Below are 57,671 nucleotides of genomic sequence, written 5' to 3'. Positions count from 1 at the left end.
CACCGGGGAACGCAGGGGGCCGCGATGCGCAGGGTCAAGGGGTTCGGGAGCAGCACCGTGGGTTGCGTGGCGGCGGCTCTGCTGCTCGTGACGTTGTCCGCCTGCCAGCGCGACGGCAGTGGCTCGGCCGCGAACGGTGACGGAAATGCGCAAGGGGACGGAAGTGGCGGGGCGGCGGCCGCGTCCCCGTCTCCGGTAGCCACGTTTCTCGCCCCGGGTACGTGCAGCAGCCGCGGACGTACCGTCTTCTACCAAGTGTCCTGCCGCAGCGAGAGGGCCGCGGCCCTGGTGCTCTCCCGGTATGACGGCCCGCAGTCACAGGGTCCGCTGTGTCCGGAACGGACGGACTTCGTGCTGCACATCAGCGCGCGCCGCCCCGCTTCCGACAAGAATTCTCGCGAGAACGGCGACGGCGCGGTACCGCAGGGCTACGCCTGTATGCGCAATCTGGAAGCGCCGCATCCCGGTGATCCCGGCGGGGGCGGCGGCCCGCGCACCATCGTCGGGGACTGCGTCCGGCCATCGCGGCAGGGCGAGGTGAAAGAGACCGCCTGTGACGGTTCGGGCGCCCATGCCCCGCAGTTCACCGTGACAGCGGCGGTCCGCACCCGTGCTGCCTGCCCGGCCGACACGGACTTGTACGTACAGTTGGGCGGCGGGGCACCAGTAGGGTGCGCCCGCCGCCTGTGAACCGACGGCCCGTGCTTCAGACCGCCCCTCACCCGTAACGCATCTCGCGTCATACGCCACGCGTCACACGAAACGCGTCACACACCGCGCGACGACATCACGGACGCAGCATCTGCATCTTCGAGTCGTCCCGCTTGTCCAGCTTCTTGTCGTACGGAGCCAGCGGCGCGGCCGAGGCGCCCTGCGGAGCGTCGACGTCCGCCCAGTCGAGCAGGGCCTCGGTCGCCGCCTTACGGTCGGCCTCCCGCAGCTTCGCGATGTTCGAGCCGTGGTTGCCGCCGGGGACCTTGTAGACGTACGAGTCCTCGGAACCGGAGCCCAGCCGGAACGGCTCGGAGCTCCACGGGTCCCACTCACCGTTGACAAACATCATGCGCTCGCCGTGGTGGCGCACCCAACGGTCCACGTCCCGCATCGCGTTCTTGTCGAAGTGCAGGGGGATGTCACGCGGCACAAACGTCCGGGAGTTGTTAATTCCCGGGTAGCGCAGCAGGTCCTTGAGGTGGTCGTACTTGTAGCTGGGCTCGCCGAGCTGGGTGCCCGCCTGGTAGTAGTACGGCAGATTGCGCTCAAGGCCCTGGTCGGTGTAGCTGTCGAAGCCGCCGACCTTGTCGATCCACTTCCACAGTTCGTCCGTGGTGGCGGTCTTCTTGGGGACCTCGGGGCAGGCGGTGGCAGCCGGCTGGTACTGCCAGAAGCCGAACACCAGGTCGGTGACGAGAACCTCGTACGCCTTGTCGATGGTGCCGACGAGCTTGAAGGTCTTCTTGTTGTCCTGCGCCCACTTCGTGTAGCGGTTGACGATCTCGCCACGACGCAGCAGCGCCTCGCGCTCCACCGCCGCGAGGTCCTTGCGGCACTGGGCGGTGCCGACGGTGCGGAAGAACCGGTCGTACGCCGAGTCCTCCTTGTTGTTCACGTCGTTCGGCGCGACGTAGGCGACGGTGCCGTCCATGTCGTCCGGGAAGAAGCGGCGGTAATACGTGGCGGTCATGCCGCCCTTGCTGCCGCCGGTGGATATCCAGTTCCGGTCGTAGATCCGGTGCAGCGCCTTGAAGATGCGGTGCTGGTCGTTGGCCGCCTGCCGGATGGTGAGCTTCTTCCAGTCGGCGGGCTGCGGCCGCGACGGCGTGAAGTACCGGTACTCCATCGACACCTGGTTGCCGTCGATGATCTGCGTCGGCTCGCTGCGCCGTACGTCCGTGTTGAGGTTGTAGCCCGAGGTGAAGAAGACCGTGGGCCGGTCGACGGACTTGTGCAGCAGGGTCAGCCGCTGCTGGAAGGTCCCCTTGGAGGGGTGCTCGTGGTCGATCGGCTGGGTGTAGTTCAGGACGAAGAAGCGGTAGCCGTCGACCGGCTTCTCCTGGACGAGACTCATCCCCGGGATAGCCAGGATCCGGTCCTTGATGTCGGTCGCCTTCGGCTTCGCGACGGTGGCCGCGGTCGCCGACGCCGTGCCCGCACTCGCCGTGCCTATGAGCACCGCGAATGACAGCAGGCATCTGATGGCCTTGCGCATTGCACCCTCCCCTTGGGATAGCAAAGGTCGGGGTGAACCTATCGGCGCGGCAACGGTCCCACCAGCCCCTTCTTTTCGGGGAGGAGCGGTGGTAGTGGTGGCAGATGGTCGCGCCGCCGGCCGCCGGCCGCCGGCCGTCCGGCGTCCGGTCAGCTCGGTGGCCGACCGGGCGACGACGCGCACGGTCGGCCGGACGGCGATACGTACGGTCGGCCGGACGGCGATACGTACGGCACCTCGGCGGTCAGGGTGTCGCGGCGGGCGCTCAGGCGGCCACCGGCTCTTCCTCACCCGTGAACGTGCGCCACAGTTCGGCGTAGCGACCACCCCTGGCCAGGAGTTCGGCGTGGGTGCCGTCCTCGGCGACCCGGCCGTGGGCGAGGACCACGACCCGGTCGGCGCGGGCCGCGGTGGTCAGGCGGTGCGCCACGACGAGCGTCGTACGCCGTCCCGACAGCCGGTCCGTGGCCTCGTTGACGGCGGCCTCGGTGGCCAGGTCGAGCGCGGCGGTGGCTTCGTCGAGCAACAGGATGTCGGGGTCGACGAGTTCGGCGCGGGCGAGCGCGAGCAGTTGGCGCTGGCCTGCGGAAAGGTTACGGCCGCGTTCGGCGACCTCGTGGAGGTAGCCGCCGTCCAGCCCGGCGATCATGTCGTGCGCGCCGACCGACCGGGCCGCGGCCTCCACCTCGGCGTCGGTGGCGTCCGGCCGCCCGTACGCGATGGCGTCGCGCACCGTACCGGCGAACAGGTAGGACTCCTGCGGTACGACGCCGAGGCGGTGCCGGTAGCCGGTGAGATCCAGTTCGCGCAGATCCGTACCGTCGACGCGGACGGTGCCCGCGGTCGGGTCGTAGAACCGCGCCACCAGCTTGACCAGGGTGGACTTGCCCGCGCCGGTCTCACCGACGAAGGCGACGGTCTGCCCGGCGGGGATGGTCAGGTTGATACCGGAGAGGGCTGTGACGGTGGAGTCGTGGGAGCTGCCGGAGCCGTGGGAGGCGTTGGAGCTGTTGGAGGCGTGCGAGTTGTTTGAGGCAGTCGATGCTTCGGCGACGGTTCCCGTTTCGGTTTCGGAGGCGGCTCCCCCGTACCGGAAGTGCACGTCCTCGAAGGTGATCTCGCCCGCCAGCTCTCGCACCTCGCGCGGATTCTCGGCCTGGGGTGTGGTGGTCGGTTCGCGCAGCAGTTCCTGGATGCGGCCGAGCGAGACAGCGGCCTGCTGGTAGCCGTCGAAGACCTGCGAGAGCTGCTGTACGGGGGCGAAGAACAGGTCGATGTACAGCAGGTACGCGACCAGCGCGCCCGCCGTGAGGGTGCCGGCGCCGACCCGGCCCGCGCCGACGATCAGGACGAGCGCCGCGGCGACGGAGGACAGCAACTGGACGAACGGGAAGTAGACCGAGATCAGGAATTGGCCGCGGATGCGGGCCGCGCGGTAGGCGTGGCTGCGTTCCGCGAACCGGTCGGCGCCGCTGCGCTCGCGGCGGAAGGCCTGCACGATCCGCAGTCCGGCGACGCTCTCCTGGAGGTCGCCGTTGACGACGCTGATGCGTTCGCGGGCGAGTTCGTACGCCTTCACGCTCTGCTTGCGGAAGAAGTACGTACCGATGATCAGCGGCGGGAGGGTGGCGAAGACGACCAGGGCCAGTTGGACGTCGATGACCAGGAGCGCGACGAGGATGCCGAAGAAGGTCAGTACGGAGACGACGGCGGTGACCAGGCCGGTCTGCAGGAACGTGGACAGGGCGTCCACGTCCGTCGTCATCCGGGTCATGATCTTGCCGGTCAGTTCGCGCTCGTAGTAGTCGAGGCCGAGGCGCTGGAGCTGCGCGAAGATCTTGACGCGCAGCGAGTAGAGGACACGTTCGCCGGTGCGGCCCGTCATGCGGTTCGAGCCGATCTGGGCCGCCCACTGGGCGAGTACGACGAACAGCGCGAGGCCGGCAGCCGTCCAGACACCCACCAGTTGTGCGCGCCGTACGCCGTCGTCGATGCCGTGCCGGATGAGGACCGGAAGCAGCAGTCCGGCGACGGCGTCGACGGCGACCAGGGCGAGAGCGACGGCCAGCGGGCCGCCGAAACCGCGCAGGAGCCGGCGCAGGCCGTAGGACTTCTCCGGGCGAGCGGCCTGTTCCTCGTCTATGTCGGGGGTGTCGGTCGCGGGCGGGAGGGCGGCGACCCGGGCGAGGAGTTCCGGGTCGGCGGACATGCCGGGCGCGGCTTCGGTGGTTCCGGCGGCCGGGCCGGTTTTCCCGTCGGGCTCCGTGGCAGCTTCTGCGTCGGCGCGCTTCCACAGATGGGGAGTGATGCCGTCGATGCGGTGGTCGGGGGCCGCCGCGGACGGAGCGGCGGCGCCGGAATCCGCCGTGACCGGGCGTTCCAGCAGGCCGCTCGTCGCGGACTCACCGCCGAAGCCGGGGCGCTCCAGGCTGGTACCGCCCGGCTCGCCCGTATCTCCCATCCCATCGGTCCCACCCAGCTCGTCGGCACCGCTTGGCTCGCCGGTGGCGCCCAGCTCGTCCGGATCGGTCAGCAGCCGGCGGTACAGCTCGCAGCGGCTCTCCAGTTCCTCGCGCGTGCCGATGTCGACCAGTCGGCCGCCGTCCAGGACTGCGACGCGGTCGGCGAGGGCGAGGGTGGAGGCGCGGTGGGCGATCAGCAGCGTCGTACGGCCCGCCATCACTCCACGCAGGGCCTCGTGTATCTCGTGCTCGACGCGGGCGTCGACGGCGGAGGTCGCGTCGTCCAGGACCAGCAGTCGCGGGTCGGTGAGGATCGCGCGCGCCAGCGCGACGCGCTGACGCTGGCCGCCGGACAGGGTCAGGCCCTGTTCGCCGACCTCGGTGTCGTACCCGTCCGGCAGGGCGGATATGAAGCCGTCGGCCTGTGCGGCACGCGCGGCGATACGTATCTGCTCGTCGGTGGCGTCCGGGGTTCCGTAGGCGATGTTGTCGCGCAGGGAGTCGGAGAACAGGAAGCTGTTCTCCGGTACGAGGCCGATGGCCGCGCGCAGCGACGCGAGGCTCAGATCGCGTACGTCGTGGCCGCCGACCAGGACTCGGCCCGCGGTCACGTCGTAGAAACGGGGCAGCAGCAGCGAGACGGTGGACTTGCCGCTGCCGGACGTGCCGACGACGGCGACGGTCTCGCCGGGCTCGATGCGCAGCGAGAAGTCCTCCAGTACGGGCCGCCCGTTGCCGTAGCCGAAGGAGACGTGCTCGAACTCGACGGTGGCCGGCGCGTCGGCGGGGAGTTCGAGCGCGTCCTGGCGCTCTTCGATCATCGGCTCGGTGTCGACGAGTTCGAAGACCCGCTCCACGCCGGCCCGTGCCTGCTGTCCGACGGTCAGCATCATCGCGAGCATCCGCACGGGCGCGACAAGCTGCGCGAGGTAGGTGGAGAAGGCGACGAAGGTGCCGAGGGTGATCTGCCCGTTGGTGGCCAGCCAGCCGCCGAGGGCCAGCATGGCGACCTGTCCGAGCGAGGGCACGGCCTGGAGGGCGGGGGTGTAGCGGGCGTTCATCCGTACGGTACGGAGCCGGCCGGCGAAGAGGCGGCGGCCGGCCGTACGCAACTTGGCGGTCTCCTGCTCCTCCTGGCCGAAGCCCTTGACGACGCGGACGCCGGAGACCGCGCCGTCGACGACGCCCGCGACGGCGGCGGCCTGGCCCTGCGCGTACCAGGTGGCGGGGTAGAGACGGTTGCGGCTGCGCTGGGCGATGAACCACAGGGCGGGGGCGACGGCCAGGGCGACGACGGTGAGCAGCGGGGAGAGCACCACCATCACGACCAGCGAGATCGCGAAGAGCAGTACGTTCCCGATCATCATCGGCAGCATGAACAGCAGGCTCTGGATGAGCTGCAGGTCGCTGGTGGCCCGGCCGACGACCTGGCCGGTGCTCAGTTCGTCCTGCCGGTGCCCGTCCAGCCGCGCGATCGACCGGAACATCCGGGTGCGCAGATCGTGCTGGACGTCGAGCGCCAGCCGTCCGCCGTAATAGCGGCGTACGTACGTCAGCGCGTAGACGGCGAGTGCGGCAACGACCAGCAGGGTCGCCCACGGGGCGAGCGGGCGGTCGTGGCTGACGATGACATCATCGATGATCAGCTTCGGAATGAGCGGGACGAGGGCCATCACGCCCATTCCGGCGAGTGACGAACCGAGTGCGAGCAGTACGTCCTTCTTGTACTGCCAGCACAGGCGCGTCAGCCGCCGCGCCCAGCCGCCGCCCTTTTCCGCTGGACCGCTCCCCGTCCCCGTCACGCGCTGCCTCCCGCGTCTCGTCGTTCACCAGGAGGCACCAACGCCGTGGGCAGCGGATTTCATCCCGCTGCAACAATCGGGAACGAGAAAACCCTTGACGCCGTCAACGATTAACGGCCGCCGGGCCGCACCGTCAGGCTGTACAGGCGGGTGATCTGCTTCGGGCTCTCGTTGTCGTCGCTGACCAGGAGGACACGCAGCCGTCCGCCGGGCGCGCGGCCGGTGATCGCCATGCCCTCGATGTTGTCCAGCAGCGGATTGGTCTGCGGCTGGTGCGCGGGAGCGCCCAGGGAGGGGCAGGCGCCGAGGTCGGCGAGGAGCTTCTTGTGGGCGGGGCGTACGGCCTTGCCTCCCGGCAGTCCGGCGACGCCGCTGACGTCGCTCGCCCGGCGCGGGTCGGCGAGGTAGAGGCGCACCGTATTGCCGACGCCGGCGGTGAAGCCGCGTTCCAGGACGAGCAGCCGGCCGTCGGGGAGCGCGGCGATCTCGGAGATGCCCAGTCCGGCGTCCACCGGGTATGCGTACTGCCTGCTCAGCCGGTAGGGGGCGGGACGCGATCCGCCGCCCTGACGCTGCCAGGTCTGGAAGCGCAGCAGGGGCCGGCCCGCGCTGTCCTTGCCGTCGCCGGTGAGCTGTCCTTCCATGGCGGCGGTCAGCGTGCGGCCGCCGGGAGCGAGCGTGAGGCCCTCGAAGGTCAGGTTGGACTGTGCGCGCCCGGCCGGCTCGACCTGGAGCGCCTTGGAGAGGGGCAGCCGTCCGAGGAGCGCGCCGGAACGGTCGTAGCGCCGCACGGAAGGTTCGGTCTCGGACGAGACGAGGTAGCGCCCGCCCGGTTCGACGGCCAGGCCCTCGGCGTCGAGGACGGCGCCCTTCTCGTCAACGATCTTGGTTGCCCGTACCGGCCGGTGGCTCCGTCCGTCCAGCCCGATCAGTACGGAACGGTCGGAGAGGGCGGCGAGGGAGCCGTCGGTGTCGCGGGTGAGTGCGGAGAGGTTGCCCACGAAGGTGCCCTGGAAGGTGGTCTTGTCCAGGGCGTCGGAGTAGCGGTCGATGGAGACGGACGGAGAGCAGGGATGTCCGCCTGCGGCCGAGGAGCGGTCGTTCTGGCCCGTACGTGCCGAGGCTGCGGATGTATCCGGCCGCGCGGCGGACGTTCCCGGTCCGGTGGCGGACGAGGCGGTCCGGCCCGCGGTGGCCGAGGTGGCCGAGTCCGCGGCGGCCGGTGCCGCCCGGTCCGGCCCCGCCGGTGCCCCTTCGGCGCACGCCGTGAGACAGCCGGCGGCCAGCACTGCTGCGGTGACACGGACAACCGCGGAACGTACGCGCACGAGGGGTCCTCCCGTTAGTCGACGCCCGGGGACGGACATGCCCCCGGGAGGCGGGCAGGCCCCGACGCGGGCACGCCCAGTGTCGACCCTTCCCCTCAGCGGCGCGCCGCGAGCACCCTCCGGACAATCGGTCCCGCCGCGTCGCCGCCGTGACCACCCTGCTGGACGACCGCGGCCGCCGCGGCGTCGTTGCGGTAACCGAGGAACCAACTGTTGGCGTCGCCCTGGCCGTCGGCCTCCGCCGAACCGGTCTTCGCGCCGATGTCGCCGCTGAGTCCGGCCATCGCCCGCGCGCCGGTGCCGCTCACGGCCGTACGCCGCATCATGGCCCGCAGTTGCGCGGCGACCGAGGGGGGCAGGGCGCGGCTCGCGTGGGCGACGCGCCGGCCGTCCAGTTCCGGTGAGACCAGGACGGGCTGGGAGAAGTACCCGGCCTTGGCGGTGGCGGCCACGGACGCCATGTTCAGCGGGTTGGCCTGGACGCGGCCCTGGCCGATGAGCGCCGCCGGGGTCTCCGCGCCGTCGCTCTGCGGCACGCTGCCGTCGAACGTCGGTATCCCGGCCTTCCAGTCCTTGCCGAGTCCGAAGACTTCCTGCGCCTCGTCGCTCAGGTCCGTGCCCGAGAGGCGGTCGGCCAGGCTGATGAAGGCGGTGTTGCAGGAGCGCGCGAAACTGTCGGCGAACGTACCGCCGCTGATCGCGAACATGCCCTGGTTGTGGAACGAGCGTCCGCCCGCCGACGCGTACTTCGGGCACTCCACGCTCTTGCCTGCGGAAACCAGGCCCTTCTCCATCAGCATCGCGGCCGTGACGACCTTCATCGTGGAGCCGGGCGCCAGCCGGCCCTGGAAGGCCGCGTTGAACTGGTCCGTACGGTGGTTGGCCACCGCAAGGATGTCCCCACTGCCCGGCTTGACCACGACGACCGACGCCTGGCGGTAGTCCTTGACCGCCGCTTCGGCCGCGCGCTGCACGTTCGCGTCCAGCGTCGTGCGCAACGTTCCTTCACGGCCCTTGACGACGGTGTGCAGCGTCCTGCCCGGCTCGCCGCTTTCGCCCACCACGCGCACTTCGATGCCCTGGACGCCGCCCGCCTTCTCTCCGTAGCTCTCCCGGAGGGCGGGCAGGATGGCGCCGAGCGAAGGGAGGGCCTCGGCGTCCAGTTCGGCGCCGTTACGGTCGACCGCCTTGACGGGCGGCGCGCCGTCGGAGCCGGTCTGCAGGCTCTCGCCGCGGTGCAGGGCGGGGTGGACCACGGTGGGCTGCCAGTCGACGAGCGCCTTGCCGGTGGTCTTGCCGCGTACGACGCGCAGCGCGGAATCGTACGACCAGGTCGAGTGCTCCGATCCGCCCTTCCCCTCGCCCGCGTCCTTACCCTCGTCCGTGCCCTTGGCCTTCCCGTCGCCCTTGCCCACCGAGAGCTCGGCGGTGACGTGGAAGGGGACCTTCGCGCCGTCGCTCTGCCCGGCCTCGAAGGACACCTTCGACACCAGGCCGTCGTCGTGGAAGCCGGTCAGCGCCCGGCGCGCGCCCTCGGCGTTGTCCGTGAGGAGGGCGGCGGTCTCGGTGTCGCCCTTGCTCCAGGCCGCGAGGAAGTCGCGCGCGGTGTTGCGCACTTCTTCCTCGCTCGGTGGACCGGTCGGTCTGGAGGCGGTCGTACCGGCCGTCGTCCCGGACGTACCGGAGTCGCCGCCGGCGAATGCCTCGTAGACGTTGTACGCGCCCACGCCGACCACACCCACCACCGCGGCGAAGACCCCGCCGACCACGTACTTCACACCCGTACGCACAGTTCCCCTCCCAGGTCAGACACACCGTGCGTGTCCGGACACTATGTGACGGACGCGGTCACAGATGTCTCGTTCAGGGGACGGATTGGTCACTTTCGGTCCAGACCAATGATCCGATCCAGTGATTCGGACCAGTGACTCAGGCCAGTGGCCGGACAGTGACCAAATCAATGACTGCGTCAAAGAAAAACGGCCCAGGTCGCTACGTGGCGATTTTCAGGGGTCGTCGACCCGGGCCGTTCCGAGGGGGATCCTGAACCGTTCTCGGCTACTCCCCGGCCGCCGGTCCCGCGGCCTTCTGCACCGTCAGCTCCGCGAGCCCGGGGCGCCGGCCGCCCTTCGTCGCTTCTGCGCCGCGCACCGTGAGCCGTACGTAGCGGGCCGTCGTGCGCCCGTCGTACCCGGTGCCGTACCAGTGCTTGCCGTCCGTCGAGACCTGCGCCACGTACGAGGCGGGCTCACCGTCCTTCCAGCGCGGCGTGATCTGTCCGATCCGTGACGACTTGCCGAGGTCGACGGTCAGGGTGCCGTCAGGACCGTCCGGCGTCCAGGAGGTGGCCGCGTTGCCGTCCACGGCGGCGCCCGCGTACATACCGGGCTCCTCCGACGTGGCCCGCGCCGTGGTGCAGCGGGCCACGTTGTCCGTCGCCGCGAGGTCAGGGCGGCGGGTCTTGAGCGTCAGCGGTACGCCGCGGCTCACCACGCGCTCGCCCTCCGGCGACTCGACGCGCATCGGCGCGCCCGCCGTCAGCCGCACCGTCGTGCTGTGCGCGCCGATCTCCACGTCGTACGTACGCCCCTGCCAGCGCAGCCCGCGCAGCGTGACGCCGTCGGACAGTTGCGGCGGCAGCATCGGGTCCAGGTGCACCCGGTCCTCGCGCATCCGCAGCCCGGTCAGCCCGTTGGTGAAGGTCTGCAGGAAACCGCCCTTGCCGGTGAGGAAGTCCTGCGCGGGCGATCCGGCGTGCGGGTCGCCCGCGCCCGCCTTGTCGCCGCGCGCCTCGGAGAACTGGTGGAAGGCGCCGCGTACGAACGGCTTGATGGAACGCATCATGTACGTGTACGTCGAGCAGCCCGGCTCGCCGGCTCCGGCGGCGGCGACGGCGTGCACCGAGTCGGTCATGGCGGGGCCGTCCGGGTCGGTGAGAGCGGCGTAGTGGTCGAGCGTGTTGACCTTGGCGCGCTGCGACATCGGCCATTCCAGCGGGTACATGAGCAGGACGGTGTCGGCCTGCTTGATCATCGTGTTCCGGTAGCCGTCGTACTGCTGGAAGACGTCGTTCTTCGCGTCGTACGGGATGCGGATGCGGTCGGCGATGTCCTTCCAGGCGGCGGGCGCGGACCGGCCGAGTAGTGCGGCGGCGCGTCCGGCGTTGCGCAGCGCGGTGACTGCGCCGGCGTTGGTGAAAACGCCGTCGTTCACGCCGTTGCTGTACTCGTCCGGTCCGGCGACGTTTTTGACCGAGTAGCTGCCGTCGCCGTTACGGGTGACGCGCGAGGCCCAGAATTCCGCGCTGCCCTTCAGCACCGGCCAGCCGCGTTCACGCAGCCAGGTGGTGTCCTTGGTGGCGAGGTAGTACTGCCAGGCGGCCAGGGACACGTCGCCCATCAGGTGGTTCTGGGTCTTGCAGTGCGGCGGGTCCCAGCTGTGGCACTCGTTCCAGAGGTCGCCCTTGCTGCCGCTGGTCCACGGGTAGAACAGGCCCTTGTAGCCCAGCTTCTTCGCGTTCGCGGCGGCGCCGGCCCGGGTCTTGTAGCGGTAGTCCACGACGGACTTGGCCAGGTCGGGGTGGGCGGCCAGGAGTCCCGGGTACATCCACGTCTCGGCGTCCCAGAAGATTTCGCCCGCGTAGTTGTCACTGGTCAGTCCGGCCGGGCTGATGCTGTCGCTGCTGCCGGAACGCGTGCTGGACAGCAGCCCGTACTGCGCCGCACGCACCCACGCCTGCAAGTCCCGGTGCCCGCGGCCCTTCACCTCGACGTCGCTGCGCCACAGTTTCTGCCAGGCGGCGGCGTGCTTCCGGTACAGGGCGTCCCAGCCCCGGTCCGCAGCCCGCTGCGCGGCGGTGGTCGCGGCGGCGCGCGGAGTACGGGAGGTGAGGGCGGTGTCGACGCCGACGTACTTGGTCAGCTCGTAGGAACGCCCGGCCCGTACGGGGAACGTCACGCTCTGCTGGTTGCTCAGATCCTTCGCCGCGCCCGCGCTCGCCTGTCGCGTGGGCGCGTGCTTCGCGGGCGCGTCCTGCGGGCGGACCTGGGAGCCGGGGCGCAGGGCCGAGGCGATGGCGCCGTCCGTGTTCGTGCCGTCCGTACGGAAGGTCACGTCCATCGTCCGGCTGCCCGGCCGCGCGCCGCCGCCGGTCTGCGTCATGCGGCGCGCGCCGCGTCCGTCGAGACGGTCGGTGACGGTGGCCCGGCCGCCCCAGTTGGGCGTCATGCGCAGCCGTACGGCGCCGGTGTGCGCGTTGGTGCGGTCCGCGAGTACGTCGTACACGAGGTCGGTGACGCGCCCGTCGGCGGCCGTCCACGTCAGTGATGTACGGACCAGTCCGCAGCGAATGAATTGCGTCTGGCGGTAGTTCGAGATGCGGCCCGCCGGGGTCGAGGAGTCGAAGGTCTGCGGGCGGTCGCCGGCGGCGGTCACGTCGAGGCCGGTCCAGGTGGGGAGCGCGGCGATGGCCTGGCGGCCCTTCAGCTTCTCCGGGCCGCGTGCGTACAGGCCGGAGACGAAGGAACCGTCGTAACGCGGTGTCTTCAGCGGCCAGCCGGTCGTCTCGCCGGGGGCCGTGTAGCCGGCGCCGTTGGGGGCTATCCGCTGGCCGAGGTAGCCGTTGCCGACGAAGGCGTGGTGGCCGTCTTCGGGGTCGATACGGGTGGCGGTGGGGGTCCAGCCGTCGCCGTCGTCCGTGGCGGAACGTTTCGCCTCGGAGGGCCGCGCGCCGGAACGGTCCAGGTCCCGCGGGGAGCAGGAGGCGCTGGACGGCTGGGCAGGTCCGGTGGACCGAGTGGAGTCGGCGGGCCAGGCGGATCCGGCAGGCCCGGCGGCCTGCACCGCCGCTGCCGCCGGAGCGCCCGGTGCCGAAGTGGCTGCCGGAGTAGCTGCCGACGCCGGTGGAAGCGTCGTGACGAGGGCCCCCGCGAGGAGCGGGGCGATCAGTTTGGCCGAGTGAGTCATCGGTCTCCGTCGCAAGTGTCCAACCGGTACGGCCGTGCGCTCAGCACCACGGACCACACCGAGAACATCACCAACAAACGCCCCAAAAGCATCGGAGCGCCCCACCCGCCACATGACGGAGTTCACAGGATCGCGCGCTGATTGGTCAATAGCCCACTCCATACGGCACACTTTTAGACTGACCAGTCAGATCAAAGGAGGGGCCGTGGACACCACCCGCCAGGGGGCGGCGGTCAACGCCAGGGGAATCGGAGTGAAAGGCCCGCGGGGGTGGGCGTTCAGAGACGTCCACATCACCGCGGACCCGGGTGCGCTGATCGCCGTCGAGGGCCCATCGGGCTCCGGCCGCACCTGTCTCCTGCTGGCGCTCACCGGCCGGATGAAGCTCGCCGAAGGCCACGCGACGGTCGCCGGCTTCCCCCTCCCCAAGCGCATGGGTACGGTGCGCAGCCTCACCGCCATCGCGCACGTCCCCGGCATCGCCGACCTGGAACCGGCCCTGACCGCAGGGGAACACCTGGAGGAGCAGGCCCTGTTGGGCCGCCGGATGGCCGGTTCGCTCGGCGCCCGGCTGCCCTGGGGCCGCCGCTACAAGGAGGCGACGCGGGCCCGCGTCGAGGCCGCGCTGACCGCCGTCGGCCTCGACCCCGCCACGCTGCCGAAGGGACTGCGCACGGCCGTACGCGACCTGGAGCGCATTGACGCACTGCGGTTGTCAATCGCGTTGGCCGTCATGCACGGCCCGCGGCTGGTGGCCGTCGACGACGTCGACCTCAAGCTCTCCGAGGACGAACGTTCGCTGGCCTGGCAGATGCTGCGGGACCTGGCCCTGAACGGCACGACGGTGGTGGCGGCGGCCAGCACCGCCCCGCGCGACGCGATCGTCGTACGGACCGCGCCCGCGGCCACCGAGCCCGCCGCCTCCCCCGCCCCCACTTCGACCACCGGCACGGCCGGTACGACCGACATCCACGAGGAGGAAGCAGCCCATGCGCTCGCCGAAGCTCGCCGCGCTTGAGCTCAAGCGCTTCGGCAGGGGGAGGCTCCCCCGGCTGGGCCTCGTCGCCCTGATGCTGATCCCGCTGCTGTACGGCGCGCTGTACCTGTGCTCGTTCTGGGATCCGTACGCGAACCTGGACAAGATCCCGGTCGCGCTCGTCAACGACGACCAGGGCGCCACCGCCGCCGGCAAGAAGATCCAGGCCGGCGACGAACTCGTCAAGAACGTCAAGGACAGCAAGACGTTCAACTGGGAGGAGGTCAGCTCCGCCGACGCCGAGAAGGGTGTCGAGAACGGTACGTACTACCTCTCCCTGACCGTTCCGAAGGACTTCAGCGAGCGGATCGCCTCCAGCTCGGGCGACCACCCGGAGACGGGTGCGCTCCAGGTCCGTACGAACGACGCGAACAACTACATCGTCGGCTCGATCTCCAAGACGATCTTCTCGGAGATCCGCGCGAAGACCTCGGCGAAGTCGTCGCGGGAGTTCTTCGACAAGATCTTTGTGTCGTTCTCGGATCTGCACGACCAGACCGCGAAGGCCGCGGACGGCGCCACCAAGCTCGACGACGGCCTGGGCAAGGCCAAGGACGGCACGGACAAGCTCGCCGACGGCCTCGGCACGGCCAAGGACAAGAATGGTGAGCTGACGGATGGGCTCGGTGAGCTGGGCAAGGGCGCGGGGTCGCTGCGCGACAAGACCGGCGAGCTGAGCCAGGGCGCGGGTGCCGTGAACAAGGGCGCCAAGGACCTCAACTCGGGCCTCGGCACCGCCAGGGCGAAGGGCAAGCAGCTCAGCGACGGCGCCGGCCAGGTGGCCGCGGGCACCAAGCAGCTCGCCGACAAGGTCAACGGCATCGCCAAGCAGGACCTGCCGTTCCTGAAGGCGCACGGCAAGGAGATCGCCGAGAAGGCGCGCGTCGTCGCCGACCTCAGCAAGGCTCTCGACGACGACCTCGGCAAGCTTCCGGGGAACTCCGCCAAGGCTGCCGCGGAGGCACGGAAGAACGCAGCGGACGCCAGGTCCCTCTACCAGGAGCGCTGCGGTGGCGCCTCCGCCGACAAGGCCGACTGCGCGAAGCTGAAGGGCATCGCGGCAGGCACCGCACTCGCCGCCGACGCGGCGGAAAAGGTTGACGGAGTCATAGGAAAGCTGGACCTCCAGCACCTCCGTACGCAGCTCGGCGAGCTGCACAAGGGTGCCGAGCTGGTCGCCGACAAGGCCCCGGGCATCGCCGGCAATGCGGAAAAGGCGATCGGCCAGATCAACGAACTCAACGCCGGTGCCCAGAAGGTCTCCCAAGGTGCCGGACAGTTCGTCCAGGGCATCAACACGCTCGCCGACGGCAGCGGAAAGCTGGCGAACGGTACGGGAAAGATCGCCGACGGCAGCGGAAAGATCGCCAACGGCGCCGGAAAGCTGCACGACAAGCTCGGCGACGCCAAGAACGGCTCCGGAAAGATCGGCGACGGTCTCGGACAGTTGGAGGACGGCGCGCTCGACCTCAAGGGCGGCATCTACAAGCTGAAGGACGGATCCAACCAGCTCGCCGGTGGCCTGAACAGCGGCGTGGACAAGATCCCGGACTACGACAAGAAGGACCGCGACGCCCGTACCGACGTCATGTCGAACCCGGTCGAGCTGGCCTCGAAGTCGATGCACAAGGCGCCGAACTACGGCACCGGTCTCGCCCCGTACTTCATCCCGCTGTCCCTGTGGGTCGGCGCGATGGTCGCTTACATGCTGCTCGCGCCGCTCGGCAAGCGCGCGCTTGCCGCGGGGGCGCCGGGCTGGCGGATCGCGCTCGGGTCCTGGCTGCCGGCCTTCGCCATCGGCGTGGTGCAGGTGTTGGCCCTGATGGCCGTACTGCACTGGGGCCTCGGCCTGGAGATGGAACGCGCGGGTGCCACCATCGGCTTCCTGCTGCTGGCTACGGCCGCGTTCACCGCCATCATCCAGTTCTTCGGCGCGCAGTTCGGGCCGGCGGGCCGTGTACTGACGCTCGTCGTGCTGATGCTTCAGCTGACGTCGGCGGGCGGTACGTACCCGGTGCAGACCAGCCCCGGCTTCTTCGGCGCGATCCACCCGTTCCTGCCGATGAGTTACGTGGTGGACGGCCTGCGTCGGCTCATCACCGGCGGTGACCTCGGGATCGTGTGGCAGGGCTCGATCGTGCTGGCCGTGTTCACGGTGGCCGCGCTGGCGCTCACGGCGCTGACCGCGCGCAGCCGGCAGGTCGTACGGATGAAGGACCTGCACCCGGAACTGAGCCTGTGAGCGTGCGGACCGAGCACCGGGGCAGGCACGGGGACGGCGCCGTTCGCGGCGCCGCCCCCGGCGCCGGGCCCGAAGCCGCCGCCCCGGCTCTCGGGCCCCGCCGGGGCGCCACCCGGCGCAAGCTGTTCGACGCCGCGGTCACCCTCATCGCCGAACAGGGCTTCTCCGCCACCACGGTGGACGAGATCGCCGACCGCGCCGGTGTCGCCAAGGGCACCGTCTACTACAACTTCGCCAGCAAGAACGTGCTCTACGAGGAGCTGCTGCGCGACGGCATCGACCTGCTCTCCGCCTCCCTCCGGGACGCCGCCGACCGGGCGGTGCGGGTGGACGGCGGCACCCGGGTCGACGCGTTGGACGCGATGATCCGGGCGGGCCTGGACTTCATCGCCGGCTCGCCCTCCCTGACCCAGTTGTACGTGGCGGAACTGTGGCGTACGAACCGGGTCTGGCAGCCGACCTTGCAGTCCGTACGGGGCCGGGCGGTCGCCGTCGTCGAGGACGTGCTGCGGGAGGCCGTCGACGTCGGCGAGCTGACCGAGGAACTCGACATCCCGCTGACGGCCTCCGCCCTCCTCGGCATGGTGCTCGTGGCGGCACTGGACTGGCTGTCGTTCCAGCCGCACCGCTCGGTGGAGGACGTGCACGCCTCCCTGTCGCGGCTGCTGCAAGGACGGGTCAGTCCTCTCCGCGCGGACTGAGCCGAACGCGCTTACACGCAGGTCAGAGCCCCGTTCCCGTATCCACCGGATGCGGGGGCGGGGCTCTCGCGTGAGACTGGCGGGGCATGCGTAAACGGCCGGGGCCCGTGGGACTGGCCCGGCTGGCGGCAGACGAGCGCCGGGGAGTGCGGACGGATGAGCAGACAGCCGCGGCTCCCGTGGGTCATGAACGATCCGCTGACCAACCGCGGAACCGCCTTCACCGCCGCCGAACGCGACCGCCTCGGCCTCGTCGGCCGGCTGCCCGACGCGGTGCTCACGCTGGACCAGCAGGCGCGGCGCGCGTACGAGCAGTTGCGCCGCCAGCCCGACGACCTGGCCGCGTACATCCATCTGGAGCAGTTGCACGACCGCAACGAGGTCCTTTACCACCGGCTGCTCACCGATCACCTCGCCGAGCTGCTGCCCATCGTCTACGACCCGACCGTGGGCGAGGCGATCAAGACGTACAGCCATGAGTACCGGCGCCCGCGCGGCGTCTTCCTCTCCATCGACCGGCCCCAGGACCTGCGCCGCTCCTTCGAGGAACTGGATCTCGCGCCGGACGAGGTGGACCTGGTCGTCGTCACCGACGCCGAGCAGATCCTCGGCATCGGCGACTGGGGCGTGCACGGAATCCAGATTTCGGTGGGCAAGCTGGCCGTGTACACGGCGGCCGCGGGCATCGATCCCGCGCGCTGCCTGGCGGTGGTCCTGGACGTCGGTACGGACAACGAGACGCTGCTCAACGATCCGCTGTACCTCGGCGTACGGCACAGCCGGGCGCGCGGCGAACGCTACGACACCTTCGTCGCCGCGTATCTGGACACGGTCTCGACGCTGTACCCGGACGCGCTCCTGCACTTCGAGGATTTCGGCGCGGGCAACGCGCGGCGCTTCCTGGAGCGGTACGGCGGGCGCTACCGCATGATCAACGACGACATGCAGGGCACCGGCGCCATCACGCTCGCCGCAGTCCGGTCCGCGCTCGACGTCACCGGCGTGCCGTTCCGCGAGCAGCGCGTCGTGGTGTTCGGGGCCGGGACAGCCGGCGTCGGCATCGCCGACCAGCTCCGCGAGGCCATGGTCCGCGAGGGCCTGGACGGCGCCGAAGCGACCCGCCGTATCTGGCTCGTCGACCGGCCGGGGCTGCTGCTCGACGGCATGGACGGGCTGCGCGACTATCAGCGGGGTTACGCCCGGCCCGAAGAAGAGGTCGAGAACTGGAGGGGCGACGGTGCCGGACGCGACGGCATCGATCTGCTGACGGTCGTACGGAACGTGCACCCGACCGTACTGATCGGCACCTCGACCGTACGCGGTGCCTTCACCCGGCAGATCGTGCGGGAGATGGCGGAGCACGTCGAGCGGCCCGTCATCTTTCCGCTCTCCAATCCGACCGAGAAGATCGAGGCGATGCCCGCGGACCTGCTGCGCTGGACCGGCGGCAAGGCCCTGACGACGGCCGGCATCCCGGTGGACCCGGTGGAGATCGACGGCGTCCGGCACGTCATCGGCCAGGCCAACAACGCTCTCGTCTACCCGGGGCTCGGGCTGGGCGTGGTGGTCTCGCGCGCCGAGCGGCTGACGCCCGGGATGCTGCTGGCCGCCGCCGACGCGGTCGCCGGGCAGGCCGGCGACCGTACCGGCGGCGGGCCGGGCGCGCCGCTGCTGCCGCAGGTGGAGAATCTGCGTGCTTCTTCGGCTGCCGTCGCGGTCGCGGTGGTACGGGCGGCCGTCGGTGAAGGAGTCGCGCGCGTGGCTCCCGACGATGTCGTCCAGGCGGTGCAGGACGCGATGTGGCAGCCGGAGTACGGGCCCACGCCGTCATCACCCGGTTGACGAGCCGTCGGCCGCTGGGTCTAATAGGGACGCGTGTGCGCGTGACGTCGGCCAAAGAGCAGTGGGCCGGCCGGCGGTCGGGCGACACACCTTTCTCCAGGGACGACGCCATGAGTTCATACTCCACGGGCTGAGCCTGACATCAGCGCGCCAAGTGCGCGCGCGGCGGTGCATCGCATGCCGGGTTGTATTCCGGTTCCGGCATTCCGGTTCCCTCGTTCCGGTCCCGATGCAGGTTCCTGCCCCGTTCTGGTTCCGGCGTTCTGCGTACGGCGTGGGACGCGCGTCATCCATGACATGTAGTCGATGACGTAGCGGGTAATCGATTATGCGAAACGTGATCGATTGCACGGCCCGCAACCGGTGGCACGACAGGTAACCGGTGTTTTCTCCGAACGAGGCCGCGTGCGGCCACTGCCGCGCGCCGTAAGCGTCAGCCTGCCCGCGCGCCCCCCCCCGCACCCTCTTTCCTTTCTCCCTTACTCCCTTTCACTTTTCGGAGAGCGACACCAGCATGTCCCAGTCCTTCAACCAATCGGTCATCGCCGAGTTTCGAGCCAACGGTGGAAAAGTCGGTGGCCCGTTCGAGGGCAGTGACCTTCTTCTGTTGACCACCACCGGCGCCACGTCCGGGAAGCCGCACACCGTGCCCCTCGGGTGCGTCCGCGACGGCGGTCTGCTGCTCGTCGTCGGGTCGAATCTCGGCGCGCCGGACCACCCCGACTGGTACCGGAACCTGCTCGCGCGCCCGCAGGTGCGGGTGGAGTTCGGCACGGAAGCGTTCGACGCGATCGCGGTGCCTGCCGAGGGTGAGCACCGCGACCGGCTGTTCGCGCAGGTGGTGAACGTGGCACCTGGGTACGGCGATTATCAGGCGGCTACGTCCCGCACGCTGCCGGTCGTGGTGCTGGAATCGGCCGAGCGCGAGTACGTGGCAGCGGACGGAGAGAATCCGGTCGCCGTGACCACGCTCGCCGACAAGCTCGTACAGGTGCATACATGGTTGCGCGCGCAGTTGCGGCACGTACGCGACGAGGCGGAAGCCCACCTCGCGGCGCGGGTCGCTCACCAGGGACCGGGCGCGCCGCCGGCGCCGGGGCTCGGGCTGCAGATCCGGCAGCACTGTCTGGCGTTCTGCCAGAGCCTGGAATTCCACCACACCGGCGAGGACGCGCACGTATTTCCCTCCGTCGCCCGCTATCACCCCGAGCTGCGGCCCGCCATCGACCGGCTCCAGGAGGAACACCGCACCATCGCCCGTATCCAGAACGACCTGCTGGCCCTCCTGGCGGATATCGGCACCGCCGACCCGAAACGTTTCCTCACCGATCTGGATCGGATGTCCGCCGAATTGCGCGCCCACCTCGCCTATGAGGAGGAGCAGGTGATCCCGGCACTGGCCGACGTTCCGTGGCCGCCGCCCGCACCGTAAACGGCCGGGACAGGCAGAGCGACCAGGGCCGGAATCCGCATTGGACAAGGGCCTGGTCGCGCACGGCCGGCCGGGCGGTGCGGCCGGAACTGTCAGGAGCCCGACCGGCTACTCCTCCGATGCCGGGGCTGAGGCCGAGGCCGAGGCCGAGGAACAAGCTCAGTCGGCCGACCCGTCCAGCGCCCGCTCCAGCAGCTCGGCGAGGCGGCGCAGCTCCTCGGCGTCGCACTCCGCGAACGGGCTCTGCCGCAGCAGCAGGTCCACGACCCGCTCCCGCATCTCCCGGCCCCGCCCGGTCAGTACAGCCACCCGGGCCCGCCGGTCGGCGGGGTCGGTGCCGCGCTCGACGAGTCCGCGGTCGACCAACTGGTTGACGACGAAGCTCAGGTTGGGCGCGTTGCAGTACAGCCGGCCCGCCAGCACCTTCATCGACGGCGGCGGCCGGTCCGGGTCGATGGCCCACAGGGCCTGCGCGGTCGCCAGGGTGAGACCCATTTCCTCCAGCGGCCGGGAGACCCGGTCACCGGTGCGCATGAACAGTTCGTGGTTGGCGCGCACCACCGATTCCAGCAGCGGGTCGGTCATGGTCCGAGATTAACACTTGCTTCGAGACTCGAAGCTGTTACCTTTTCCGGCGAAGGTACTTCGAGTCTCGAAGTACATGTGCGGCGCGTCCGTGATGTGGCCCGCCGTGGAACGAAGGGACCGCGCATGACCCGCTACTCCGGCATCACCGCCCTGGTCACGGGCGCCTCGAAAGGTCTGGGCGAGGCGTACGCCCGGGAACTCGCCCGGCGCGGCGCCCGCCTCGTCCTCGTGGCCCGCTCCGGCGACGCGCTGCGCCGGGTCGCCGACTCCGTACGCGAGGAGTACGGCGCCGAGGTGACGACCGAGGTGGCCGATCTTGCCGCACCCGACGGCGTCTCCCGGCTGGTCGCGGCGCTCGACCGGCGGGACATCGCCATCGACCTGCTGGTCAACAACGCGGGCGCCGGCGCCGTCGGCCCGTTCCTCGGCTCCCCGCAGAACCGGCACATCGACAGCGTCGAGCTGAACATCGTCGCTCTCACCCGGCTCTCCCACGCGCTGGGCGGCAAGATGGTCGCGCGGAGCAGCGGCGGCATCATCAACGTGGCGTCTACGGCCGCCTTCCAGGCCATGCCGTACCTGGCGACCTACGCGGCCACCAAGGCGTATGTCCTGTCCTTCACCGAGGCGCTGGCCGAGGAGTTCCGCGGGAGCGGGGTCCGGGTCATGGCGGCCCACCCCGGGCCCACCACCACCTCGTTCTTCGAAGGCACCACCGCCGCCCTGAAGCCGGCCTTCACCGACCGGCCCGAGACGGTCGCCGCCCGGACCCTCGACGCGTTCGCCGAGGGAGCCGTCAACGCCTATCCCGGGCGCACCGGCCTGCGGGCCATCACCTGGGCCACCCGGATCCTTCCCCGCACGACGACCACGCGCGTCTCAGGACGCCTCAACCGGGCCCTGGGCCTGGACCGGGCCCACGACATCGGCGCCCCGGTCCCGGAGCCTTCCTGAACCGAACCCGGGACCGGCCCGGGACCCGGACCCAGGCCCGGACCCGACCTGCCCTGGTGATCGCCACCTTCCGGACCCGCCCCGGACCCGCCGGGCCGACGCACCACACCATCAGGACAACCAGCGCGCATCCCCCGAACTGGCCCGCGGTGGGGCGTTCCCCGACCGCCATTCCGAGGCCGACCGCCATCACCGGCTGAAGAAGAAGCAACGCGGCGCCGACATCGGGCGGCAGTTTCGGCAGCGCGGGCGTCAGCATCAGCCAGGCGAGGACCTGCCCGACGAGAGCCAGCACCGTCAGCCAGGCCCAGGCGCGACCGTCGAGGGAGAAGTCGATGCCCGTCCACGCTCCCCCCAGGAGGGCGGCGGCGGTCGCGGCGGCCGCGGTGGACGTGCACACCGGGCTGACGGTGTGCCCCTGCCCGCCGCCGAGTCGCATCAGGAAGAGATATCCCGCGTACCCGCAGCCGGCGATCAGCCCGAACACCGCTCCCCGCGCGGGGTCGCTGCCCTGGACCGGAACGCCGACGGCCCCGCTGGCCAGGGCGATTCCCAGCAGCATGACGGGGGCCACGACAACGAAGCGCCGTGGCACGGGAGTACGGGTGAAGAGCCGCGCCAGCAGCGGGTAGACCACCACCTGGATGTTGACTATCACGGTGGTGACGGACGCTCCGACGCTGTGCACCGCCGCGGCCCAGAACACGAAGTCGACACCGAGCGCCAGGCCCGCGGCCAGGTCCAGACGCCGCAGCCGCCACGCCCGCCGTCCGGCCGCTCGCCGTTCCGCGAGCGCGAGCGGCACCAGTACGGTCAGCGCGATGGCGCAGCGGAAGAAGGCGGCCGTCCCCGCGCTCGTACCGGACAGTTCGACGAAGGCGGCGGACGCGGAGATGCAGAGGCTGCCGCCGATCACCATCCATACGGGCATGCCGCGTATGCCGCCGCCGCACCCCACCGCCGCACCGGTCCGATCGGTCTGATCGGACCGGCCGGCCCGGCCCGTCTGGCATGCGCCGCCTCCTGAATCCCTCATTTCTCCACTCTGACCCCCACCACCCATCAACAAAAGCGACGTTCTGTCACCACAACTCAGTACCTCTGCTTACGAGTAGCTAGCCTGAGCGCATGATCAACTTGGAGCGACTGCGTGCCCTGGCTGCGGTGGACACCCACGGGTCCATCGCACGCGCCGCACAGGCCCTGCACATCACGGCGTCCGGGATGAGCCAGCAGCTCAGCAAGCTGGAACGGGAGTGCGGGCACCGGCTCTTGGAGCCGGAGGGGCGCAGCGTACGGCTGACGCACGCCGGCCGGGTGCTGGCGGATCACGCGGCCGCGGTCATGTCCCGGGTGGGCGCTGCCGAGCAGGATCTGGCCGCGCTGGGAACGGAGGTTCTGGGTCCGCTACGGATCGGTGCCGTGGGCAGCGCCATCCGCACCCTGCTGCCCGCCGCGCTGGCCACTCTGGGCGCACGCCATCCGCGGCTCACTCCGTCGGTGCGCGACGGCGAAGTGACCGGTCTGCTCCCCGCCCTGCTGCACGGCGAGCTGGACCTGCTGCTCATCGAGAACTGGGCGAACCGGCCGCGGCACATTCCGGAAGGCGTCGCCGTCCGGACGATCGTCACGGAGGAGGCACAGGTGGCGCTGCACGCGGACCACCCGCTCGGTGCCCGGCCCGTGCTGCGCCTCGCCGACCTCGGCGGCGTTCCGTGGGCGGCGTGTCCGCCGGGGGCCGAACCGCGCGAAGCGCTCGTACAGGCCCTGCGCGCCCATGGTGTCGAGCCGGAGATCCGCTACAGCGTCGGCGACCACGCCACCCAGCTCGCACTGGTGGCGTCCGGCCTGACCGCCGCGCTCATACCGGACGCGGCGCTGCAGCAGGTGCCGTCCGACGTGGTGTGCGTACCGACGGATCCGCCGCTGCGCCGCCATGTGCAGGCGGCGTGGCGCCCTCGTACGGAAACGCCGCCCGTCCGCGCCTGCCTCGACGTGCTCACGCACGCGTCCCGCCCGGAGGAATCCGCCACTGTGCTGAAACCCGCCTCCGGGGAGAACCGTGCGGGCGGGCGCGACGTGGGGGGAGTTGACCACCGTTGACGCGAAGCTTGACAGGACCAACGGCAGTTTCCGTGCCGCAGGAGGGGCAGTTCATGGCAGAGTCCGACATCCCGGTCCATGTTTCCGGTCACCCACCCACACCTCCCCCGCCTCCTCCGCCCCCGCCCTCACCCCCGCCACACCCGGGTACGGCGGACGACGGACCACGGCCGGTGCCGACGACGCCTGAGGAGGCGAGGGAAATCGGCCGCCGCTACTTCCGCGAAGTCGGGTCGCCCGGCGGCCCGTCCGGCCTCTTCGTCCACGAATTCGACGTCGGCTACCTGGTACGCGCGAGCTGGCCGGCTCCGGCGGACCCGCAGGCGCCGCCGGCCGGACCCGGCGGCAGCAACGTGGCGATCTCCAAGGTCGACGGCGAGGTGACCCAACTGCCGAACCATCCGCCGGAGGAAGCCGTGAGGATCTACCACCGCTGGTACCGGCCCAGTACGTCCTGACACGCCCCGCGACACGCCGGAGCTGAGCAGCAGCACCGGCCGGAGCCGGACAGCAGGCCGACCGGCTCCGAGCAGCAGCACCGCCCGGAGCCGGACAGCAGCCCTCAGCCCCTCGACGCCGCGATCTGCCGCGACATGATCGTCGTCAGCTCGTACGCCGTGTGGGAGGCCGCCACCGACGTCATCTCGGCGTGGTCGTAGGCGGGGGCCACCTCCACGAGGTCGGCGGAGACCAGGTTGCAGCCGGCCAGGCCGCGCAGGATCTCCAGCAGTTCCCGGGAGGTCAGGCCGCCGGCCTCCGGGGTGCCGGTGCCGGGGGCGTGGGCCGGGTCCAGGACGTCGATGTCGATGGAGATGTACAGCGGGCGGTCGCCGATGCGCTGGCGGAGCTGGTCGGCGACCTCGTCGACGCCGCGGCGCATGACGTCCGCCGACGTGACGATGCCGAAGCCCATCTTCTCGTCGTCGTCGAGGTCCTTCTTGCCGTAGAGGGGGCCGCGGGTGCCGACGTGGGAGAGGGCCGAGGTGTCGAGGATGCCTTCCTCGACGGCGCGGCGGAACGGGGTGCCGTGGGTGTACTCGGCGCCGAAGTAGGTGTCCCAGGTGTCCAGGTGCGCGTCGAAGTGGAGCAGCGCGACCGGGCCATGCTTCTTGGCCATGGAACGCAGCAGGGGCAGCGCGATGGTGTGGTCGCCGCCCAGCGTCATCAGGCGGGCGCCGGTGTCCAGGAGGTCGTCGGCGGCGGCCTCGATGGTCTCGACGGCCTCGTTGATGTTGAAGGGGTTGGCGGCGATGTCACCGGCGTCCGCGACCTGCGCGAGCGCGAAGGGGGACGCGTCCTGGGCCGGGTTGTACGGGCGCAGCAGGCGCGACGCCTCGCGGATGGCGTTGCCGCCGAAGCGGGCGCCGGGGCGGTAGGAGACTCCGGTGTCGAAGGGGACGCCGACCACCGCGACGTCGGCCGTGCCCACCTGGTCGAGGCGGGGCAGCCGGGCGAAGGTCGCCGGGCCCGCGTAACGGGGTATGCGGGAGGAGTCGACGGGGCCGACGGGTTCCTGGGAGGCGCCGGAGGCGGCGGATGCGGTGGTCATGAGGCTGAGGGTAGGGAGCGGGACCCGGCGTGCCCATGGACATTTGTGGTGATGTGCCGCCGGTCGATGGACATCACGTCCATCGCCGGGTGCTTCAAGGGACAATGACCCCATGCCGATACTGCCGCCTGTTCCCAGCCGCACCGAACTCGTCGACCATCTCGTACGGACCCGGATCGCCGGTGAGGTCGCCACTCCCCGCGAGAACAACCTCGACCACTACCGCAAGCTGGCCAACGGAGACCGCCACTACTGGCTCGGGCTGGAGCTCGGGGACCGCTGGACCGACGAGCAGGACGTGCTCGCGGTGATGGCGGAACGATGCGGCGTCATTGACGACACCCGTCACCGGATGGGCCAGGACACCATCGACCCCGAGCTGACGGTGGACGCCCTGGACCGCGCGGCCGCCCGGCTGCGCAAGGCCGCCGCCGGGCGCGAACGCGTGCTGTTCGCGACCGGGCACCCGGGCGGGCTGCTGGACGTGCACCGGGCCACCGCCGAGGCGCTGCGCGCCCAGGGCTGCGACATCGTCGTCGTGCCGGACGGGCTGCAGGCGGACGAGGGGGTGGTGTTCCAGTTCGCCGACGTGGCGATGCTGGAGCGCGGCGCGACGCTGTGGCACACCCACTCCCCCGCGCCGATGACCGCCGTACTGGACGGTCTGGAGCGGGCGGGCGAGGCGCTGCCCGATCTGGTCATGGCCGATCACGGCTGGGCCGGGTGCGCGGGCCAGCGCGGTCTGGACGCCATCGGGTTCGCGGACTGCAACGACCCGGCGCTGTTCGTCGGCGAGGCGGAGGGCACGCTGCAGGTGACGATTCCGCTGGACGATCACGTCCTGAGCCCGCGCTACTACGACCCGCTGACGGCGTACCTGCTGGACGCGGCGGGCCTGACGGGCTGAGGGAAGCCCGACCGGCTGAGGAAGATCCTCCTACGGTCCGTTCGCCGACCACGGCGAACGGGCCCCTCCCGCAACGACCCCACCACACCCCTCACCCCCGCGGCACCCGAATAACCCCCTCCTGGATCACCGACACCGCCAGTTGCCCGTCCGCCGTGAAGATCCGGCCCTTGCCCAGCCCCCGCCCGCCCTGCGCGGTCGGCGACTCCTGGTCGTACAGCAGCCAGTCGTCGGCCCGGAACGGCCGGTGGAACCACATGGCGTGGTCCAGGCTCGCGCCGACCACGTCGCCGACCGCCCAGCCGCCGCGCCCGTGGGCGAGCAGTACCGAGTCCAGCAGGGTCATGTCGGAGACATAGGTGACCAGGCAGATGTGCAGCAGCGGCTGGTCGATGTCGCCGTCGAGCTTGCCGTGCGTACGGAACCAGACCTGGGAGCGCGGTTCGCGCGGCTCGCCCGCCGTGCCGAACGGCGGCTCGTCCACGTAGCGGAGATCGACGGCTGCCCGTGCTTCCAGGAGGCGCTGCGCCACGCCCGGTTCGCGGAAGCGGTCGGCGTGGCGGGGCAGCATCTCGGCGGCGGTGGGCAGGGTGAGCGGGTCCGGTGCGTACGGCATCGGCTCCTGGTGCTCCATGCCCTCCTCGTACACCTGGAAGGAGGCGGAGAGGTGGAAGATCGGCTGGCCGTGCTGGACGGCGACGACGCGGCGGGTGGTGAAGGACCGGCCGTCGCGGATGCGGTCGACGGTGTAGACGATGGGCGCGCCGGGGTCGCCGGGGCGCAGGAAGTAGGCGTGCAGGGAGTGCGGCGGGCGGTCGTCGGGGACGGTGCGCCCGGCGGCGACCAGGGCCTGGGCGGCGACCTGGCCGCCGAAGACCCGGGGGACGACGGACGGGCGGCTGGTGCCGCGGAAGATGTCCTGCTCGATGCGTTCCAGGTCGAGCTGGGCGAGCAGGGCGGCGAGGGCGTCGTTCACGCGCGTACGGCTTTCGTTCGGGCTGCGGCGCGCGGGGCCGGGCGCCGGCGCGGCAGCGGGACGCGAAGGCTCACAGTCCCATGGACTTGGCGATGATCGAGCGCATGACCTCGCTGGTGCCGCCGTAGATGCGGGTGACGCGGGTGTCGGCGTACAGGCGGGAGATCGGGTACTCCTGCATGTAGCCGTAGCCGCCGTGCAACTGGAGGCACTTGTCGATGACGACGGCGGCGCGCTCGGTGGTGAAGAGTTTGGCGGAGGCGGCGTCGGCGGCGGTCAGATCGCCCGCGTCGTGGGCTTCCAGGGCGCGGTCGACGACGGCCTGCATGGCGTCCACCTCGGACTTGCAGTCCGCGAGGACGAACTTGGTGTTCTGGAAGGAGGCGACGGACTTGCCGAAGACCTCGCGCTCCTGGACGTACTCCTTGGCGAACCGGACGGCGGCGGCTGCCTGGGCGTAGGCGCCGAAGGCGATGCCGAGACGTTCCTGCGGGAGGTTCTGGCCGAGGTAGGAGAACGCCTTGCCCTCCTCGCCGAGACGGTCCTCGACGGGCACCTTGACGTCGCTGAAGGACAGTTCGGCGGTGTCGGAGCTCTTGAGGCCGAGCTTCTCCAGCTTGCGGCCGACGGCGTAGCCCTCGGAGGTGGTGTCGACCGCCAGGAGGGTGATGCCGCCCCGGCGGTCCTCGGGGGTGGGAGGGGCGGTGCGGGCACAGACGATCACGCGGTCGGCGAGGACGCCGCCGGTGATGAAGGTCTTGGCGCCGTTGAGGACGTAGTGGGTGCCGTCCTCGGAGAGCTTGGCGGTGGTCTTCATGCCGGCCAGGTCGGAGCCGGTGCCGGGCTCGGTCATGGCGATGGCGGTCATCATGTCGCCGGAGACGAACGGCGGCAGCCAGCGCCGCTTCTGCTCCTCGGTGGCGTACTTCAGGAAGTACGGGAGGCAGAGCGCGGTGTGCACGCCGGAGCCGCCGAAGCTGACGCCGGCCCGGGCACACTCTTCGGTGATGACGGCGTTGAACTTGAAGCTGGTCTCGCCGGCGCCGCCGTACTCCTCCGGGACCTCGATGCCGAAGACGCCCAGTGCGCCGAGTTTCTTGTAGAAGTCGCGGGGCGCCTGTCCGGCCTGCAGCCACTCGTCGTAGACGGGGACGACCTCGGCGGCGATGAAGTCGCGGATGGTCTCCCGGAACGCCTCGTGATCCTCGTTGAACACCGTACGACGCATCCGCCGCCTCCTCAGGTCCGCCGGCCGGCCACCACCGACCCCTCGACTAAGCGCTTGCTCAGCCGAAAGCTACCCGCCGGTCAGTGAGACTGTCCAGAGGTGACCGAGGGGGCGGAGAGCCCCCCGGGCACGCCCGTACCGCCGTCCGCGCGCCCGCTTGCGCTCCCGCTCGCACCCTCGTCCGCACCCACCGCAGCGAACGCCCCCCGGGCCAGCCGGTGCAGCAGCTCCGACATCTCCGTACGGCCCGGGAGCGCGCCGGGGCGGCTGAGGTGCGGGGTCGAGTTGAGCAGGCCGAACACGGCGTGCACGGAGGCGCGCGCGTCCGGCTCAGTGCACGCCGGATACACGTCGCGCACCACCTGCACCCACAGCTCCACGTACTCACGCTGGAGGCGGCGCACCCGCTTGCGGTCGGCCTCGCGCAGCCGGTCCAGTTCGCGGTCGTGGACGGTGATCAGCGGGCGGTCGTCGAGGGCGAAGTCGATGTGCCCCTCGATCAGGGCGTCCAGCACGGCGGCGGGGCTGTCGCCACCGGAGGCGGCGCGGATGCGGCCGCCCTCCAGCAGCCGTTCACTGATACCGACGAGCAGTTCGGCCAGCATCGCGTCCTTGCCGGCGAAGTGCCGGTAGAGGCCGGGCCCGGAGATGCCGACGGCGGCACCGATCTCGTCCACGCCGACGCCGTGGAACCCGCGCTCGGCGAAGAGCCGGGCCGCCTCCTTGAGGATCTGCTCGCGTCGGCTGGTGGCTGCCGGGGCGTGTGTGCTGCTCATACAACCGATTGTAGACAGGCGGGTTAGTGGTCGTTAACCTGGCGGCAAGGAAGTTAACGCCCATTAACGGCCGGGCGATCCCCGGCGTCCGCGGCAGCCGTACGGAGGAGCTGTGGTGAGGGAGCCGAAGGAGGCGGAGGCACGGATGCGGATGGACCCGGCGGAAGTGGCACCGGTGCTGGACAGCACGGCCGACCCGGCGTCGGACACCTGGCGCGCCAACGAGGCCGCCCACCAGGAACTGGCCGAGGACCTGCGCGCCCGGCTCGCCGCGGCCCGCCTCGGCGGCGGCGAGAAGGCCAGGGCCCGGCACACCGCGCGGGGCAAGCTGCTGCCGCGCGACCGGGTGGACGCCCTGCTGGACCCCGGCTCGCCGTTCCTGGAGCTGGCGCCGCTGGCGGCGGAGGGGATGTACGGCGGTGCCGCGCCGGCCGCGGGCGTGATCGCGGGCGTCGGCCGGGTCTCCGGTCGCGAGACGGTGATCGTCGCCAACGACGCGACGGTCAAGGGCGGCACGTACTACCCCATGACGGTCAAGAAGCACCTGCGCGCCCAGGAGGTGGCGCTGGAGAACCGCCTGCCGTGCCTGTACCTGGTCGACTCGGGCGGCGCCTTCCTGCCGATGCAGGACGAGGTCTTCCCCGACCGCGAGCACTTCGGGCGGATCTTCTACAACCAGGCGCGGATGTCCGGCGCGGGCATCCCGCAGATCGCGGCGGTCCTCGGCTCCTGCACGGCGGGCGGCGCGTACGTCCCGGCGATGAGCGACGAGGCCGTGATCGTACGGAACCAGGGCACGATCTTCCTGGGCGGTCCGCCGCTGGTGAAGGCCGCGACCGGTGAGGTCGTCACGGCCGAGGAGCTGGGCGGCGGCGAGGTGCACTCCCGTACGTCCGGGGTCACCGACCACCTCGCCGAGGACGACGCGCACGCGCTGCGCATCGTGCGCACCATCGTCTCCACGCTCGGCGGCCGCGGCCCGCTGCCCTGGACGGTGCGCCCCACAGAGGAGCCCAAGGTGGACCCGGCCGGGCTGTACGGCGCGGTGCCCGCCGACTCCCGTACGCCCTATGACGTACGGGAGGTCATCGCGCGCGTCGTGGACGGCTCCCGCTTCGCCGAGTTCAAGGCCGAGTACGGCACGACGCTGGTGACGGGCTTCGCGCACATCCACGGCCACCCGGTCGGCATCGTCGCCAACAACGGCATCCTGTTCTCCGAGTCCGCCCAGAAGGGCGCGCACTTCATCGAGCTGTGCGACCAGCGCGGCATCCCGCTGGTCTTCCTCCAGAACATCTCCGGCTTCATGGTCGGCCGCGACTACGAGGCGGGCGGTATCGCCAAGCACGGCGCGAAGATGGTCACGGCGGTGGCGTGCACCCGCGTGCCCAAGCTGACCGTCGTGATCGGCGGCTCGTACGGAGCGGGCAACTACTCGATGTGCGGCCGGGCCTATTCGCCCCGCTTCCTGTGGATGTGGCCGAACGCGAAGATTTCGGTGATGGGCGGCGAGCAGGCCGCCTCCGTCCTCGCGACGGTCAAGCGCGACCAGTTGGAGGCGCGCGGCGAGGAGTGGAGCGCCGAGGAGGAGGCCGCCTTCAAGGCCCCGGTCCGCGAGCAGTACGAGACGCAGGGCAGCGCGTACTACGCGACCGCGCGCCTGTGGGACGACGGGGTCATCGACCCGCTGGACACCCGCCGGGTGCTGGGACTGGCCCTGACGGCGTGCGGCAACGCGCCGCTGGGCGAGCCCGGCTACGGCGTCTTCCGGATGTGAGGGGAGTGCGGGGAGTGAAGGAACAGATGAGCATGTTTGACACCGTCCTGGTCGCCAACCGGGGCGAGATCGCGGTCCGTGTCATTCGGACGCTGCGCGCGCTCGGCATCCGCTCGGTCGCCGTCTTCAGCGACGCGGACGCCGACGCCCGCCATGTCCACGAGGCCGACACAGCCGTACGGATCGGGCCGCCACCGTCCACCGAGAGCTATCTCCACGCGGGCCGCCTGATCGAGGCCGCGCGCCGCAGCGGCGCGCAGGCCGTGCACCCCGGGTACGGCTTCCTCGCCGAGAACACCGCGTTCGCGGCTGCCTGCGCCGACGCCGGACTGGTCTTCATCGGGCCGTCCGCCGAGGCCATCGAGCTGATGGGCGACAAGATCCGCGCGAAGGAGACGGTGCGGGCCGCCGGGGTGCCGGTCGTCCCGGGCTCGTCCGGGAGCGGTCTGACCGACGCCCAACTGGCGGACGCCGCGCGTGAGACCGGGATGCCGGTGCTGCTCAAGCCGTCCGCGGGCGGTGGCGGCAAGGGCATGCGCCTGGTACGGGACGAGGCGCTGCTCGCCGACGAGATCGCCGCCGCCCGCCGCGAGGCGCGCGGCTCCTTCGGCGACGACACGCTGCTGGTCGAGCGCTGGGTGGACCGCCCCCGGCACATCGAGATCCAGGTGCTGGCGGACGGCCACGGCAACGTCGTCCACCTGGGCGAGCGGGAGTGCTCGCTCCAGCGCCGCCACCAGAAGGTGATCGAGGAGGCGCCGTCCGTCCTGCTGGACGAGGCGACCCGGGCCGCGATGGGCGAGGCCGCCGTCCAGGCCGCCCGGTCGTGCGGCTACCGGGGCGCGGGCACGGTCGAGTTCATCGTGCCGGGCGACGACCCCGCGTCGTACTTCTTCATGGAGATGAACACCCGCCTCCAGGTCGAGCACCCGGTCACCGAGTTCGTCACCGGCCTGGACCTGGTCGAGTGGCAGTTGCGGATCGCGGCCGGGGAGCCGCTGGCGTTCGGGCAGGACGGCGTCCGGCTGACCGGGCACGCCGTCGAGGCCCGGATCTGCGCCGAGACGGTGTCGGTCAAGGAGGGCGCACGCGGCTTCCTGCCGTCCGGCGGTACGGTCCTGGCGCTCGCCGAGCCGCAGGGCGACGGGGTGCGCACGGACTCCGGCCTGGCCGAGGGCACCGAGGTCGGCAGCCTGTACGACCCGATGCTCTCCAAGGTCATCGCGTACGGCCCGGACCGCGCGACCGCACTGCGCAGGCTGCGCGCCGCGCTCGCCGAAACGGTCGTGCTCGGCGTGCCGACCAACACCGGCTTCCTGCGCCGCCTGCTGGCCCACCCGGCCGTCCTGGCGGGCGAGCTGGACACCGGGCTGGTGGAGCGCGAGATGGACGCGCTGGTGCCTGCCGAGGTCCCCGCCGAGGTGTACGCGGCCGCCGCGGCCGTACGGAACGCGGCGCTGGAGCCGGTGGCGGACGGCGGCTGGGTGGATCCGTTCGCCGTACCGGACGGCTGGCGGATCGGCGGCCGCCCGGCGCCCGTCACCCACCAGGTCAAGGTGCCCGGACACGAACCGGTGGCCGCCACCGGCACCGGCCAGGTCACCGACAGCCAAGTCCGCGTCACCGTCGGCGGTGTCGTGCACACCTTCCACCGGGCCGGCGACTGGCTCGGCCGGGACGGCGACGCCTGGCACGTCACGGACCACGACCCGGTCGCCGAGACGCTGCGCGGCGCCGCCGGAGCGCACGGGATGGACGCGCTGACCGCGCCGATGCCCGGCACCGTCACCGTCGTGAAGGTGGCCGTCGGCGACGAAGTGGCCGCCGGGCAGGGGCTGCTGGTCGTCGAGGCGATGAAAATGGAACACGTCATCTCCGCGCCGCACGCCGGCACGGTCAGCGAGCTGGGCGTCACCCCGGGCAGCACCGTGGCCATGGACCAGGTGCTCGCCGTCGTCGATCCGCACGAGTCCGGCGCGCAGGGGCCGGACGCGCAGGCGCCCGCCCCGACCGAGGAGGCAACGGCATGACCGCTCCCGGACTCCCCATGCCCGTCCCGGCCCCCGGCCTGCCCGCCCGGGTCCGTATCCACGAGGTCGGCGCGCGCGACGGCCTGCAGAACGAGTCCGCCGTCGTCCCCACCGAGGTCAAGGCCGAGTTCGTACGCCGCCTCGTGGACGCCGGGCTGACGACCGTCGAGGCGACCAGCTTCGTGCACCCCAAGTGGGTGCCGCAGCTCGCCGACGCCGAGCAGCTCTACCCGATGCTCGCGGACCTCGACGCGCACCTGCCCGTCCTGGTCCCCAACGACCGCGGCCTGGACCGCGCGCTGGCCCTCGGTGCCCGCCGTATCGCGGTCTTCGGCAGCGCCACGGAGTCGTTCGCCAAGGCCAACCTCAACCGCACGGTCGAGGAATCGCTGGCCATGTTCACCCCGGTGGTCGCCCGCGCGAAGGAGGAGCAGGCGCACGTGCGCGGCTACCTCTCCATGTGCTTCGGCGACCCCTGGGAGGGCCCGGTCCCGGTCGCACAGGTCGTACGGGTCTGCCGCGCCCTGCTGGACATGGGCTGCGACGAGCTGAGCCTGGGCGACACCATCGGCGTGGCCACCCCCGGCCACGTCCAGGCGCTGCTCGCCGCGCTGAACGAGGCGGGCGTGCCCACCGACCGCCTCGGCGTGCACTTCCACGACACCTACGGCCAGGCACTGGCCAACACCCTCGCCGCGCTCCAGCACGGCGTCACCACCGTCGACGCGTCGGCGGGCGGCCTCGGCGGCTGCCCGTACGCCAAGAGCGCCACCGGCAACCTCGCCACCGAAGACCTGGTGTGGATGCTGCAGGGCCTCGGTATCGAGACCGGGGTCGATCTGGGCCGGCTCACCGCCACCAGCGGGTGGATGGCCGGACAGCTCGGCCGTCCGAGCCCGTCCCGCACCGTCCGCGCCCTCTCCCACAAGGAGTGAACGATGTCCCTGGACCACCGCCTGTCCCCCGAACTCGAAGAGCTGCGGCGCACGGTCGAGGCGTTCGCACACGACGTCGTCGCGCCCAAGATCGGCGAGTTCTACGAGCAGCACGAGTTCCCGTACGAGATCGTGCGGGACATGGGCCGGATGGGCCTGTTCGGTCTGCCCTTCCCCGAGGAGTACGGCGGCATGGGCGGCGACTACCTCGCCCTCGGCATCGCCCTGGAGGAGCTGGCCCGGGTCGACTCGTCCGTGGCGATCACCCTGGAGGCGGCCGTCTCGCTCGGCGCCATGCCGATCTACCACTTCGGCACCGAGGAGCAGAAGCGCGAGTGGCTGCCCCGGATGTGCACGGGTGAGGTGCTGGGCGCCTTCGGCCTGACCGAGCCGGACGGCGGCTCGGACGCGGGCGCCACCCGGACCACCGCGGTCCGGGAGGGCGACGAGTGGGTGATCAACGGCAGCAAGTGCTTCATCACCAACTCCGGTACGGACATCACCGGCCTGGTCACGGTCACCGCCGTCACCGGCCGCAAGGACGACGGCAGCCCGCTGATCTCCTCGATCATCGTGCCGTCCGGCACCCCGGGCTTCTCCGTCGGCGCCCCGTACTCCAAGGTCGGCTGGAACGCCTCGGACACCCGTGAGCTGTCCTTCTCCGACGTACGGGTCCCGGCGGCCAACCTGGTCGGTGCGGAAGGCCGCGGCTACGCCCAGTTCCTGCGCATCCTGGACGAGGGCCGGATCGCCATCGCGGCGCTGGCCACCGGTCTCGCGCAGGGCTGTGTGGACGAGTCCGTCCGGTACGCCAAGGACCGGCACGCCTTCGGCCGGCCGATCGGCCACAACCAGGCGATCCAGTTCAAGCTGGCCGACATGGAGATGCGCGCCCACACCTCCCGGCTGGCCTGGCGGGACGCCGCGTCGCGCCTGGTGCACGGCGAGCCCTTCAAGAAGGAGGCCGCCCTCGCCAAGCTGTACTCCTCCGAGATCGCGGTGGACAACGCCCGCGAGGCCACCCAGATCCACGGCGGCTACGGCTTCATGAACGAGTACCCGGTCGCCCGGATGTGGCGTGACTCCAAGATCCTGGAGATCGGCGAGGGGACGAGCGAGGTGCAGCGGCTGCTGATCGCGCGCGAGCTGGGCGTGTAGGGCGGCGTTCCGTACGGGCAGCCGTACGGCACAGGGCGGGACCGGTGCTCCGGTCCCGCCCCGCTGTCGTCACCGCCGTCAGCTCACTTGCGCCACGGCACCTGCGGGGACCGGTAGTAGTCGAAGCCCATGGCCTCCCAGCGGGGAGCCTGGGAGGCTAGCCGGTGTTTGTAGGTGTCCCAGTCGTGGGTGGACCTCGGCGACCAGCCCAGCTCGGCGATGCCGGGCAGCCTCGGGAAGGTCATGTAGTCGAGGTGCTGATCGGTGGAGAGGGTCTCCGTCCAGATGGGCGCTTCGACGCCCATGATCGATTTCTGCGGCGCGCCCTTCAGATACGTCGCGGGGTCCCAGTCGTAGGACCGCTGGACCTCGACGTACCCGGCCCACGCCTTACCGAGCTTGGTGTCCTTGGTGTACTTCATGTCGAGGTAGGACCGGTCGGCCGGCGACAGGATGAGCCCGGCGCCCTTCCGGGCGGCCGCCGCGACCTGCTCCCGCTCCTTGGCGGGGGTCTTGTCGTAGCCCCAGTACTGCACCGCGGCGCCCTTGGCGGGCGTGACGGCGGTCATCTGGTGCCACCCTATGACCCTCTTCTTGTGCTTGGTCACCAGCGGCTGGGCCTTGTTCATGAAGGTCATGTAGTCGGCGTGGCTGGTGGAGTACGCCTCGTCGCCGCCGATGTGCAGGTACGGGCCGGGGGTCAGCGCCGCGACCTCACGGAAGACGTCGTCCAGGAACTCGTACGTCACCTTCTTGGGCACGCACAGCGAGCTGAAACCGACCTCGACGCCCGTGTAGATGGGCGGCGCGACGCCGTTGCAGTTCAGCTTCGCGTACGAGGCCAGCGCGGCCTGGGTGTGTCCCGGGGTGTCGATCTCGGGGATGACCTCCAGGTAGCGGCTGGCGGCGTACCGCAGGATCTCGCGGTACTGGGCCTTGGTGTAGTAGCCGCCGGGGCCGCCGCCGACCTGGGTGCTGCCGCCGTAGGTGGCGAGCCGCGGCCAGGAGTTGATCTGGAGCCGCCAGCCCTGATCGTCGGTGAGGTGCAGATGCAGCTTGTTGTACTTGTACAGCGCAAGCTGATCGATGTAACGCTTCAACTGATCGACCGTGAAGAAGTGCCGGGACACATCGATCATCCCGCCGCGGTATCCGTACCGCGGGGTGTCGGAGATGGTGCCGCCGGCGACCTTCCAGAGGCCGTGCTGCTCGCTGCGCTTCTCGACGGACGGCGGCAGGAGCTGGCGCAGGGTCTGCACGCCGTGGAAGAGGCCGGCGGGCCGGGCGGCGGTGATCGTCACCGCGTGCCGGGTGGAGGTGAGGCGGTAGCCCTCGGCGCCGAGCGCCTTGGTGTCCTTGCCGTCCAGGCGCAGCACGATGCCGTCCCGGCCGTCCTTGCCGGTGACCGGCAGCGGGTAGCCGGTGGACGGGCGCAGGACGTCCGCCAGATAGCCGGCCACCCGCCGGACCTCGCCCGACGCGCCGGGTACGCGGATCTGCGTCCGGTGACCGATCGTGTACGGATCCTTGCCCGGTTTGACCGAGGCGGGCGCCGGGATGACCTGGTCGAGGGCTATCGGCTTGGCGTGGCGGGCGGACGGGCTGCCGCGGTCGGCCGCGGCGGACTGCGCCCCGGCCGTCGACAGGCCGGTCGCCGCCACCAGCAGCAGCGAGCAGAACAGTCTGCTTCGTCTCACGAGATTCCCTTCGCTGGGCTCATCGTGCAGGGCCGTGCGTGGACGTCGTACGTGGCATGGAGCAACCGAACGTCAACATTGAGTACCGCGCGCCCTCCTAGTGGTCAAGGTGGACACCGCCTCTGGGGCCATTCGGCGTGTCGCTTGCCCGATATCGGGCAGATTTCTTGCGTAACCCGATCCGACCCATCAGTATTCATCGGGTGCTCGATCGCCGTTCGCCCCATGAGGACCTCGTCGACCACCTGGTGCGCAGCACACCGCTCCAACGCGGTGAGGCCGCCCGGGTGGTGCTCGACGTCCTCGCGTACTTCGACGAGACGACCGAGGACTACGTCCGCAGACGCCACCGGGAACTGCAGTCGCAGGGACTGCGCAACGAGGCGATCTTCGAACGCATCGGCCAGGAGCTGCCGCACCGCGCGGTCCGCCCGCCCGAGCTCTCGGCGCGCCAACTGCGCCGCCTCGTCTACGGCTGAACCGGCCGAGCACCCCGGCGCGCGCCGCAACGTGCGCCACTGTCCAACTGCCTGACCGGGAGGGTCACCACATGTGCGGGATCGTCGGCTACATCGGTAAGCGGGACGTGGCTCCCCTGCTCCTCGAAGGACTGCAGCGCCTGGAGTACCGCGGGTACGACTCCGCCGGTATCGCCATCCACGCCAAGGGCACCGGCAAGACCCCCGGCGGCCTGAAGACCGCCAAGGCCAAGGGCCGCGTCCGCGAGCTGGAGTCCCGCCTGCCGAAGCGCTTCGCGGGCACCGCCGGCATCGCGCACACCCGCTGGGCCACCCACGGCGCGCCGACCGACGAGAACGCCCACCCGCACGTGGACACCGAGGGCAAGGTCGCCGTCGTCCACAACGGCATCATCGACAACGCCGACGAGCTGCGCGCCAAGCTCACCGCCGACGGCGCCGAGTTCCTCTCCGAGACCGACACCGAGGTGCTCGCCCACCTGATCGGCCGCTCCCAGGCGCCGACCCTGGAGGAGCAGGTCCGCGAGGCCCTGCGGGTCATCGAGGGCACGTACGGCATCGCCGTGCTGCACGCCGACTTCCCCGAGCGCATCGTCGTCGCCCGCAACGGCTCGCCGGTCGTCCTGGGCATCGGCGAGAAGGAGATGTTCGTCTCCTCCGACGTCGCCGCGCTGGTCTCGCACACCCGCCAGGTCGTCACCCTCGACGACGGTGAGATGGCCACCATCAAGGCCGACGACTACCGCACGTACACCACCGAGGGCTCGCACACCTCCGCCCAGCCGACCACCGTGGAGTGGGAGGCCGAGTCGTACGACATGGGCGGCCACGACACGTACATGCACAAGGAGATCAGCGAGCAGGCCGACGCCGTCGACCGCGTGCTGCGCGGGCGGATCGACGACCGCTTCTCCACCGTGCACCTGGGCGGGCTGAACCTGGACCCGCGCGAGGCGCGCGCCATCCGCCGGGTGAAGATCCTGGGCTGCGGCACCTCGTACCACGCGGGCCAGATCGGCGCGCAGATGATCGAGGAGCTGGCCCGTATCCCCTCGGACGCCGAGCCGGCCTCCGAGTTCCGCTACCGCAACCCGGTCGTGGACCCCGACACCCTCTACATCGCGGTCTCCCAGTCCGGCGAGACCTACGACGTGCTGGCGGCCGTGCAGGAGCTCAAGCGCAAGGGCGCGCGCGTCCTGGGCGTGGTGAACGTGGTCGGCTCGGCGATCGCGCGGGAGACCCACGGCGGCGTGTACGTGCACGCGGGCCCCGAGGTCTGCGTGGTCTCCACCAAGTGCTTCACCAACACCGTGGTCGCCTTCGGGCTGCTGGCGCTGCACCTGGGCCGCATCCGCGACCTGTCCGTCGCCGACGGCAAGCGGATCATCGAGGGCCTGCGCAAGCTGCCCGGCCAGATCCAGGAGATCCTGGCGATGGAGGACGAGGTCAAGAAGCTGGCGGCGGAGTACGCCGAGGCCAGGTCGATGATGTTCATCGGCCGGGTGCGCGGCTACCCGGTCGCCCGTGAGGCGTCGCTCAAGCTCAAGGAGATCTCCTACATCCACGCCGAGGCGTACCCGGCGTCCGAGCTCAAGCACGGTCCGCTGGCGCTCATCGAGCCGGCCATGCCGACCGTGGCGATCGTCCCGGACGACGACCTGCTGGAGAAGAACCGCGCCGCGATGGAGGAGATCAAGGCCCGCAGCGGCCGCATCCTGGCCGTCGCGCACCAGAAGCAGGACAAGGCCGACCACACCATCGTCGTGCCGAAGAACGAGAACGAGCTGGACCCGATCCTGATGGGCATCCCGCTCCAGCTCCTAGCCTACCACGTGGCGCTGGCCATGGGCCGGGACATCGACAAGCCGCGCAACCTGGCGAAGTCCGTCACGGTCGAGTAGTCGGCCGGGGGCGGGGCCGTACTGGGTGTCGCCCTTGGGCGGGTGACCGCCCAGGGGAACCGGCCGGGGCCCGCTCCGGGGCCCGGCCCGGTGAGTGACCGCCCGCCGGTGAATGACCGCCCGTGGCCGTGAGGTCCTGTCCACCTCGCGGCCGCGGGTGTCCGTCCGGGGGACGGGCGGCCTACGGGGGGCCGCCCGTGCCCCGGACGCTCCGCTTTTCGGGGGCGGGGGGCGGGGCCCCGCGCGTGCCACCAGACGCGCGGGCCCCGCCTCCCCTGTTGCCGGCGTCGCCCTTACGCCGGCGGTGGCCGCCTGCCCGGGAACCGTCACCTCCCGGGCGGCAGCACGCTGTTGACGGCCGGAGAGCCGGGCGGCGGACCCGCCCCGTCCGCCGGGGAGCCCGCGCGCCCCGGGAGCCGCGCCGGCCGCGTCCGGCCGTCCCGGCCGTTCACGCTCCGTTCGCGCCCTCTTGATCGGTTTTCTACCCCCTGGCACCGCGCATTCCACCTCTACGGGCCAGTAAATATGCCGACTGCGCGGCTACGGGGCGCTGGTGACGCTCCCTCACCTCACGCCCCAGGGGATTACGGTGCGTCAGGAGCACGGTGTCCGGTGCCGGGCGGAGAGCCGGTCGGGGAAGCGGCCGTCAGGGAATCGTCAGGGAATGACGACCACGGGCCGCTGCGCCCGCCGGGCCAGCCGTCCCGCGACCGAGCCGAAGATCCGGCCCACGATGCCGTGCGTCGAGCCGACCACGATCGCGTCGGCCTCGTACTCGTGACCGACCTCTTCGAGCTCGTGGCAGATGTCGCCGCCGCGCTCCACGAGGACCCACGGGATCTCCGCGAGGTGGTCGGCGCAGGCGAGCTCCAGCCCCAGCACTTCCGTACGGTGGTCCGGCACGTCCACGAAGACCGGGGGCTCACAGCCCGCCCAGACCGTCGTGGGCAGCCGGTTGGCCACATGGACGATGATCAGGCCGGAGCCGGAGCGCCGTGCCATACCGATTGCATACGCCAACGCCCGCTCGCTCGACGTCGATCCGTCGAAGCCGACGACGACACCGTGCCGGAAGGCGGGATCGCAGGAGTGACGTGTCTGATCCGCCGCTTGGAGGTCCGCCGTCGGATCGGCGACCTGCTTGCGGTCCGCGGGTTCGGGGATTTCGTGACCGGCCATGGTGTCTCGGCGAAGGAGGTCCTTGCGGAGGGGCGGACGGGGAGCGGCGATTGACTTGATCCGGCAGTTGACTGAGCTGGCTTGATCGAGAGGTCAGCCCTGTAGTTCAAAGGGGAACAACACGACCGGGAATCATCTTCCCAATGCCTTACCCCAAGAGTACGGCGCCAGCCCCCCGCTGCCCAGAGCCCCGCGCGGACGGCGGACCCCTGATGCGGGTGCGGCCCCCCGCGGCCACACGGGCGGAGTACCGCTCGAACATTCCCCGGAGCATGCCGGAGCGTGGGCCGGATGGCAATGCCCCGGCCTGCCCCCGTACGTACCCATCGCGGTGACCCATGGACCCCCACAGCCGTTGTAGTACCAGCCTGCCTGGAGGGAGTACGCCGTGCCCGGTCCTTCGAACACATCAGCCGATCCAGTGAGCGATCTCGTGCGCTGGGCGGCGTTCAGTTGTGCCGTGGTGCCCCTCGTCCTCGTCCTGTGCGGCGCGTCCGCCGCCGGGGCGCTCGGCACCGCCGTGGGACTGGCGACGGTGACCTGTGCCTGCCGGGCCCTGCTGCGCCAGTCCGAGCGCACCGCGGCCCGTCCGTCGGCCGACGAGATCGCCCCGCACCGCGGCCGGCACAGCCGTACCGGGACCGGAGCCCACCGGGGAGGGCGCCGTTCCGAGGGGCGTACGCCGGAGGAATGACGCGCCCGCAAGCCTGCCCAGGTTCGTTTTCGGCCAACTTCGTGCCCGAGTGCATCCCTTGGCAAAAGCGACCCGTAACCCGGGCCTGAGCTGCGAGGAAAGGACCGCGGGGCGTGGTTGCGCCCTACGGCTTACGGGCAGAGGCGAGAGGCGTACTTCCCAGCAGGCCCGACGAGTGGAACGCTTCGTGATCGAATGCTTCGCGCCAAGTTGCCATATCGACATACGAGCGGGTGGTGAACTTGGCACTCCATCCTCACGGGACGCAGTAGATTCGATCTTGGCAATCACGGCGGGGGAACAGTGCAGGACCGAGAGGGCGAGACGACCGAGGGGGGCTTAAGTGCCATGAGCCAGGACTCCGCTGCCGTACCAGATGCCGCACGCAAGCTCGCCGCCCGACGACGCCGCGAAATAGTCGCGGTGCTCCTCTTCAGTGGCGGCCCGATTTTCGAGAGCTCCATTCCGCTCTCGGTCTTCGGCATCGACCGCCAGGACGCGGGTGTTCCGCGGTACCGACTACTTGTGTGCGCGGGCGAAGATGCGCCTTTGCGCACCACCGGGGGGCTCGAACTGTCGGCCCCCTACGGGCTGGAGGCGATCGCCCGCGCGGGCACCGTCGTCGTTCCGGCCTGGCGGTCCATCACACAGGCACCACCACCGGCCGCGCTGGACGCGCTGCGCCGGGCACACGAAGAAGGGGCCCGCATCGTCGGGCTCTGCACGGGAGCCTTCGTGCTCGCCGCCGCAGGGCTCCTCGACGGCAGGCCCGCGACCACCCACTGGATGTACGCGCCGACGCTCGCCAAGCGTTATCCGTCCGTCCATGTGGACCCCCGCGAGCTCTTCGTCGACGACGGCGACGTGCTGACCTCCGCGGGGACCGCCGCCGGCATCGACCTGTGCCTGCACATCGTCCGTACCGACCACGGGGCGGACGCGGCCAACGCGCTCGCCCGGCGGCTGGTGGTCCCGCCCCGGCGCACCGCGTCGGACCTGGGGCACCAGAGGTACCTGGACAGGTCGTTACCCGAGGAGATCGGTGCGGACCCGCTCGCCGAGGTCGTGGCCTGGGCGCTGGAGCACCTCCACGAGCAGTTCGACGTGGAGACGCTGGCGGCCCGCGCCTACATGAGCCGCCGCACCTTCGACCGCCGTTTCCGGTCCCTGACCGGGAGCGCTCCGCTGCAGTGGCTGATCACCCAGCGCGTCCTCCAGGCGCAGCGGCTGCTGGAGACCTCGGACTACTCCGTGGACGAGGTCGCCGGACGCTGCGGCTTCCGGTCGCCGGTCGCCCTGCGCGGCCACTTCCGGCGGCAGTTGGGTGCCTCACCCGCGGCCTACCGCGCGGCGTACCGCGCGCGCAGGCCGCAGAACGGGGTGCCCGAGCAGGCCGCCCGGTCGGACCGGCCGGAGCGCGGTGAGCGCCCCGGTGCCGGTGCGGACCGGTTCGCCGCGGCCGCGGCGGGCCACCTGCCGGGAGGCCACGGACCGCTGCACCACGGGCAGACGTCGCACAGCCAGGCGACGCATTCCCAAGGGGGACTCGGTCCGGGCGGGCACACGCAGGGCCACCCCCAGAGCGGGCACGGTCCGGGCGGGCACCCCCAGGGTTCGCACGGGGGGCACGGCGGTCCGGGCGGGCACGGGTCGGGCGGCCAGCCGGGGCACAGTACGGCGGGCCACAACCAGCCGGTGCACAGCCAGGCCACCGCGCTCGCGCCGACAGAGCCGGGCAAACCGGAATCCGACGCCTACGCGCCACGGCTTCCGGAACAGCCCGCCGGTCGGCCGGCCGGCCGACCGGTGCTGCCCAGTCAGCGGGAGCGCCCCGTAGGGTGAGGCGTATGAACGATCGCATGGTGTGGATCGACTGCGAGATGACCGGGCTCTCGCTGGCGAACGACGCGCTCATCGAGGTGGCCGCCCTGGTCACCGACTCGGAGCTGAATGTCCTGGGCGACGGGGTGGACATCGTGATCCGCCCCCGGCCGAGGCCCTGACCACCATGCCCGAGGTCGTGCGCCAGATGCACACCTCCTCCGGGCTGCTGGCCGAGCTGGACAGTGGCACCACACTGGAGGACGCACAGGAACAGGTGCTCCAGTACCTCAAGCAGCACGTACCGGAACCCGGCCGGGCACCGCTGTGCGGCAATTCCGTCGGCACCGACCGGGGCTTCCTGCTCCGCGACATGCCGGAGCTGGAGAGCCACCTGCACTACCGGATCGTGGATGTGTCGTCCGTGAAGGAACTGGCCCGGCGCTGGTACCCGAGGGCGTACTTCAACAGTCCGGAGAAGAACGGGAACCACCGGGCGCTGGCGGACATCCGTGAATCCATCGCGGAACTCCGCTACTACCGGGAGGCGGTCTTCGTGCCGCAGCCCGGCCCGGACTCGGACACCGCGAAGGAGATCGCGGCCAGGCACGTCCTGCCCGCGGACCCGGAGTGACGCAGCTCGCTCCCGGCCTGACCCAAAGCCGGGAGCGAGCACCCCTCCAGACCCTGTACACTTTTTCTCAGCCGGTGGGGAACAAGACACCACACAGCACCGGTCATGGTGGGTATAGCTCAGCTGGTAGAGCACCTGGTTGTGGTCCAGGATGTCGCGGGTTCAAGTCCCGTTACTCACCCCAACGAGTAGGGCCCCGGACGTGAAAGCGTCCGGGGGCCCTAGTCGTTGGTGGGGGTGGGGGCCTGGGGCCGGGGCGGGTCCGGGGGCCCTCCCCGGGGAGCTGGTGAGTGTGACCGCTGACACACCTGTGGGGCGGGTGGCCTTCGTAGCGGTGGTCCGGTGGCTCGGCAGCTCGCGGGCTCGGTGACCCGGTGGCCCGGCGGCCCGGCGGGTCGCAGGCTCAGTAGCCGACGGTGAAGCGCTCCCCGATGTGCTGCGGCTTCTCGATCTCGTCCAGGAGGGCGACGGCGTAGTCCTCGGCGGAGATCCGGCTGACACCCTCCGCGTCGGCGACCAGGTCGTCCAGGGCGGTGCGGTAGGCACCGGTCCGCTCGCCGGGCTCGATCAGGGCGGCCGGGCTCACGTTGGTCCAGCGCACGTCCGAGACGGTGCGGTAGAAGTCCAGCGCGTCGCCGTGCGCGTGCATGATCTGGAGCAGGAACTCCGGCAGGCCATCCGCGTCCCAGACCTGCTTGCCGTCCGGCGTACGGAGCGAGCCGGCGCCGCCCACGGAGATCAGCCGGGGCGCGGCCTCGCCGAGCGTGCGCAGACCCGCGACCAGGGACTCGGCCGAGGGCTTGATCGTCGCGATGTGACCCGGGCCGTCGCCGCCGCCCACCGCGCTGACCACGACGTCCTGGCCCTGGGCCACGGCCGCCACGGAGGCCGGGTCGAGGATGTCGCCGGTGGTGACGGTCAGGTTCGGGTCGGTCTTGGTGATCTTCGCGGGGTCGCGGACGACCGCGGTGACCTGGTGGCCGCGGCGCAGCGCCTCGTCGAGGACGCGGCTGCCGATGGTGCCGTTGGCTCCGAAAATGGCGATCTTGGACATGTCGGTACTCCCTGTGCCCCTGCCGGGGCCTGGTCCGGTTCGGGTCTGACTCGGGTCTGGCTTTCCGTTTTCCGTCATCAGCCGCGCTGACGTCTTCTACGCTAGGGGCGCGAACACGACATACCGGGGTAGGCACGGGACCATCGATGGTGAAAAACCGACACGCTCCTCAGGACGCCGGGGAGAGCATCCCGGAAGTCCCCTTCACCGCGCCGGCCGGGCGGCCCGCCGGGGTGGAGGTGCTGACCCTCGCCGAGCTGCGCGACCGTGCCGACGCCTGCGCCCTAGCGGTACCGCACCGCCCGGACTTCCACCATCTCCTGGTGGTGGACAGCGGGCATCTCCGGCACACCGTGGACTTCCGAAAGTATGAGCTGTCGGCGAATGACTGGATGTGGGTACGTCCGGGGCAGGTTCACCACTTCGGCGATTTGTCCGGGGCCGAAGGGCGGCTGGTGCTGTTCGAATCCGGCTTCCTCGACCCGGTGACGGCGGCCGCGGCCCGGCTGGAGGACTGGTTCGGTCCCGCAGCGCACCGGCCGGAGGGCGAGGAGGCGCAGGCGGTCGAAAGCGCCCTGCGCCACCTCCACCAGGAATTCGGGGCGCTGCGCGGCCTGCCCCTGGAGACGCACATCGAGGTGCTGCGGCATCTGCTGGCCGTACTGGTCCTGCGGGCCGCCCGGCTGTCCGTACGTGACGAAGGGGCGCGGGACGAGGGCGCGTGGGGCCGGGGTGTGTGGGGCGGGGATGGCGTACCGGAGGGGACCGGCGTACGGAATCGGGGGGCGCGGGGCAGGGGCGTACGAGGCCCGGGAGCGCGGGAAGAGGGCGCGCGGAGTCCGGGGGCGCGGGACGGCCGTGCGGCGGACGGCGGGGACCACGGCGGCGGTGTCTGCGAGGCGAGCGAGACCTTCCTCCGCTTCCGCGACGCGGTGGAGCGCGGCTTCACCCGCAGCCGCCGCGTCGAGGACTACGCGCGGGCGCTCGGCTACTCACCCCGTACCCTCTCCCGCGCGACCGCCGCCGCCACCGGCGTGGGCGCGAAGGAGTTCATCGACCGTCGCGTGGTGCTGGAGGCCAAGCGGCTGCTGGCCCACGGTGACCAGACCGCCGCCCGGATCGCCGTACGCCTCGGCTTCGCCGACGCCGCGAACTTCGCCAAGTTCTTCCAGCACCGTACGGGCAGTACGCCGATCTCCTTCCGTACGGAGGTACGCGGCCCGGCGTGAGGCCGCGGCGTGCGGGGGTGCGGCGAGCGGGGAGCAGTGTGCGGGTGCAGCGGGGCCGGGCGCGCCGGAAAGGCGCGCGCCGGGTCGTCCGACGGAAACCAGTGGGAGCGCTCCCAAGGATTGGGGCGGGCGAGCGGGCCGTCAAGAGGGAAGCGACACGCGTCTGACACGGACCCCTGTGGCGAGATTTACACAACTCTGCTGTGAAACTGCGCGAGTTGGGACTACTCTCCGGGCAACCAGTGGGAGCGATTCCATCCGCTGCGGGCCGCCGTGCCCGCGGACGACCCGAGGAGTCGCTCATGCGCAGACCGTTACGCCTGTACGCGCTGGCGGTGACCGCAGCACTCGCTCTAGCGGGGGCGTCCCCGACCGCATGGGGCACCCCAGCCGCCCCAGCCACCTCGGCTGACTCGGCGGTCCTGGCGGCTTGGGCCGCGCCGGCCACCCCGGCCGCCCCGGCTGACTCGGCGGTCCTGGCGGCTTCGGCCACCCCGGCCACCGTGGCCGCACCGGCCGTCTCATCCGCCCCGGCCGCAGCCGTTCCCTCCGCCGTCTCCCCCGCGCCCGTCGCATCCCGGGCCGCGCCGCCGCAACTGCGCGTCGAGGAGAATCGTTTCGTCGACCGCGCCGGCACCCCGCGCCGCCTGCTCGGGGTGAACCGTTCCGGCGCCGAGTTCTCGTGCGTACAGGGCCGCGGGATCTTCGACGGCCCGGTGGACGACGCGTCCGTCGCGGCCATCGCGGGGTGGGGCGCCAACACCGTCCGCGTCCCGCTCAACGAGGAGTGCTGGCTGGGCACGCCCAACATCGACCCCCGGTACGCGGGCGCCGCCTACACCTCGGCCGTACGCGACTACGTACGGCGGCTGACGGCCCACGGCCTGACGCCGGTCCTCGAACTGCACTGGAGCCACGGCCGCTACACCGGCCCCTCGGCCGGCTGCGCCGACGAACACGCGAGCTGCCAGAAACCCATGCCGGACCGGCGCCACTCCCCCGCCTTCTGGTCCTCGGTCGCCGGCACCTTCAAGAACGCGCCCGAGGTCGTGTTCGACCTGTTCAACGAGCCGTACCCGGACCGCGCGACCCCGGACACCGAACGGGCCTGGGCCTGCTGGCGGGACGGCGGCACCTGCCCCGGCATCGGCTACGAGGTCGCCGGGATGCAGACCCTGGTGGACGCCGTACGGGCCACCGGCGCCCGCAACCCGGTCCTGGTGGGCGGTCTCGCGTACGCCAACGACCTCAGCCGGTGGGCCGCGTACGCGCCGAAGGACCCGGCGGGCAATCTCGCGGCCGCCTGGCACGCGTACAACTTCAACGCCTGCGCCGACGAGAGCTGCTGGTCCCGGACGGTGGGGCCGGTCGCCGACCGGGTGCCGCTCGTCACCGGCGAGATCGGCGAGAACACCTGCGCCCACGCCTTCACCGACCGCGTCATGCGGTGGCTGGACGGGCGCCGGGCGTCGTACCTGGGCTGGACCTGGAACACCTGGGACTGCGCCGCCGGACCGGCCCTCATCCGCGACTACGCCGGCACGCCCACCGCGTACGGCGTGGGGCTGCGTGATCACCTGCGCGCCCTGAACCCGGCGTGAGTCCGGGGCCGAGACACGTACTGGATCCCGTACCGAGAAAGGACGACCCGCTCATGAGACATTCCACCGAGCACCTTTCCTCCGAACGCGGCCACGAGCACGAACGCGAGCACCAGCACGGTCAGCGCCGCGCCGTACGGAACCGCACCCGCGCCGCCCGGCGCCGCACCCGCGCCGTCGCGCTCGCGGCCTGCGCGCTGCTGGCCGCCGCCGGAACCGCCGATGTCCTCCGGGGCACCGCACACGCCGTACCGGCCGCCGCCCGCGTCGACAATCCGTACGCGGGCGCGGGCGTCTACGTGAACCCGGAATGGGCGGCGAAGGCGGCGGCCGAGCCGGGCGGCGCCAAAGTCGCCGGTCAGCCGACCGGCGTCTGGCTCGACCGCATCGCGGCCATCAACGGCACCGGTGGCTCGATGGGCCTGCGCGGCCACCTGGACACCGCCTTACGGCAGGCGGCGGGCCGGCCGCTCGTCGTCCAACTGGTCATCTACAACCTGCCGGGCCGGGACTGCTCGGCGCTCGCCTCCAACGGCGAACTGGGGCCGACGGAGATCGACGCGTACAAGAGCCGCTACATCGACCCCATCGCGGCCGTCCTGGCCGACCCGAAGTACGCGTCGCTGCGGATCGTGACCACCGTGGAGATCGACTCGCTGCCCAACCTCGTCACCAACACGGGCGGGCGGGCCACCGCCACGCCGCAGTGCGACGCCATGCTCGCCAACGGCAACTACGTCAAGGGCGTCGGGTACGCGCTCAACAAGCTCGGCGCGGTCCCGAACGTCTACAACTACGTGGACGCCGGGCACCACGGCTGGATCGGCTGGGACGACAACTTCGGCGCGTCGGCGCGACTGCTGCACCAGGCCGCCACGACCGAGGGCAGCACGGTCGACAAGGTGCACGGCTTCATCACGAACACCGCCAACTACAGCGCGCTCAAGGAGGAGAACTTCGCCCTGGGCGACAACGTGGCGGGCCGGTCGGTACGGGAGTCGAAGTGGGTGGACTGGAACCGCTACACCGACGAGCTGTCGTTCGCCCAGGCGTTCCGGCAGGAGGCGGTGCGGGCCGGGTTCCGCCCGGACGTGGGCATGCTGATCGACACCTCGCGCAACGGCTGGGGCGGCAGCGCGCGGCCCTCCGGCCCCGGGCCGCGGACGAGTGTGGACGCGTACGTCGACGCGGGCCGCTACGACCGCAGGCTGCATGTCGGCAACTGGTGCAACCAGGCGGGGGCGGGGCTGGGCGAGCGCCCTCGGACGGCTCCGGCGACGGGCGTCGACGCGTACGTGTGGATGAAGGCGCCGGGTGAGTCGGACGGCTCCAGCTCGGCCGTCCCGAACGACGAGGGCAAGGGCTTCGACCGGATGTGCGACCCGTCGTACGAGGGCAATCCGCGCAACAACTACCACCGGTCGGGCGCCCTGCCGGACGCGCCGCTGTCCGGGCACTGGTTCCCGGCGCAGTTCCGGGAGTTGCTGAAGAACGCGCATCCGGCGGTTTAGGGGCGGGGCCAGTCCCAGGAGGTGGGGGCGGGGCCTGCCCCAGGGGGAGGGCACCGAGGCCCTGGGGGGAAAGTGGGGCGCGGCGTCCGGGAGGTAGGTCGCGGGCTCCGGGAGCTGGGGGCGATGTCCGGGGAGCGAGGCCCGGGCTCGGACGTCTCCTCCGGGGCTGGGTGTACGCCTCGGGGGCGGGGCGCAGGCCCGGGCTGGGGCTCCGGCCCGGGCTGGGGCTCCGGCCCGGGCTGGGGCTCCGGCCCGGAGGAGACTCCGGGCCGGGTCAGGCTTCGGCCCGGGTCAAGCTTCGGCCCCGGAGAGTGCGGCTTCGGCCCGGCCTGCGCCTTCGGGGGCTGCGGCCCTGGACGGGATGGCGCCCCGATCCTGGGACGGGGGACCGAAGTTCGGAGCCGCCCCGAGGGCCGGCCCCCGCGGGCCGGCCGGTCCCTCGCACTGCTCAGGAAGACTCCCGCCGCACCAGCTCCGTCGGGAGCACCAGATGACGCCCGGCCGGGGCAACCTGGCTGGTCGGGCCTTCCGGGCCTGCCGATCCGGCCGCTCCGGCCGGGCCCGCCGACCCGGTCCGGCCCACCGCCCCCGCCGCCCCGGCCGACTCGACCGCCCCGGTCGCCCCCACCGCATCCCGCACCTCCAACCCCCCACCCTCCCCTCCCCCAGTGATCAGCTCCATCAGCAACCCCGCCATCGCCCGCCCCATCTCCTCGATCGGCTGGCGGACGCTGGTGAGCGGTGGGTCCATGTGCCGGGCGATGGCGGAGTCGTCGAAGCCGACCAGGGCCACGTCGTCCGGGATGCGGCGGCCCGCCGTACGCAGTTCCCGGCGGGCGCCCGCGGCCATCACGTCCGAGGCGCAGAAGACGGCGTCCAGGGCGGGGCGGCGGGCGAGCAGTTCGCGCAGGGCGCGCCGGCCGCCCTCCTCGGTGAAGTCGCCGCGGGCGACGAGGGCGTCGTCCTCGGGGTGGCCGGCGGCGCGTACGGCCTGGCGGTAGCCGTCGAGGCGGCAGTGGGCCACGTACATGTCGGGCGGCCCGGTGATGGTGGCGACCTGGCGGCGGCCGCGGCCGATGAGGTGCTCCAGGGCGCTCTGCGCGCCGCCGGTGTTGTCGGAGTCCACGTACGGAACGGTTTCCCCGGCGGTGCGGCGGCCGTTCAGGACGGTCGGGATCGCCATCCGGCCCAGCAGGTCGGGCAGCGGGTCGTCGCCGTGCACGGAGACCAGCAGGACACCGTCGACGCGGTGCGCGGCGAGGTAGTCGGCGAAGCGGCGCCGCTCCTTGGACGTACGGATCAGGGTGAGCAGCAACTGCATGTCGTGGTCGGCCAGTCCGGCGCTGACGCCGCGCAGGATGCCGGAGAAGTAGGGCTCGGCGAAGAGCCGGGTCTCGGCTTCCGGTACGACCAGGGCGACCGTGTCGGCGCGGTGGCCGGCCAGGGCGCGGGCGGCGCGGTCGGGTACGTAGCCGAGGTCGGCGACGGCCTGCTGCACCAGGGAGCGGGTCCGTTCGCTGACCCGGGGGGAGCCGTTGATCACGCGGGAGACCGTGCCGCGGCCGACGCCCGCGCGCGCGGCGACCTCTTCGAGGGTGGGCCTGCCGCCCCCGCGCCGTCCGACTGGTGCCATCGCCGCCTCCGCCTGCCGTCCTGGCCGTACATTCAACAACGAACCGTCCGGCGGGTGTTGGCGCGCACGCCCTTGACATGCGTACCCGGGAACGGCGACCCTTCACCTCATCACGACTGGGAGCGCTCCCACAGTACTGGACACCCCACATCCCGCACGCACGGTCTGCAGGGCACCAGGAGGAGACGCCATGCGAACGACGATCCGCGGCCCCCGTCGGCGGGCGGTGGCCCTCGCGGCCGCCGCCGCGCTCGGGGCCGCACTGCTCGGCGGCTGCGCCGAGGACAGCGACACTCCCGCCGCGCGGGACTCCTCGGGAGCCGCCGCCAAGAAGACCACCCTGACGGTCGGCGTCTTCGGCGTCTTCGGCTACAAGCAGGCCGGTCTCTACGACGCGTACATGAAGCTGCACCCGGACATCACGATCAAAGAGACCTCGATCGAACGGAACGAGAACTACTACCCGCAACTGCTCACCCACCTGAGCACCGGCAGCGGGCTCGCCGACGTCCAGGCCGTCGAGGTCAACAACATCGCCGAGGTCACCGCCACCCAGGCGGGCAAGCTCGTCGACCTCTCGAAGGCGCCGGGTGTACGGAAGGCCGACTTCATCCCCTGGAAGTGGGCGCAAGCGACCAACGCGAGCGGCAAGACCGTCGGCCTGGGCACGGACATCGGGCCGATGGCGATCTGCTACCGCAAGGACCTCTTCGCCAAGGCCGGACTGCCGACCGACCGCGACGCGGTGGCCAAGCTCTGGGCGGGCGGCTGGGGGAAGTACCTCGACGTCGGCGAGCGCTTCAAGGACAAGGCTCCGGCGGGTACGTCCTTCGTGGACTCCGCCTCCGGTGTCTACAACGCGGTGATCTCCAGCAGCGCCGAACGTTATTACGACCGCGACGGCAAGCTGGTCTACAAGGACAGCCCGTCCGTACGGCAGGCGTGGGACGCGGCGATGCGGGCGGCGACCGGCAAACTGACCGCCCGGCTCCAGCAGTTCCAGAAGTCCTGGGACCAGGCGTACGCCAACGGGCGCTTCGCGACGGTCTCCTGCCCGCCGTGGATGCTCGGCTACATCAAGGAGAAGTCCGGGGACCAGGGCCGCGACAAGTGGGACGTGGCCGCCGCGCCCAAGCCCGGGAACTGGGGCGGTTCGTTCCTCGCCGTACCGGAAGCGGGCCGGCACAAGAGCGAGGCGGTCAAGCTGGCGGCCTGGCTGACCGCGCCCGAGCAGCAGGCGAAACTGTTCACGAAGCAGGCCAGCTTCCCCAGCGCCCGGGCGGCGTACGGGCTGCCCGCGGTGTCCGGGGCCAAGCATCCGTACTTCGGGGACGCGCCGATCGGCAAGATCTTCGCCGCGGCGGCCGAGGGCATCCCCGACCAGGTCCTCGGCCCGAAGGACCTCACCGTCAACCAGAACATCACCGATGTGGGAGTACTCCAGGTCGACCAGCAGGGCAAGACCCCCGAGCAGGGCTGGCGGGCGGCGGTCGAGTCGATCGACAACGCGCTGGACCAGTGAGCCGTGGACGGCCCGACGACCCGTTCCCCCGACCGCCCCGCCGCCGTGCACGGCCGGACGCCGCCCTCCCCCGAAAGCCCCGCCGCCGTCCGCGCGCGGGAGCGCCGCAGCCGCCGCTATCGGCGGGACCTGCGCTGGAGCCCGTACCTCTACATCGCCCCGTTCTTCCTCTTCTTCGCCGCCTTCGGGCTCTTCCCCCTCCTCTACACGGGGTGGGCCGCACTGCACCGTGTGGAGCTGACCGCGCCCACCGACATGGAGTGGGCCGGGCTGCGCAACTTCACCCGGCTGCTCGGCGACGACTTCTTCTGGAACGCCCTCGGGAACACGTTCGTCATCGGTGTCCTCTCGACCGTGCCGCAACTGCTGATGGCGCTGGGCCTCGCGCACCTGCTCAACTACCGGCTGCGCGGCTCGATGTTCTTCCGGGTGGCGCTGCTCACGCCGTACGCCACCTCGGTGGCCGCCGCGACGCTGGTGTTCGTGCTGCTCTTCGGGCGCGACTACGGGCTGGTCAACTGGCTGCTGAGCACGGTCGGCGCGGACGGCGTCGACTGGGAGAACGGGTCCTGGAGCGCCAAGCTGGCGGTCTCCACGATCGTCGTCTGGCGGTGGACGGGGTACAACGCGCTGATCTACCTGGCCGCCATGCAGGCGATACCGCACGACCTGTACGAGTCGGCGGCGCTCGACGGCGCCTCCCGGTGGCAGCAGTTCCGGTACGTCACGGTGCCGTCGCTGCGGCCGACGATCCTGTTCACCTGCGTGGTCTCGACGATCGGCGCCACGCAACTGTTCGGCGAGCCGCTGCTGTTCAGCGGGAGCGCCGGGGCCTCGGGCGGCGCCGACCACCAGTACCAGACGCTGGGCCTGTACCTGTACGAGCAGGGGTGGGTGAACCTCCATCTCGGCCGGGCCTCGGCCATCGCCTGGACGATGTTCCTGATCCTGCTGGTGATCGCCGCGGTCAACGCGCTGATCGCCCGCCGGCTGCGCACCAGCCAGTGAGGAGGAGCCATGACCGCCCGACGCGCCGGCCGGCACCTGCACGGCGGGAAGGTGACCTACGCGGTGCTGATCCTCTTCACCGCGGGCTCGCTCTTCCCGCTGCTGTGGACCGCCGTCGCCGCCTCCCGCAACAACACCCGGCTCGCCCAGACGCCGCCGCCGTTCTGGTTCGGCGGGAACCTGCTCAAGAACCTCGGTACGGCCTGGTCCGACGCCAACATGGGCGCGGCGCTGCTGAACACCACGGTGGTGGCCACGACGATCGCGGCGGGCACGGTGGTCTTCTCGACCGTCGCCGGGTTCGCCTTCGCCAAGCTGCGCTTCCGGGCGAAGAAACTGCTGCTGTTGCTGGTGATCGGCACGATGATGGTGCCGCCGCAGCTCAGTGTCGTACCGCTGTTCATGACCGTCGCCGAGCTGGAGTGGACCGACCAGTTGCAGGCCGTCATCCTGCCCACCCTCGTCAGCGCCTTCGGGGTCTTCTTCATGCGGCAGTACCTGCTCCAGGCGCTGCCCACCGAGCTGATCGAGGCGGCCCGTACGGACGGGGCGAACGGCTGGCGCGTGGTGTGGCACGTCGTCTTCCCGGCCGCCCGGCCCGCGATGGCGGTGCTCGGTCTGCTCACCTTCGTCCAGGCGTGGAACGACTTCTTCTGGCCGATCATCGCGCTGACGCAGAACGGCAACCCGACCGTGCAGGTCGCGCTGACCGGCCTCGGCCGCGGCTACATCCCCGACCAGTCCGTGATCATGGCGGGCGCGCTGCTCGGCACGCTGCCGCTGCTCGTCGCGTTCGTCCTGTTCGGCAAGCAGATCGTCGGGGGATCATGCAGGGCGCGGTCAAGGGCTGACCGATGGGCCGCCGCGCCGCTCCCCCGGGGCCGTACGGTCCGTACGTGCTGCCGTACGGGCCGGGCCGTCCCCGTGAACCACTCGCACCGCCCGCCCGCACCGCATGCACCGCCTGCACCACTCGCGCCACGCGCTCCGCACGGCCCGTGCCGTGCGCCGCGTCCTCGTGAACGGGAGTACCGCCATGTCCTGCCCCCTCCGCTTTCCGCCCGGCTTCGTCTGGGGTGCGGCCACCGCCGCCTATCAGGTCGAGGGCGCCGCCCGGGAGGGCGGCCGCACCCCGTCGATCTGGGACACCTTCAGCCACACCCCCGGCAAGGTCGCCGGGGGCGACACCGGTGACGTCGCCGTCGACCACTTCCACCGGCGCCACGAGGACGTGGAGCTGATGTCCGCCCTCGGGCTCGGTGCCTACCGCTTCTCCGTCTCCTGGTCACGGGTGCAACCGACCGGCCGCGGCCCCGCCGTGCAGCGCGGCCTCGACTTCTACCGCCGGCTCGTCGACGACCTGCTCGCCCACGGCATCACGCCGGTGCTCACGCTCTACCACTGGGACCTGCCGCAGGAGTTGGAGGCCGACATCCACGGCGGCTCCGCCTCGGGAGGCGGCTGGCCGCACCGGGACACCGCGCGGCGCTTCGCCGACTACGCGGCGATCGTCGCGGACGCCCTCGGCGACCGTGTCGAGTGGTGGACCACCCTCAACGAGCCGTGGTGCAGCGCGTTCCTCGGTTACGGGTCGGGGGTGCACGCACCCGGCCGCACCGATTCCGAGGCCGCCCTGCGCGCCGCGCACCACCTCAACCTCGCGCACGGGCTGGCCGCCCAGGCGCTGCGCGCCGCGCTGCCCGCCCGCGGCCGGGTCATGATCAGCCTCAACCCGGCGGCCGTACGGGCCCGCACCGACGCACCCGGGGACCTGGAGGCTCAGCGGCGGATCGACGCACTGGCGACGCGTATCTTCACCGGGCCCCTGCTGCGCGGCGCATACCCCGCGGACCTCCTCGCGGACACCGCGCGTATCACCGACTGGACCTTCGTCCGCGATGGCGACCTCGCCGTCATCAAGCACCCCCTCGACGCGCTGGGCATCAATTACTACACACCCACAGTGGTATCAGGCGGCACTGACAACGCCCCCCTGCCCCGGCACGACGGGCACGGCGCCGGGGCCGGTTCGCCCTGGCCGGGATCCGACCGGGTGGCTTTCCACCAGCCGCCGGGCGACCGTACGGCGATGGGCTGGTCGGTGGATCCGACCGGCCTCTACGACCTGCTCATGCGCTTTCACCGGGAGGCCCCCGGCCTGCCCCTGTTCGTCACCGAGAACGGCGCGGCCTACGACGACCTGCCCGACGCCGAGGGCGCGGTGCACGACCCGGAGCGCATCGCCTACGTCCACGGCCACCTCGCCGCCGTGCACCGCGCGCTCACCGACGGCGCCGACCTGCGCGGCTACTTCCTGTGGTCGCTGATGGACAACTTCGAATGGGCGTACGGCTACAGCAAGCGGTTCGGCTCGGTGTACGTGGACTTCACGACGCAGGCCCGTACGCCCAAGTCGAGCGCCCACTGGTACGCGGACGTGGCGCGCACCGGCGAACTGCCGGCCCTGAGCAGCGATGTGACCGCCTCATGAGGGCGGCGGGACACAGCGGCGGGGGGTGGCCGCTGTGTCCCGCCCGGGGGTGTGGCTCGGTGCCGCGCCCGGCCGGCTTCAGTACGCGCCGAGCGCCTTGGTGAAGTCGAGCGGCTTCTGGGCGACGGAACTGCACGTGGGCTGAGCGGAGTTCTGCGGGCCGCCAGGGCATGCCTTGTCGCGCGTGGCGGACCACATCGACAGCCAGCCGAGGTGCTTGGCCTGAGCGAACTTGACCAGTTCCTTGGCGTCCTCGACCGTGAAGATCTCTTTCTGTACGTCGTTGACGCCGATCATCGGCGTCACGGCGACGGCCTTCCAGGCGGCCGCGTCACCGAGGCCGAGGGTCTTCTTGAGCTGCGCCTGGGTGGCCGTGGCGGCCTGGATGGCGTACTTGCCCATGTCGCGGTCGTAGGAAGCGCCGTAGTCCATCGCCATGATGTTGACGGCGGAGATCCGCACGCCGTTCTTCTTGGCGTCGGCGATCAGGTTCAGCCCGTCCTGCGTCAGCCCTTCGGGCATGACCGGCAGCGTGAAGGAGACCTCCAGCCCCGGGTGCTTCTTCTGGAGCTGCGCGATCGCCTGGGCGCGCCGGGTGTTGGCGGCGGTGTCCGGCAGCGCGCCGCCCTCGATGTCGAAGTCGGCCTTCTTGAGCGCGAACTTGTCGATGACCTTGCCGTACGCGGCGGCGAGTTCGCCCGCCGACTTGCAGGCCAGCCCCAGCTCCGAGCCGTTGGCGCCGCCGAAGGAGATCCGTACGTCGCCGCCGGCCTTGCGCAGGGCCGGGATCTGTTTGGCCACCGCGTCGTCGCCCAGCCCGCCCGCGCCGCCCCACTTGGGCTCGCAGCCGCCGCCTCCGGAGGTGACGAAGGCGAGGTTGAAAGTCTTCACGCCGGTCTGCCTCACGGTGCCGGCCAGGTCGTACGCGGGGTACAGGGACGTGTCGACGTACGGGGAGAAGGCGCCGCCGGCCTTGACCGCCGGATCGGCTTCCGGCGCCTTGGTGGCCAGCGCGGAGCCGGCGACGGCGAAGGCGCCGCCCGCCGCCAGCGCGGCCGCCGCTGCCGTACCGATCAGCCTGGCCTTGCGGCTCGTGCGGCGGCGGTGTGCCGAGGAACTCATGTGGTGCCTGCCTGTTCGTCATGGGGAACGGTGGTGCTGTGGTGCTGTGGTGCGTCCCGCACGCTAGCGATCAGGAAACGGACAAATGCCGGTTTCGGTACGACAGTCGGAAGCCTTATGGCGCCGTTAAGGGAGCGAAAGGGACCGGTTAAGCACCGGAGCCGAACCGGCCCGACGGGAGGAGCCCGGCAACCGTTCCGGCGGGAGACCGGTGACCGGCGACCGGCCAGGTGAACGCGCGACCGTGCCTCCGGTCGGAACCGAAACGTTCATTCCCCGCCGCCCCCGCCCTGCGTACGCCCCGCCGCCCGCCGCCCTCGTCGCGACCGTCCGAGGCGCCGTCCCAGCCGTCGGCGCAGCCGGTGCCCGGTGTGCCGGCGGCGCCCCGCACGCGCCCGCCGTACGCCGTCCAGCGCCAGCCACACCCGTACCTCGGTCCCGCCCAGCACGGACCGGCCGATCCGGACGTCCCCGCCGGTCGTCTCCGCGAGCCGCCGCACGATGTCCAGGCCGAGCCCGGTGGACCCGTCGCCGCCGTCCCCGTGGCCGCGGCGCAGGGCCGCGTCCGGGTCGTCGATGCCCGGGCCGGCGTCCGAGACCAGCACGATCACCGCGTCCTCGGCATTGTGCACGTCCACCGCGAAGGCGGTGCCCTCGGGGGTGTGCCGGAAGACGTTGCCGAGCATCGCGTCCAGCGCGGCGGCGAGGTCGGGACGTGCGACGGGGATGCGTACCGGCCGGTCCACGCCCGCGACGCGCACCGTGCGCCCCTCGTCCTCCGCGAGCGCCGACCAGAAGTCCATCCGCTCCCGGATCACCTCGGCCGCGTCGCAGCCGGCCGCCGCGGCCGCCTGCTGGGCGTGCGCCCGCTGCTGCCGCGCGGTACGGATGATCTGGTCGACCTCGCGCTCCAGTTGGGCGACCGCCTCGCGGGTCTGGTCGGCCGCGGGGCCCTCGCCGAGCGAGGCGGCGTTCAGCCGCAGCACGGTCAGCGGGGTGCGCAGGCGGTGCGAGAGGTCGGCGGCCAGCTCGCGTTCGTTGGCCAGGAGCTGGACGACCTGGTCCGCCATCGCGTTGAAGGCGGCGGCCGCCGCG

Annotated in this window: 41 protein-coding genes, 1 tRNA gene and 2 pseudogenes (1 of these 44 only partly in view); 27 read left to right on the top strand and 17 right to left on the bottom strand. The window is 71.4% G+C overall.

Annotated elements, in window-relative coordinates:
• Positions 1–24 precede the first annotated feature (24 nt).
• Positions 25–690 carry a hypothetical protein gene (locus tag EJG53_RS26310; protein WP_125046898.1) on the top strand — a complete coding sequence of 222 codons (666 nt, stop codon included), beginning with the start codon at positions 25–27 and terminating at the stop codon, positions 688–690.
• A 97-nt stretch (positions 691–787) separates the two neighbouring features.
• Here the strand turns inward: EJG53_RS26310 and EJG53_RS26305 are convergent, their stop codons facing one another.
• The 5 genes from EJG53_RS26305 to EJG53_RS26285 all read right to left on the bottom strand — a co-directional run bounded on the left by EJG53_RS26305 (position 788) and on the right by EJG53_RS26285 (position 12,766).
• Complete coding sequence (locus tag EJG53_RS26305) at positions 788–2,209, bottom strand: S28 family serine protease (protein ID WP_125046896.1); 1,422 nt, start codon at positions 2,207–2,209, stop codon at positions 788–790.
• Between the two features lie 265 nt (positions 2,210–2,474).
• Complete coding sequence (locus EJG53_RS26300) at positions 2,475–6,473, bottom strand: ABC transporter ATP-binding protein (RefSeq protein ID WP_125046894.1); 3,999 nt, start codon at positions 6,471–6,473, stop codon at positions 2,475–2,477.
• Positions 6,474–6,583: 110 nt separating this feature from the next.
• Positions 6,584–7,801, bottom strand: coding sequence for an esterase-like activity of phytase family protein (locus tag EJG53_RS26295; RefSeq protein WP_244955350.1), 1,218 nt, complete (start codon positions 7,799–7,801; stop codon positions 6,584–6,586).
• 95 nt (positions 7,802–7,896) lie between these two features.
• Positions 7,897–9,591 (bottom strand): penicillin-binding transpeptidase domain-containing protein, encoded by a 1,695-nt coding sequence (locus EJG53_RS26290; protein ID WP_125046892.1) that lies wholly within the window; start codon positions 9,589–9,591, stop codon positions 7,897–7,899.
• A 268-nt stretch (positions 9,592–9,859) separates the two neighbouring features.
• Complete coding sequence (locus tag EJG53_RS26285; protein ID WP_174856458.1) at positions 9,860–12,766, bottom strand: discoidin domain-containing protein; 2,907 nt, start codon at positions 12,764–12,766, stop codon at positions 9,860–9,862.
• A gap of 205 nt (positions 12,767–12,971) precedes the next feature.
• On the opposite strand from EJG53_RS26285, the gene EJG53_RS26280 reads away from it, so the two are divergent.
• The 5 genes from EJG53_RS26280 to EJG53_RS26260 all read left to right on the top strand — a co-directional run bounded on the left by EJG53_RS26280 (position 12,972) and on the right by EJG53_RS26260 (position 20,019).
• A complete protein-coding gene (locus EJG53_RS26280; RefSeq protein WP_125046890.1) occupies positions 12,972–13,784 on the top strand; it encodes an ATP-binding cassette domain-containing protein in 813 nt (270 codons plus the stop codon).
• Positions 13,756–16,044 carry a YhgE/Pip domain-containing protein gene (locus EJG53_RS26275; protein WP_125046888.1) on the top strand — a complete coding sequence of 763 codons (2,289 nt, stop codon included), beginning with the start codon at positions 13,756–13,758 and terminating at the stop codon, positions 16,042–16,044. Before EJG53_RS26280 ends, EJG53_RS26275 begins: the two co-directional genes overlap by 29 nt.
• Positions 16,041–16,745, top strand: a complete 705-nt coding sequence (locus tag EJG53_RS26270; RefSeq protein WP_125046886.1) for a TetR/AcrR family transcriptional regulator — start codon at positions 16,041–16,043, stop codon at positions 16,743–16,745. The genes EJG53_RS26275 and EJG53_RS26270 overlap by 4 nt, the downstream gene beginning before the upstream one ends.
• A gap of 156 nt (positions 16,746–16,901) precedes the next feature.
• A complete protein-coding gene (locus EJG53_RS26265; protein WP_125046884.1) occupies positions 16,902–18,587 on the top strand; it encodes an NAD-dependent malic enzyme in 1,686 nt (561 codons plus the stop codon).
• A gap of 514 nt (positions 18,588–19,101) precedes the next feature.
• Positions 19,102–20,019, top strand: a complete 918-nt coding sequence (locus EJG53_RS26260; RefSeq protein WP_125046882.1) for a nitroreductase/quinone reductase family protein — start codon at positions 19,102–19,104, stop codon at positions 20,017–20,019.
• 159 nt (positions 20,020–20,178) lie between these two features.
• Here the strand turns inward: EJG53_RS26260 and EJG53_RS26255 are convergent, their stop codons facing one another.
• Positions 20,179–20,604 (bottom strand): MarR family winged helix-turn-helix transcriptional regulator, encoded by a 426-nt coding sequence (locus EJG53_RS26255; RefSeq protein WP_125046880.1) that lies wholly within the window; start codon positions 20,602–20,604, stop codon positions 20,179–20,181.
• Between the two features lie 126 nt (positions 20,605–20,730).
• Here EJG53_RS26255 and EJG53_RS26250 point away from each other — a divergent pair, with 126 nt between their 5' ends.
• The gene (locus EJG53_RS26250; RefSeq protein ID WP_125046878.1) at positions 20,731–21,561 is read left to right on the top strand and encodes an SDR family NAD(P)-dependent oxidoreductase; all 831 of its coding nucleotides are present in this window, start codon (positions 20,731–20,733) and stop codon (positions 21,559–21,561) included.
• On the opposite strand, the gene EJG53_RS26245 is transcribed toward EJG53_RS26250, so the two are convergent.
• Positions 21,497–22,492, bottom strand: coding sequence for a DMT family transporter (locus EJG53_RS26245; protein ID WP_244955349.1), 996 nt, complete (start codon positions 22,490–22,492; stop codon positions 21,497–21,499). The two genes, EJG53_RS26250 and EJG53_RS26245, sit on opposite strands and share 65 nt — an antisense overlap.
• Positions 22,493–22,689: 197 nt before the next feature.
• Between EJG53_RS26245 and EJG53_RS26240 the strand changes: the two genes are divergently transcribed.
• Together EJG53_RS26240 and EJG53_RS26235 are read left to right on the top strand one after the other, a co-directional pair.
• Positions 22,690–23,664: a LysR family transcriptional regulator gene (locus EJG53_RS26240; protein WP_125046876.1), complete on the top strand. Its 975-nt coding sequence runs from the start codon at positions 22,690–22,692 to the stop codon at positions 23,662–23,664.
• 173 nt (positions 23,665–23,837) lie between these two features.
• Positions 23,838–24,122 (top strand): hypothetical protein, encoded by a 285-nt coding sequence (locus tag EJG53_RS26235; RefSeq protein ID WP_125046874.1) that lies wholly within the window; start codon positions 23,838–23,840, stop codon positions 24,120–24,122.
• A gap of 104 nt (positions 24,123–24,226) precedes the next feature.
• On the opposite strand, the gene speB is transcribed toward EJG53_RS26235, so the two are convergent.
• A complete protein-coding gene (speB, locus tag EJG53_RS26230) occupies positions 24,227–25,213 on the bottom strand; it encodes an agmatinase (RefSeq protein ID WP_125046872.1) in 987 nt (328 codons plus the stop codon).
• A gap of 112 nt (positions 25,214–25,325) precedes the next feature.
• Between speB and EJG53_RS26225 the strand changes: the two genes are divergently transcribed.
• On the top strand, positions 25,326–26,120 hold the full coding sequence (locus EJG53_RS26225; protein WP_125046870.1) for a phosphatase: 795 nt from the start codon (positions 25,326–25,328) through the stop codon (positions 26,118–26,120).
• 91 nt (positions 26,121–26,211) lie between these two features.
• Here the strand turns inward: EJG53_RS26225 and EJG53_RS26220 are convergent, their stop codons facing one another.
• The 3 genes from EJG53_RS26220 to EJG53_RS26210 all read right to left on the bottom strand — a co-directional run bounded on the left by EJG53_RS26220 (position 26,212) and on the right by EJG53_RS26210 (position 29,100).
• On the bottom strand, positions 26,212–27,096 hold the full coding sequence (locus EJG53_RS26220) for an acyl-CoA thioesterase (protein WP_125046868.1): 885 nt from the start codon (positions 27,094–27,096) through the stop codon (positions 26,212–26,214).
• A gap of 70 nt (positions 27,097–27,166) precedes the next feature.
• The gene (locus tag EJG53_RS26215; RefSeq protein WP_125046866.1) at positions 27,167–28,324 is read right to left on the bottom strand and encodes an acyl-CoA dehydrogenase family protein; all 1,158 of its coding nucleotides are present in this window, start codon (positions 28,322–28,324) and stop codon (positions 27,167–27,169) included.
• Between the two features lie 80 nt (positions 28,325–28,404).
• Positions 28,405–29,100 (bottom strand): SACE_7040 family transcriptional regulator, encoded by a 696-nt coding sequence (locus tag EJG53_RS26210; protein WP_167515167.1) that lies wholly within the window; start codon positions 29,098–29,100, stop codon positions 28,405–28,407.
• Between the two features lie 151 nt (positions 29,101–29,251).
• On the opposite strand from EJG53_RS26210, the gene EJG53_RS26205 reads away from it, so the two are divergent.
• Genes EJG53_RS26205 through EJG53_RS26190 form a run of 4 tightly spaced genes read left to right on the top strand, consistent with a single transcriptional unit; the run spans position 29,252 to position 35,000 of the window.
• On the top strand, positions 29,252–30,877 hold the full coding sequence (locus EJG53_RS26205) for a carboxyl transferase domain-containing protein (RefSeq protein WP_125049607.1): 1,626 nt from the start codon (positions 29,252–29,254) through the stop codon (positions 30,875–30,877).
• 32 nt (positions 30,878–30,909) lie between these two features.
• On the top strand, positions 30,910–32,907 hold the full coding sequence (locus EJG53_RS26200) for an ATP-binding protein (protein WP_174856457.1): 1,998 nt from the start codon (positions 30,910–30,912) through the stop codon (positions 32,905–32,907).
• The gene (locus tag EJG53_RS26195; RefSeq protein WP_125046862.1) at positions 32,904–33,842 is read left to right on the top strand and encodes a hydroxymethylglutaryl-CoA lyase; all 939 of its coding nucleotides are present in this window, start codon (positions 32,904–32,906) and stop codon (positions 33,840–33,842) included. The genes EJG53_RS26200 and EJG53_RS26195 overlap by 4 nt, the downstream gene beginning before the upstream one ends.
• A 3-nt stretch (positions 33,843–33,845) precedes the next feature.
• The gene (locus EJG53_RS26190) at positions 33,846–35,000 is read left to right on the top strand and encodes an acyl-CoA dehydrogenase family protein (RefSeq protein WP_125046860.1); all 1,155 of its coding nucleotides are present in this window, start codon (positions 33,846–33,848) and stop codon (positions 34,998–35,000) included.
• A gap of 83 nt (positions 35,001–35,083) precedes the next feature.
• On the opposite strand, the gene EJG53_RS26185 is transcribed toward EJG53_RS26190, so the two are convergent.
• A complete protein-coding gene (locus EJG53_RS26185; RefSeq protein WP_244955348.1) occupies positions 35,084–36,697 on the bottom strand; it encodes a beta-N-acetylhexosaminidase in 1,614 nt (537 codons plus the stop codon).
• A gap of 203 nt (positions 36,698–36,900) precedes the next feature.
• Between EJG53_RS26185 and EJG53_RS26180 the strand changes: the two genes are divergently transcribed.
• Positions 36,901–37,176: a hypothetical protein gene (locus EJG53_RS26180; RefSeq protein WP_030018892.1), complete on the top strand. Its 276-nt coding sequence runs from the start codon at positions 36,901–36,903 to the stop codon at positions 37,174–37,176.
• Between the two features lie 71 nt (positions 37,177–37,247).
• The gene (gene glmS / locus EJG53_RS26175) at positions 37,248–39,077 is read left to right on the top strand and encodes a glutamine--fructose-6-phosphate transaminase (isomerizing) (RefSeq protein ID WP_125046856.1); all 1,830 of its coding nucleotides are present in this window, start codon (positions 37,248–37,250) and stop codon (positions 39,075–39,077) included.
• A 657-nt stretch (positions 39,078–39,734) separates the two neighbouring features.
• Here glmS and EJG53_RS26170 read toward each other — a convergent pair.
• The gene (locus EJG53_RS26170) at positions 39,735–40,256 is read right to left on the bottom strand and encodes a universal stress protein (RefSeq protein ID WP_031004673.1); all 522 of its coding nucleotides are present in this window, start codon (positions 40,254–40,256) and stop codon (positions 39,735–39,737) included.
• Positions 40,257–40,677: 421 nt separating this feature from the next.
• Between EJG53_RS26170 and EJG53_RS26165 the strand changes: the two genes are divergently transcribed.
• The 4 genes and pseudogenes from EJG53_RS26165 (at position 40,678) to EJG53_RS26150 (ending at position 43,589) form a co-directional block, all read left to right on the top strand.
• Positions 40,678–40,950: a hypothetical protein gene (locus EJG53_RS26165; protein WP_244955347.1), complete on the top strand. Its 273-nt coding sequence runs from the start codon at positions 40,678–40,680 to the stop codon at positions 40,948–40,950.
• 348 nt (positions 40,951–41,298) lie between these two features.
• Positions 41,299–42,792: a GlxA family transcriptional regulator gene (locus tag EJG53_RS26160; RefSeq protein ID WP_125046853.1), complete on the top strand. Its 1,494-nt coding sequence runs from the start codon at positions 41,299–41,301 to the stop codon at positions 42,790–42,792.
• Positions 42,793–42,797: 5 nt separating this feature from the next.
• A pseudogene (gene orn / locus EJG53_RS26155) lies at positions 42,798–43,405 on the top strand (oligoribonuclease).
• A 108-nt stretch (positions 43,406–43,513) separates the two neighbouring features.
• Positions 43,514–43,589 (top strand) — tRNA-His (locus EJG53_RS26150).
• 219 nt (positions 43,590–43,808) lie between these two features.
• Here EJG53_RS26150 and EJG53_RS26145 read toward each other — a convergent pair.
• Positions 43,809–44,459 carry an NAD(P)-dependent oxidoreductase gene (locus EJG53_RS26145; protein ID WP_125046851.1) on the bottom strand — a complete coding sequence of 217 codons (651 nt, stop codon included), beginning with the start codon at positions 44,457–44,459 and terminating at the stop codon, positions 43,809–43,811.
• A 146-nt stretch (positions 44,460–44,605) separates the two neighbouring features.
• Here EJG53_RS26145 and EJG53_RS42765 point away from each other — a divergent pair, with 146 nt between their 5' ends.
• The 3 genes from EJG53_RS42765 (at position 44,606) to EJG53_RS26125 (ending at position 48,800) form a co-directional block, all read left to right on the top strand.
• The gene (locus EJG53_RS42765; RefSeq protein ID WP_244955346.1) at positions 44,606–45,688 is read left to right on the top strand and encodes an AraC family transcriptional regulator; all 1,083 of its coding nucleotides are present in this window, start codon (positions 44,606–44,608) and stop codon (positions 45,686–45,688) included.
• Between the two features lie 302 nt (positions 45,689–45,990).
• Positions 45,991–47,289: a glycoside hydrolase family 5 protein gene (locus EJG53_RS26130; protein ID WP_167515166.1), complete on the top strand. Its 1,299-nt coding sequence runs from the start codon at positions 45,991–45,993 to the stop codon at positions 47,287–47,289.
• Positions 47,290–47,342: 53 nt separating this feature from the next.
• Positions 47,343–48,800 carry a glycoside hydrolase family 6 protein gene (locus EJG53_RS26125; protein ID WP_125046849.1) on the top strand — a complete coding sequence of 486 codons (1,458 nt, stop codon included), beginning with the start codon at positions 47,343–47,345 and terminating at the stop codon, positions 48,798–48,800.
• A gap of 448 nt (positions 48,801–49,248) precedes the next feature.
• Here EJG53_RS26125 and EJG53_RS26120 read toward each other — a convergent pair whose 3' ends face one another.
• The gene (locus EJG53_RS26120) at positions 49,249–50,433 is read right to left on the bottom strand and encodes a LacI family DNA-binding transcriptional regulator (protein WP_125046847.1); all 1,185 of its coding nucleotides are present in this window, start codon (positions 50,431–50,433) and stop codon (positions 49,249–49,251) included.
• Positions 50,434–50,623: 190 nt separating this feature from the next.
• Between EJG53_RS26120 and EJG53_RS26115 the strand changes: the two genes are divergently transcribed.
• The 4 genes and pseudogenes from EJG53_RS26115 (at position 50,624) to EJG53_RS26100 (ending at position 55,454) form a co-directional block, all read left to right on the top strand.
• Positions 50,624–51,955, top strand: a complete 1,332-nt coding sequence (locus tag EJG53_RS26115) for an ABC transporter substrate-binding protein (RefSeq protein ID WP_125046845.1) — start codon at positions 50,624–50,626, stop codon at positions 51,953–51,955.
• Positions 51,956–52,000: 45 nt separating this feature from the next.
• Complete coding sequence (locus EJG53_RS26110; RefSeq protein ID WP_125049605.1) at positions 52,001–52,963, top strand: carbohydrate ABC transporter permease; 963 nt, start codon at positions 52,001–52,003, stop codon at positions 52,961–52,963.
• A gap of 9 nt (positions 52,964–52,972) precedes the next feature.
• Positions 52,973–53,814 (top strand): annotated as a pseudogene (locus EJG53_RS26105) (carbohydrate ABC transporter permease).
• Positions 53,815–53,999: 185 nt separating this feature from the next.
• Positions 54,000–55,454 carry a GH1 family beta-glucosidase gene (locus tag EJG53_RS26100; protein WP_125046843.1) on the top strand — a complete coding sequence of 485 codons (1,455 nt, stop codon included), beginning with the start codon at positions 54,000–54,002 and terminating at the stop codon, positions 55,452–55,454.
• 78 nt (positions 55,455–55,532) lie between these two features.
• Here the strand turns inward: EJG53_RS26100 and EJG53_RS26095 are convergent, their stop codons facing one another.
• Both EJG53_RS26095 and EJG53_RS26090 read right to left on the bottom strand, forming a co-directional pair.
• Positions 55,533–56,576 carry a chitinase gene (locus EJG53_RS26095; protein ID WP_125046841.1) on the bottom strand — a complete coding sequence of 348 codons (1,044 nt, stop codon included), beginning with the start codon at positions 56,574–56,576 and terminating at the stop codon, positions 55,533–55,535.
• Between the two features lie 269 nt (positions 56,577–56,845).
• Positions 56,846–57,671 carry the 3' portion of a sensor histidine kinase gene (locus tag EJG53_RS26090; RefSeq protein WP_125046839.1) on the bottom strand. Its footprint extends 623 nt past the window's final position, so 826 of the gene's 1,449 nt are visible here — the last part of the coding sequence; its start codon lies off the right edge, out of view; it ends in the stop codon at positions 56,846–56,848.

Source organism: Streptomyces chrestomyceticus JCM 4735, from assembly GCF_003865135.1.
Taxonomy (GTDB): Bacteria; Actinomycetota; Actinomycetes; order Streptomycetales; family Streptomycetaceae; genus Streptomyces; species Streptomyces chrestomyceticus.
This window is presented reverse-complemented; position numbering and strand designations above follow the sequence as displayed.

Bases quoted from the DNA above. Each gene is read 5' to 3' on its own strand.
- EJG53_RS26310 (WP_125046898.1), top strand. From the start codon at position 25: ATGCGCAGGGTCAAGGGGTTCGGGAGCAGCACCGTGGGTTGCGTGGCG.
- EJG53_RS26305 (WP_125046896.1), bottom strand. From the start codon at position 2,209: ATGCGCAAGGCCATCAGATGCCTGCTGTCATTCGCGGTGCTCATAGGC.
- EJG53_RS26285 (WP_174856458.1), bottom strand. From the start codon at position 12,766: ATGACTCACTCGGCCAAACTGATCGCCCCGCTCCTCGCGGGGGCCCTC.
- EJG53_RS26275 (WP_125046888.1), top strand. From the start codon at position 13,756: ATGCGCTCGCCGAAGCTCGCCGCGCTTGAGCTCAAGCGCTTCGGCAGG.
- EJG53_RS26265 (WP_125046884.1), top strand. From the start codon at position 16,902: ATGAGCAGACAGCCGCGGCTCCCGTGGGTCATGAACGATCCGCTGACC.
- EJG53_RS26260 (WP_125046882.1), top strand. From the start codon at position 19,102: ATGTCCCAGTCCTTCAACCAATCGGTCATCGCCGAGTTTCGAGCCAAC.
- EJG53_RS26255 (WP_125046880.1), bottom strand. From the start codon at position 20,604: ATGACCGACCCGCTGCTGGAATCGGTGGTGCGCGCCAACCACGAACTG.
- EJG53_RS26250 (WP_125046878.1), top strand. From the start codon at position 20,731: ATGACCCGCTACTCCGGCATCACCGCCCTGGTCACGGGCGCCTCGAAA.
- EJG53_RS26245 (WP_244955349.1), bottom strand. From the start codon at position 22,492: ATGCCCGTATGGATGGTGATCGGCGGCAGCCTCTGCATCTCCGCGTCC.
- EJG53_RS26240 (WP_125046876.1), top strand. From the start codon at position 22,690: ATGATCAACTTGGAGCGACTGCGTGCCCTGGCTGCGGTGGACACCCAC.
- speB (WP_125046872.1), bottom strand. From the start codon at position 25,213: ATGACCACCGCATCCGCCGCCTCCGGCGCCTCCCAGGAACCCGTCGGC.
- EJG53_RS26225 (WP_125046870.1), top strand. From the start codon at position 25,326: ATGCCGATACTGCCGCCTGTTCCCAGCCGCACCGAACTCGTCGACCAT.
- EJG53_RS26215 (WP_125046866.1), bottom strand. From the start codon at position 28,324: ATGCGTCGTACGGTGTTCAACGAGGATCACGAGGCGTTCCGGGAGACC.
- EJG53_RS26210 (WP_167515167.1), bottom strand. From the start codon at position 29,100: ATGAGCAGCACACACGCCCCGGCAGCCACCAGCCGACGCGAGCAGATC.
- EJG53_RS26205 (WP_125049607.1), top strand. From the start codon at position 29,252: ATGGACCCGGCGGAAGTGGCACCGGTGCTGGACAGCACGGCCGACCCG.
- EJG53_RS26200 (WP_174856457.1), top strand. From the start codon at position 30,910: ATGTTTGACACCGTCCTGGTCGCCAACCGGGGCGAGATCGCGGTCCGT.
- EJG53_RS26195 (WP_125046862.1), top strand. From the start codon at position 32,904: ATGACCGCTCCCGGACTCCCCATGCCCGTCCCGGCCCCCGGCCTGCCC.
- EJG53_RS26190 (WP_125046860.1), top strand. From the start codon at position 33,846: ATGTCCCTGGACCACCGCCTGTCCCCCGAACTCGAAGAGCTGCGGCGC.
- glmS (WP_125046856.1), top strand. From the start codon at position 37,248: ATGTGCGGGATCGTCGGCTACATCGGTAAGCGGGACGTGGCTCCCCTG.
- EJG53_RS26170 (WP_031004673.1), bottom strand. From the start codon at position 40,256: ATGGCCGGTCACGAAATCCCCGAACCCGCGGACCGCAAGCAGGTCGCC.
- EJG53_RS26160 (WP_125046853.1), top strand. From the start codon at position 41,299: ATGAGCCAGGACTCCGCTGCCGTACCAGATGCCGCACGCAAGCTCGCC.
- EJG53_RS26145 (WP_125046851.1), bottom strand. From the start codon at position 44,459: ATGTCCAAGATCGCCATTTTCGGAGCCAACGGCACCATCGGCAGCCGC.
- EJG53_RS42765 (WP_244955346.1), top strand. From the start codon at position 44,606: ATGGTGAAAAACCGACACGCTCCTCAGGACGCCGGGGAGAGCATCCCG.
- EJG53_RS26130 (WP_167515166.1), top strand. From the start codon at position 45,991: ATGCGCAGACCGTTACGCCTGTACGCGCTGGCGGTGACCGCAGCACTC.
- EJG53_RS26125 (WP_125046849.1), top strand. From the start codon at position 47,343: ATGAGACATTCCACCGAGCACCTTTCCTCCGAACGCGGCCACGAGCAC.
- EJG53_RS26120 (WP_125046847.1), bottom strand. From the start codon at position 50,433: ATGGCACCAGTCGGACGGCGCGGGGGCGGCAGGCCCACCCTCGAAGAG.
- EJG53_RS26115 (WP_125046845.1), top strand. From the start codon at position 50,624: ATGCGAACGACGATCCGCGGCCCCCGTCGGCGGGCGGTGGCCCTCGCG.
- EJG53_RS26100 (WP_125046843.1), top strand. From the start codon at position 54,000: ATGTCCTGCCCCCTCCGCTTTCCGCCCGGCTTCGTCTGGGGTGCGGCC.
- EJG53_RS26095 (WP_125046841.1), bottom strand. From the start codon at position 56,576: ATGAGTTCCTCGGCACACCGCCGCCGCACGAGCCGCAAGGCCAGGCTG.